We start from the raw sequence: 57538 nt of genomic DNA on the forward strand, positions 1-57538 counted from the left end.
GGTTACATTCCGAACCCGGAAGCTAAGCCTCACAGCGCCGATGGTACTGCAGGGGGGACCCTGTGGGAGAGTAGGACGCCGCCGAACAATTCTTCGAGAGAAGCCCCCGCCGGGTGAACCGGACGGGGGCTTCTCTGTTGTAAGGTCAGCATGCATTGTCGTCACACGGAACAGGAGGCCCCCGGGTGGAGGTCCAGGAGACGCGGGTCCAGACCGATCGGGTCTTCACCATCCCCAACCTGCTCAGCATGGGCCGGCTGGTCGGCGTTCCGATCTTTCTCTGGCTCATCCTGTGGCCGGTCTTCGGCGGGCCGAAGAATGACGGTTGGGCGCTGCTGATCCTGGCGCTGAGCGGTGTCAGTGACTACCTGGACGGAAAGCTCGCCCGGCGGTGGGGGCAGATCAGTCGAGTGGGGCAGCTGCTGGATCCGCTGGCGGACCGGCTCTATGTGCTGTCCACGCTGATCGGATTGACGTGGCGTAACTTTCTGCCGTGGTGGGTGACGGCGATTCTGCTGGCCCGGGAAGTCTTTATCGCGGCGCTGCTGCCCATTCTGAACAGGCACGGATACGGGCCGCTGCAGACGAGTTTCCTCGGGAAGGCCGCGACCTTCAATCTGATGTACGCGTTTCCGCTTCTGCTGCTCGGCGGTATCGACAGCTGGATCGCGCGGCCGGCTGAGGTCGTGAGCTGGGCCTTCATCTGGTGGGGGACCACGTTGTACTGGTGGTCGGCCATTCTTTACGCGGTGCAGGCGCGACAGATCATCAAGGCGAGCTCCGCGGCCTCGGCGTCCACAGCCTGAGACGTGATCTGAGAGAAGTCCCACGCCGTACCGGTGCGTCGGACGATACCTTCCGGGTAGAGAACCCTCTGGAACGGTTTGATGGACCTGCAGGTCCACCACCGCGAAGGAGGACGCACCCGTAATGAAAGCCGTTGTAATGGCAGGGGGCGAGGGTACCCGACTCCGCCCGATGACCTCCAGCATGCCGAAGCCGCTGCTTCCGGTCGCCAATAGGCCGATCATGGAGCACGTGCTTCGGCTGCTGAAGCGGCACGGCCTCTCCGACACCGTGGTCACCGTCCAGTTCCTGGCGTCACTGGTCAAGAACTACTTCGGTGACGGTGAGGAACTGGGCATGCATCTCACGTATGCCCATGAGGAGACGCCACTAGGCACTGCGGGGAGTGTCAAGAACGCCGAGGACGCGCTCAAGGACGACTCCTTTCTAGTGATCTCCGGTGACGCGCTGACCGACTTCAATCTCTCTGAATTGATCGACTTTCACCGGAGCAAGAACGCTCTGGTCACCGTCTGTCTCACCAGGGTGCCGAATCCTCTGGAGTTCGGTATCACGATCACGGACGACGACGGGCGGGTCGAACGCTTCCTGGAGAAGCCGACCTGGGGGCAGGTCTTCTCCGACACGGTGAACACCGGTATCTACGTGATGGAACCCGAGGTCTTCGACTACGTCGCGGCGGGTGAGTCCGTCGACTGGTCGAGCGATGTGTTCCCTCAGTTGTTGAAGGAGGGCAAGCGGGTCTACGGCTACGTCGCCGAGGGCTACTGGGAGGACGTGGGCACCCACGAGAGTTACGGCAAGGCCCAGGCGGACGTCCTGGAGGGCAAGGTCGACGTCGAGATCGACGGCTTCGAGATCTCGCCGGGCGTCTGGGTGGCCGAGGGGGCGGAGGTCGACCCCGAGGCGGTGCTGCGCGGGCCGCTGTACATCGGGGACTACGCCAAGGTCGAGGCCGGGGTGGAGATCCGCGAGCACACCGTGCTCGGCAGCAATGTGGTCGTCAAGCGCGGGGCCTTCCTGCACAAGGCGGTGGTGCACGACAACGTGTACGTCGGGCCGCAGAGCAATCTGCGCGGCTGTGTGGTGGGCAAGAACACCGACGTGATGCGGGCCGCGCGGATCGAGGACGGCGCGGTGATCGGGGACGAGTGCCTGATCGGCGAGGAGTCGATCATCGCGGCGAACGTCCGGGTCTACCCGTTCAAGACCATCGAAGCCGGCGCCGTCGTCAACACCTCGGTGATCTGGGAGTCCCGCGGCCAGGAGCACCTCTTCGGCGTCCGCGGCGTCTCGGGCATCCTGAACGTCGAGATCACCCCCGAGTTGGCCGTCCGGCTGGCCGGCGCGTACGCCACGACGTTGAAGAAGGGTGCCACCGTCACCATTGCGCGTGACCACTCGCGTGGTGCGCGTGCGCTCAAACGGGCGATGATCTCGGCGCTGCAGACCTCCGCGATCGACGTACGCGACCTGGAGAACGTGCCGATGCCGGTGGCCCGGCAGCACACGGCACGGGGGAGTGCGGGCGGGATCTTCCTGCGGACCACGCCGGGGGTGCCGGACTCCCTGGACATCCTCTTCTTCGACGAGCGCGGCGCGGACCTCTCCCAGGCGGGGCAGCGCAAGCTCGACCGCGTCTACGCGCGCCAGGAGTTCCGGCGGGCCTTCCCCGGCGAGATCGGGGACCTCACCTTCCCGTCGAGCGTCTTCGACTCCTACGCGGGCAACCTGCTGCGGACGGTGGACACCACCGCGGTCCGGGAGGCCGGGCTGAAGGTGGTCGTGGACACCGCCCACGGCAGCGCGGGGCTGGTTCTGCCCAGCATCCTCGGCCGGCTCGGGGTGGAGGCGCTCACCGTCTCCAGCGGGCTGGACGAGGCGCGGCCGACCGAGGACGCGGAGACCCGGCGGGCCGGGCTGGCCAGGCTCGGTGAGCTGGTGGCCTCCTCACGGGCTGCCTTCGGCGTCCGGTTCGACCCGGTCGGTGAGCGCGTTGCGTTCGTCGACGAGCTGGGCCGGGTGATCGACGACGACCGGGCGCTGCTGGTGCTGCTGGACCTGGTCGCGGCCGAGCGGCGCAGCGGGCAGGTGGCACTGCCGGTGACCACGACCCGGATCGCCGAGCAGGTCGCCGCGTACCACGGCACCCAGGTCATCTGGACCACGACGACGCCGGACGACCTCGCGAAGGCGGCCTCCGCCGAGGGCACGGTGTTCGGCGGCGACGGGCGTGGCGGTTTCGTGGTGCCTGAGTTCAGCGGGGTGCTGGACGGTGCCGCGGCCTTCGTCCGGCTGGTCGGCCTGGTGGCCCGGACCCAGCTCACGCTGAGTCAGATCGACGCGCGGATCCCGCAGGCGCACATCCGGCGCCGGGACATCGCGACGCCGTGGGCGGCCAAGGGCATGGTCATGCGCTCGGTGGTGGAGGCGGCCGGCAGTCGGCGGTTGGACACCACAGACGGCGTCCGGGTGGTCGAGGCGGACGGGCGCTGGACGCTGGTGCTGCCAGACCCGGCCGAGGCGATCACCCACCTGTGGGCCGAGGGCCCGGACGACGAGGCCACCGAGGCGCTGCTGGACGAGTGGGCGGCGGTGGTCGACGGCGCGGGGCGGTGACGGCCTGAGCGTACGAGTGCCCTGATCGGCGGGGCGTGCGGCCTGGTCCGCACGCCCCGCTGTCCGTTTTCACAGCTTTCGGAACGGTCCGTCGCTTTCCGGGGTGTGTGCAACGTGTGCGCAGCTCAGGGGCCGTGCACGGGACCGCTCGCCGTCATGGGACGATGGTCCGCATGCCAGCGACGCCGAGTGCCCCGAACGGACGGTACAACCGTCCGGACGCCTCGATGTCCCTGCTGACGAACGTGATGGACCACAGCCTGGACGAGGGCTACGCCGAGGCGGCCGCGGCGCGGGGCGGTGAGCACGACAGCCGGATACCCCGGACCCTGCGGGGTCTGCTCACGCTGGGCGCCGGATTGGCGCTGGTCGGGGGTGTGGTGACGGTCGGCGCGGTGAACGCGCACAAGGCGGAGCCCAGCCTCGCCAAGGAACGGGACGCGTTGATCCACCGGATCAACGACAGCAACGGCTCGGCCGACCATCTGCAGAAGCAGGTGCAGGAGCTGCGGCGCAAGGTCGAGGACACGCAGCAGCAGGCGCTCCCCTCGGGGGACGGCGATGCGGGTGGCCTGACCGGCACGGTGGGCCTGGGGGAGGTCACCGGGCCCGGGGTGAAGCTGGTCCTGGAGGATGCCCCGGGGACGGGAAGCGGGGGCAACGTCGACCCGCGGGCCGGCCAGGGCTTCTCCAACAGTGGCCGGCTGCGCGACCGCGATCTGCAGCTGGTGGTGAACGGTCTGTGGGGGTCCGGTGCGGAGGCCGTCTCGATCAACGGGCAGCGGCTGACCGCGTTGTCCGCGATCCGGGCCGCGGGCGAGGCGGTGCTGGTGGACAACCGGCCGCTGGTCCCGCCGTACGACATCCAGGCGATCGGGGACGGGCCGAAGCTCCTGAGCGCCTTCGAGAACGACATGGCCGGGCAGTACCTGCGGCTGCTCCAGGAGAAGTACGGCATCAAGTCGACGCTCTCCGTGCAGAAGAGCCTGACGCTGCCGGCGGCGGTGGGTGTGACGCTGCGGACCGCCCAGCCGGTCACGCCCGAGCCCACGCCCACGGCGACCCCGTCGGTCACGGCATCGGCCACCTCGTCGGCCGGCCCGAGCGGAACTCCCTCGGGCAATCCCGGAACCTCGGAGAGCCCCAGCGCGTCCGTTTCACCGTCCGCGCGCAGCGGTGGTCCGACCCCGAAGCGGCATTCGTCCAGCGGATCCGCCAAGACCACGACAGGGACAGGAGCAGCTAGACCGTGATTGCCGTACTGGGTCTCGTGATCGGGGTGGTCGTCGGGCTCTTCGTCCAGCCCGAGGTGCCGGACGCCGTCGTGCCGTACCTGCCGATCGCGGTGGTGGCGGCGCTCGACGCGGTGTTCGGCGGCGTCCGGGCGATGCTGGACGGGATCTTCAACGACAAGGTGTTCATCGTCTCGTTCCTGTCGAACGTGGTGGTCGCGGCACTGATCGTCTTCCTCGGTGACCAGCTGGGCGTCGGCTCGCAGCTGTCCACGGGTGTGGTCGTCGTCCTCGGCATCCGCATCTTCTCCAACGCGGCCGCGATCCGGCGCCATGTCTTCCGTGCCTGAGCCGGGCCGCGAGGCGGCGGCGGAGAAGGCGGCGGCGAAGTCGGCTGAGCAGCCGGGGGAGGAGACGGACGAGAAGGCGGCTGGGAAGGCTGTCGAGGCGTCCGAGGGGAAGAAGGCGGAGGAGGCCGCCCCGGTCGAGCCCGCGGAGGCGGGGGAGGAGCCCGGGGCGGTCGAGGCGGAGGCCGAGTCGGCGGAGCCGGAGAGGCCTGACGCCAAAGCTGGGCTTGAGGCCGCGGCGGCGGAGCCGGAGTCGGTGGTACGGCTGACGAAGGCCGTGGAGCCCGCGCCCGCCGCTGAGGCGGAGCCGGTTTCCGAGGAGTCGAAGCCCGAGGCCGAGCCGAAGGGCGGGTCGAAGGTTGAGTCGAAGGTTGAGTCGAAGGCAGCGGCCGGGGCTGAGCCCGCCGAATCCGCCGAACCGGAGCCCGCAGAGCCCGAGGGCGTTGAGCCGGAGGTCGACGTGGACCGGAGCGCCGGTCGACGGCGGCTGAAGGCGGCGCTGTGGCCGCCGCGCATGTCGCGTGGGCAGCTGGTGGTGGCGCTGCTGCTGTTCTCGCTCGGCCTGGGGCTGGCGATCCAGGTGCGTTCGACCAATGACCACCACAACCAGCTGCGCGGGGCCCGACAGGAGGACCTGGTTCGGATCCTCGACGAACTGGACAGCCGTCAGCAGCGTCTCCAACAGGAGAAGGCGGAGCTCGAGCAGTCCCTGGCGAAGTTGGAGAACAGCTCCAACCAGGCCAAGGAGGCCCAGGAACAGACCAGGAAGAAGATGACCGAACTGGGTGTGCTGGCCGGTACGGTCAAGGCCACTGGTCCGGGCATCGTACTCACGGTCGATGACCCCCAAGGGCAGGTGAAGGCAGATATGCTGCTGGACACCCTGCAGGAACTTCGAGCGGCGGGGGCGGAGGCGATTCAGATCAACGATGTGCGTGTGGTGGTCAACACCTACTTCACCGACCTGTCGGGCGGTGGGGTGCAGATCGACGGGAAGAAGGTCTCGCAGCCCTATCGGTTCACCGTCGTGGGGAACCCGCAGGATCTGACTCCCGCGCTGAACATCCCGGGCGGTGTCGTCCGCACGTTGGAGAGCCACCAGGCGCGGGCGACGATCACCCAGCAGCAGAAGGTGGTCGTGGACGCCCTCGTGGATCCGAAGACGCCGCAGTACGCCAAGCCGGCTTCGAAGTGACGGGGCGCCCGACGAACGGCCCGTCACGGGCGGTCGGCACCCGGTGCGGGGCGCCGCCGTCGCGTGGGGGAGACTGGTTCGCACCAGTACGCTCCGTAGCACCAACCGCAGTACCAACCGTCGGAGTACCACTCCAGCAGGCCCGAGCCGCAACCGGGCCCGCAGCCTGTCCGAGGTTCTCACCCTGCCCCGCGGGCGGGTCTGTCACACGCAAGGGGATTCGCCCGTGAGTTTCTTCTCGAAGTTGTTCGGTCGCAACAAGGACCGTGACGCGGCCGCCGTCGAGGCGCCCACCGCCCGACACCGTCGGCCGGAGGACGAGCCCGCAGTGCCGGGCATGCGTCCCGCCCCCGAGGCCGCACCGTACGCCGGACAGCCGCTGTACCGGGACGGCGGCGCCGCCCAGTACGCGGGGAATTCGGCGGGCTACGGCGTGTCGGTTGACCCTTCCGGCGACCCGCGCATAGGTTTCCCGTCAGCACCCTCAACCTCTGGTGGAGGGTTTGCCCCGGACCCGTACGCCGGGCACAACCCGTCGGGTGTGCCGCGCCAGGAGGCTGTGAACATGGCTGGCCCCACTCCGTGCCCCCGGTGCGGTAATCAGAACCCGGCCGCGGCCCGCTTCTGTTCCAACTGCGGGACCGCGCTGCGTGGCGGTCTGCTGCCCGAGGGGGCGGCGGAGACCACCTCGACCATCTCGATCTCCGGCCTGGAGTCCTACGACCCCAACACCACGACCGGCACCGGCACCACGCCGGCCCTGTCGGCCGAGGTGCTGTCGGCGATCGACGCGCTGCCGCCGGGCTCGGCCCTGCTGATCGTCCAGCGTGGCCCGAACTCGGGCAGCCGCTTCCTGCTGGACTCGGACGTCACCACGGCCGGCCGCCACCCGCAGGGCGACATCTTCCTGGACGACGTCACGGTCTCGCGCCGCCACGTGGAGTTCCGCCGCACCCCGGCCGGCTTCAGCGTCGCGGACGTGGGCAGCCTGAACGGCACTTACGTCAACCGGGAGCGGATCGACGAGGTGCCGCTGAACAACGGCGACGAGGTGCAGATCGGGAAGTACCGGCTGGTGTTCTTCGCCGGCCACAACCGGGGGTACTGAATCCAACGTCGGCAGGAGCCCGAGTGAGCAGCGACACCTCTTCTTCTCTCGGGGCGGCCTACCCCGCGTCGTCCGGTCCGCAGTCGGACCAGGGCGGGCGCGGGGTGGTCGTGGGACCCATGCAGCCGGTTCGACCGGATCGGCCCGTCGGGCGGCGGCGCGGCGGTGACGAACTGCTGAGCATCGGCGCGGTGCTGGCCTTCCTGCGTGACGACTTCCCCGAGGTGACCATCTCCAAGATCCGCTTCCTGGAGGCGGAGGGGCTGGTGGAGCCGGAGCGGACTCCCTCGGGGTACCGCAAGTTCAGCCCGGCCGACGTCGAGCGGCTTGCCTACGTGCTGCGGATGCAGCGCGACCACTACCTGCCGCTGCGGGTGATCCGCGAGCACCTGGACGCGATCGAGCGCGGCGAGGCCCCGCCCGCGTTGCCCCCCGCCGCCGACAACCGACCCGGGCCGCTGGAGGAGGCCGATCGCGAACTGGTGGCCTCGGCCGACGTCCCCTCCCGGGTCCGACTGGGGCGCGCCGAGCTGCTGGCCGCCGCTGAGGCGGGGGAGCGGGAGCTGACCGAGTGGGAGTCGTACGGGCTGGTAGCGCCGGGCCCGGACGGTGGCTACGACGGCGAGGCGCTGCAGGTGGCCCGGCTGGTCGCGGAGCTCGGCCGGTACGGGCTGGAGCCCCGGCACCTGAGAGCCATGAAGGCGGCGGCGGACCGCGAGATCGCGCTGGTGGAGCAGGTGGTGGCGCCGCTGAGGCGGCACCGGAACCCGCAGACCCGGGCGCACGCGGAGGCCACCGCGCGGGAGCTCGCGACCCTGTCCGTACGGCTGCACGCGGCGATGGTCCAGGCCGGTCTGCGGACCCGTGCATAGCGTCCGACGCGGCCTTCGCCCGCCGGGGGTGCACCGCGCTGACCAGCGGCGTCGGTCCTGCGCTTTCATATCCGGGGTCGGAGCCATAGGGTTGCCTGTGTGAATGAGCTCGACGTCGTGGGTGTCCGAGTGGAGATGCCTTCCAACCAGCCGATCGTGCTGCTGCGGGAGGTCGGGGGAGATCGCTACCTGCCGATCTGGATCGGCCCCGGCGAGGCGACCGCGATCGCCTTCGCCCAGCAGGGCATGACTCCGGTGCGCCCGCTGACGCACGACCTGTTCAAGGACGTCCTGGAAGCGCTCGGTCAGCAGCTCACCGAGGTCCGGATCACCGACCTGCGGGAGGGCGTGTTCTACGCCGAGCTGGTGTTCGCCGGCGGGGTCGAGGTGAGTGCCCGGCCGTCCGACGCGATAGCGCTCGCCCTGCGCACCGGCACGCCGATCTACGGGAGCGAGGAGGTGCTCGCCGAGGCGGGCATCGCGATCCCGGACGAGCAGGAGGACGAGGTCGAGAAGTTCCGCGAGTTCCTCGACCAGGTGTCGCCCGAGGACTTCGGGGGCAGCGGTCCGCAGTAGCGCGGACGGGCCTGAGTGGCCGTTTCACGCGCCGTTTTGCCAAAAACCGTCGACCTACCCACACTAGGGGCACGAAAAACCACTCTCCTGAGTGATGTGGTTTGTCTGGCCCGGCGTGGCGATCGTTGACGGGTCATAGGGGACTGCCTACCGTCAGGAGTGGCTGTCCGGGTGGCCGATGCCCGCAGTCGGGTTGCCCGCAGCACAAGTGGACGGAGGTAGGCATGAGCAGCACCGGCGATGACGCGGCCGCGGGAGGCCTGTGCGCCGTGCACGTGCCCCGCACCGCTCGTACCGTGACCGACCTGCCGAGGATGGGCAGGTTCCCGGCCGTGCAGCCGGGTCAGCCCGCCATCGAGCGGCTGGCCCCGACGTCCGAACTGCTCGGCTTCCGCGGCCCGACGGCCTGTGCGGCGGCCGGCATCACCTACCGCCAGCTGGACTACTGGGCCCGCACCGGACTGCTGGAGCCCAGCGTCCGGACGGCGTACCCGGCGACCAGCCAGCGGCTCTACGGCTTCCGCGACATCCTGCTGCTCAAGATCGTGAAGCGGCTGCTGGACGCGGGCGTCTCGCTGCAGAACATCCGGGTGGCCGTCGCCCATCTGCAGTCCACCGACCAGGCCGACCTGACCGGGCTGACGCTGATGTGTGACGGTGCGACGGTGTACGAGTGCACCACGCCGCAGCAGGTGGTCGATCTGCTGAAGGGCGGTCAGGGAGTCTTCGGCATCGCGGTGGGAGCGGTCTGGCAGGAGCTGGAGCTGGCCCTCGGTCGGCTGCACGCGGAGCGGACCGACACCGGCGAGACGCTGGTCGGGCACGACCCGGCGGACGAGCTGGCGCAGCGGCGCAACCGGGCGGTCTGACGCACCGGCCTGACCGGCCGGTGGCGGGCCACCGATCTTGACGAGGCCGTGGGCCCGGACGGGGAACCGTCCGGGCCCACGGCCTCGTCGTGTTGCCTGGTGAAACGGTCGAGGGAGGGCACGTGAGGGTCGGCACCGGGATATCGGGGTTGCTGCGGCGCCGGGCGGTGGGGATGCGGGTACGGCTGCGGGAGCGCCGTACCCAGCGCAGGGTCTTCCAGGTGACGACGCTGCTCTGCTCGCTGGCGCTCGCGCCGAGCGCCTGGCTGTGGATCGCGGCGGGGGACCGGGTGGGCACGGTGGAGAGCGCGCCGTCCGCGCCGGTCGCGGTGGTCTTCGGTGCGGGGCTGGACCAGGGCAAGCCCTCGCCGTACCTGGAGCACCGGCTGACGGCGGCGCTGGACCTGTACCGGGAGGGGAAGGTGCAGGCCATCCTGGTGACCGGGGACAACGGGCGGGTCTCGTACGACGAGCCGGACGCGATGTACCGGTACCTGACCGAGCACGGGGTACCGCAGGAGAAGGTGGTCCGGGACTACGCCGGCTTCGACACCTGGGACTCCTGCACCCGGGCGCACCGGATCTTCGGGGTGGACCGCGCGGTGCTGGTCAGCCAGGACTTCCACGTCCGGCGGGCGCTGGCGCTGTGCGAGGCGGCGGGCATCCGGTCGTACGCGGTCGGGGTGCCCGAGCTGCACGACGCCACCTGGCTGTACGGCGGGCTGCGGGAGATCGCCGGGGCGGGCAAGGCAGCGGTGAACGCCTGGCTGCGGCCGGACCCGGCGCTGCTCGGGCCCAAGGAGGACGGAATCCCGAAGGCGCTGGCGCAGGCCGCGAAGCGGTAGCCGCCGGGCGTCGGCCGCCGGGACCCGGCCGGGTTCGTACGCACTGTCGGACCCGTGCGCGATGATCAGCGGGTGCGATCTCTGCCGAGCATCATCCACCTCGACATGGACGCCTACTTCGCGGCGGTGGAGCAGGCGGCCAAGCCGAGCCTGCGCGGCAAGCCGGTGATCGTCGGCGGGCTCGGCGGGCGCGGGGTGGTCTCCACTGCCTCCTACGAGGCGCGCAGGTTCGGGGTGCACTCGGCGATGCCGATGGCCCAGGCGCGGCGGCTGTGCCCCAACGCGGCCTTCCTGTCCGGGCGCTTCGAGGCGTACCGGCGGAACAGCGAGATCGTGATGGGACTGCTGCGGGAGCTGTCGCCGCTGGTACAGCCGCTGAGCCTGGACGAGGCCTTCGTCGACCTGGAGGCCGGTCCGTACGGCCCGGTGCTGGGGGAGGCGGATCACGACACCGGCGAGCGGCTGGTGCTCGCCCTGGCGGAGGACCTGCGGGCGGACATCCACCGGCTCACCGGGCTGACCGGCTCGGTCGGGGCGGCGGGCTCCAAACTGATGGCGAAGATCGCCTCCGAGCAGGCCAAGCCGGACGGGCTGGTGATGATCGAGCCGGGGCAGGAACGCGCCGTACTCGGGCCCATGCCGGTACGGGCGCTGCCCGGGATCGGGCCGGCCACCGAGCAGGTGCTACGGCGGGCCGGGCTGAACACTGTGGCGGACCTCGCGGAGGCGGGGGAGGCGGAGCTGGTCGCGCTGCTCGGACGGGCGCACGGCGCCGGGATCCACCAGATGTCGATAGGGCTGGACGAGCGGCCCGTGGTCGCCGACCAGGACGCCAAGTCGGTCTCGGTGGAGGACACGTACGAGGTGGACCTGGCCGACCGGGACCGGGTGCTGCGCGAGGTCGAGGCGCTGGCCGCGCGGTGCGTGCGGCGGCTGCGGGCGGCCGGGCGCTCGGGGCGGACGGTGGTGCTCAAGGTCCGGCGGTTCGACTTCTCGACGCTGACCCGCTCGGAAACCCTCGGCGGGCCCACCGACGACGAGGCGGTGATCACCGTGACCGCGCGACGGCTGGCCGAGCAGGTGGACATCACCGGCGGGATCCGGCTGCTCGGCGTGGGCGTGGCCCAGCTGGCCGACTACACCCAGGAGGACCTGTTCGCGCAGGCGCTGCGGGAGGAGGAGGCGGAGCACGCCGAGGTGGTCGAGACGGCGGAGGTCGAGGAGGAGCCGGAGGAGGTCGTGGTGCGGCGCTGGATGCCCGGACAGGACGTCCACCACGGCGAGTTCGGGCCGGGGTGGGTGCAGGGCAGCGGCGTCGGTCGGGTCACCGTACGGTTCGAGACGCCGTGGAGCGAGCCGGGGCGGGTGCGGACCTTCGCGGTGGACGACCCGGCACTGGAACCGGCGCGGCCGTTGCCGCTGCGGCGGGTTGAGGGCACGGATGATGCGGGGGACCCGGCGGGCTGACGGGCTCGGGACGCGGAACGGCCCCACCCGGTGGGGATACCGGGTGGGGCCGCATACCGTGCCGGACTCCGCACGTTCGTGATGCCCTCGCGACGTATGGAGGCCGGGCCCGCGCGCCCTGTCCCTGAGTGCGCGGGCCGGACGCCTGGTCAGGCGTCGGTCTTGACCAGCTTGGCGCTGGAGTCCTGCGGGGCCGAGCCGCCGAGGGCGGTGGTGGTCGGCTTGACGTTACGGATCAGGAACGGGACGGCACCGGCGACGATGCAGACGACGGCCGTGGTCCAGAAGGCGTGCTTGTAGGCGTCCAGCGTGGGCAGCAGCACCGGGATCTTGATCGGGAGCTTCATGGTGTCGCCGGTCAGGATGGCGGTCATCACGGCGGTGCCGATCGCGCCACCGACGGTGCGCAGCACGGAGTTCATGCCGTTGGCGATGCCGCTCTGCTCGACCGGGACGGCGCCGTTGATGAAGGCCGGCATCGCGGCGAAGGCGAGGCCGATGCCGAGACCGAAGACGGCAGCGGCGGTGTAGATGTCGCCCTCGTGGCTGTGACGCAGGGCCAGGTAGGCCATCGCGACGGCGCCGAGGACACCACCGAGCACCAGCGGCAGACGGGGGCCGCGGCGGGCGATCAGCAGGGCGCCGACCGGGGCGGCCACCATCGAGCCGATCGCGGACGGCAGCAGCATCACACCGGCGTGCAGGACGGTCGCGGTGAAGCCGTAGTGGGCGAACTTCTCCGGGGTCTGGGCGAAGTTGCTGATGACCATGAACGAGCCGTACATGCCGAAGCCGATGAGCAGGCCGGCCAGGTTGGTGAAGGCCACGGCCGGACGGGACATCATCTTCAGGTCCACCAGCGGGTGCGAGACCTTGGTCTCGATGATCCCCCAGATCAGGGCGACCACGGCGGCGACGGCGAACAGGCCGAGGGTCTTGGTGGAGGTCCAGCCCCAGTGGTTGCCCTGGCTGACCGCGACCAGCAGGGCGGAGAGCCAGCCGGCCAGGGTGATCGCGCCGAGCGGGTCGGCGCCGCCGTCCTTGTCGGTCACCGGGTCGGACGGGACGCGGAAGGCCACCAGGGCGACTGCGATCAGGCCGAAGACCAGGCCCATCCAGAAGATCGACTTGTAGTTCCAGTGCTCCAGCAGGAGACCGGTCGCCACCAGGCCGAGGCCGGAGCCGACGCCCATCGAGGCGCTGATGGCGGCGACGCCGCCGGTCACCTTCTGCTTGGGCAGCTCGTCGCGGACGATGCTGATCGCCAGCGGCATCACGCCACCGCCGGCGCCCTGCAGGACGCGGGCGACGATCAACCAGGAGAAGGAGTGGGTGCTGACCGCCAGCGCCGACCCGGCGACCAGGCCGACCAGCGAGATGAGCAGCATGGGCTTGCGGCCCCGGAGGTCGCCGAAGCGGCCCAGCAGGGGAGTCAGCACGGCTGCGGAGAGCAGGTTGGCGGTCATCAGCCAGGTGATGTTGGACGCGGAGACGTCCAGTTCCTTGGCGAGCGAGGGCAGGATCGGGACGACCGCGGTCTGCACCACGCTGAACGACAGCATCGCCAGGATGAGGGCCGGCAGGACCCGGGCGTTGCTCTGCTTCTCGGCCGCGGTGGTGGGCTGGGGTGCCTCACTCACGGTTGCTTCCTCCCGTACATAGTGAATGAACTGAAGTAATCATGCGGGAAGATACTTCAGAGTGTCAAATATCGAGCGGTTAAGCTTTGGCAAAGGCGAAGGGTTGGCGCCTGCGGCGGGCTTGTGGGGAGGGAGTGCCGGGGAGGGTTGGCGCCTGCGGCGGTCCGGGGGCGGGGCAATGTGGGGGAAGACGAAGGGTCGGCCGAGGTGAGAGGGCGCCTGCGGTGGGCTTGTGGGGAGGGGGTTGAGGGCATGGCGATGGCCCCGGACGGTGCCCGGGGCCATCGGGGAGAGGTGTCAGGGAAGGGTGCGAAGTGAGGCGGCGTGCGAGTCGGGCGTGGGGGGCTGCGAGGGAGCGTTCGCCGGTGGGGTGGGGGTGGCGGGTGTGTTGTCGTGGACTTCGACGTGTTCGCGACGGAGTTCCTCGCGGACGACCTCCTCGGTGGTGTAGCGCTCGACGACGAGGCGGACCCGCTCGATCGGGGCGCGGTACTTGCGGACCACCAGGCGTTCCTCTCGGAGGGTGACCTGCTCGACCGACTCGGCGATCGCCTTCTCGGTGAGGGCGGAGCGCTCGGCCTCGCTCACCGGCATGCGCTCCACCCGGACACGCTCGCGGACCACCGGGACGCGGCGCTCGACCTGTTCGGTGGTCACGTACTTGCGCAGCTTCGCGGTGCCCAGGATGTGCCACTGGGTGGTGATGTCCAGCCGTTCCTCGCGGCAGGTGATCTCGACCGGGCCGCTCGGGGCCGAGGGGGAGGCGGCGCCGCCGGTGGCGGGCGCACGGGTGGCCCTGGTCTCGGCGGGCCGCGGCTTGGGCTCGACGGTGGGGGCGGCGGCGGGCTCGGGGGGGCGGAAGGCGGGCGGCTTGGTGGCCGCGGTTGTGCTGGTGGTGGTGCTGGTGGTGGGGGTGGCGGCGGGCTCGGGGGAGCGGAAGGCGAGCGGCTTGGTGGCCTCGGCGGCCGGAGTGGTGCCGAAGTCGAGGTTGGGTTGGGCGGTCCGGCCGCCCTCCCCGGCGGCCGGAGTGGTGCCGAAGTCGAGGTCGGGTTCGGCGGTCCGGCCGCCCTCCCCGGCGGCCGGAGTGGTGCCGAAGTCGAGGTCGGGTTCGGCGGTCCGGCCGCCCTCCTCGGTGGTCGGGCGGCCGTCCATCCGGGTGTCCAGGCCGTAGTAGCGGTAGAGCTGGAGTTCCTGGGCGGGCGAGAGGTGCTGGCCCACGCCGAAGTCCGGCGAGTCCTTCACCAGCGACTTGTCGTACGGCACCCGGAGCTCGTTGTCGGAGAACTCGCTGGTGGCGAGCGGGACGAAGGCGTCCCGGCCGAAGACGCCGGTCCGGACGGCAGCCCATTCCGGCTGGCCGGTGGCGTCGTCCAGGTACACCTCGTCGACCGTTCCGATCTTGTCTCCGTTGCGGTCGACCGCTTTGTGGCCGATGAGGTCCCGGGGGTCGATGTCGGTCTGCACTCTTGCCTCCAGTGCGCTGCGCCTGCGGAACTCCCGCAGGTACGGCGGTCGGAGCACCGTCCCGTCCGCCACTTCACACCAAAAGGCATGAATCGGATGGGCGCGACCGGGGTGCGCCGGACGGGCTCCGCGCTGGGCCGACCGGGGGACGCGCGTAGACCTCGAGTGACCTGACACACCCGTGATCGGAAGGCCTCCCGCTGGTACCCTGGGCGGCGACCGCCGAGCCCGCTCGGGAGAGTCCCCGACGGCGAAAACCACTGGTCGGGGCGCCGAAGGAGCAACTCCTCCCCGGAATCTCTCAGGCATCCGTACCGTGCGGGATAGGTCACTCTGGAAAGCAGGGCAGGACCGCCGGCGCGGGAGCCGGCGATCACCACCCTCACCGACGGTGCAAGCCGACGGAGCGCCACCAGCGCGACGTGCGGGCGAAGCTCTCAGGTCCCGATGACAGAGGGGGAGGCCTTCCGGGTTCGTCCGCCCAGGCCGATCCGCTGTCCGCAGCGGTGAACGCCGGTCGGCGTGCGTGCCCCTGCCGGTCCGTGACCAGGAGGCCTCGACCACCATGAACGCCCAGCCGAACGCGGGACGCCCTACCGGCGCCTCGACCCTCACCGAGCTTGAGCTGGCCAGCCCCTTCGAGAACCGCCACATCGGCCCCGACGCCGCCGCGCAGGAGAAGATGCTGGCGTCCGTCGGCTACGGCTCGCTGGACGAGCTCGCCGCCACGGCCGTTCCCGAGGCGATCCGCTCCATCACCGCCCTGGACCTGCCCGCCGGCCGCAGCGAGGCGCAGGTCCTCGCCGAGCTGCGCGAGCTGGCGAGCCACAACAAGGTGCTCCAGCCGATGATCGGCCTGGGCTACTACGGCACCTTCACCCCGCCGGTGATCCTGCGCAACGTCATGGAGAACCCGGCCTGGTACACCGCCTACACCCCGTACCAGCCGGAGATCTCGCAGGGCCGCCTGGAGGCGCTGCTCAACTTCCAGACCCTGGTCTCCGACCTGACCGGTCTGCCCACCTCCGGCTCCTCGCTGCTGGACGAGGGCACCGCGGCCGCCGAGGCGATGGCGCTGGCCCGCCGCGTCACCAAGGTCAAGGGCGGCGTCTTCCTGGTCGACGCCGAGACCCTGCCCCAGACCGTCGCGGTGATCAACACCCGCGCCGTGCCGACCGGCGTCGAGGTCGTCGTCGCCGACCTGTCCGAGGGCATCCCGGCCGAGATCGCCGAGCGCGGCGTCTTCGGTGTGCTGCTGCAGTACCCGGGCGCCACCGGTGTGGTCCGGGACCTCGCCCCGGTGATCGAGCAGGCGCAGGGGCTGGGCGCGATCGTCGCCGTGGCCGCCGACCTGCTGGCGCTGACCCTGCTCAAGTCCCCGGGCTCGCTGGGCGCCGACATCGCCTGCGGCACCTCGCAGCGCTTCGGCGTGCCGATGGGCTTCGGCGGCCCGCACGCCGGCTACCTGTCGGTGCGTGCCGAGTACGCCCGCTCGCTGCCCGGCCGCCTGGTCGGCGTGTCCGTCGACGCCGACGGCAACCGCGCCTACCGCCTGGCGCTGCAGACCCGCGAGCAGCACATCCGCCGCGAGAAGGCCACCAGCAACATCTGCACCGCCCAGGTGCTGCTCGCCGTGATGGCTTCGATGTACACGGTCTACCACGGCCCGGACGGCCTGGCCGACATCGCCCGCCGCACCCACCGCTACGCCGCCGCCCTCGCCGAGGGCCTGCGGGCCGGCGGCGTCGAGCTGCTGCACGGCGAGTTCTTCGACACCGTCACCGCCGTCGTCCCGGGCCGCGCCGCCGAGATCGCCGCCGTCGCCCGCACGCACGGCATCAACGTCCACCAGGACGGTGCGGACCGGATCTCGATCTCCACCGACGAGACCACCACCCGCGAGCACCTGGCCGGTGTCTGGGCCGCGTTCGGCGTGCCCGCCGTCGAGGTGGCCGAGGCCGCCGAGACGCTGCCCGCCGCGCTGCTGCGCGAGGACGAGTACCTGACCCACCCGGTCTTCCACAGCCACCGCTCGGAGACCGCCATGCTGCGCTACCTGCGTCGCCTGTCGGACCGGGACTACGCGCTGGACCGCGGAATGATCCCGCTGGGCTCCTGCACCATGAAGCTCAACGCGACCACCGAGATGGAGGCGGTGACCTGGCCGGAGTTCGGACAGCTGCACCCCTTCGCCCCGATCGACCAGGCCGAGGGCTTCCTGACCCTGATCCGCCAGCTGGAGCAGCAGCTGGTCGAGGTCACCGGCTACGACGCCGTCTCGATCCAGCCGAACGCCGGCTCCCAGGGCGAGCTGGCCGGCCTGCTGGCCGTCCGCGCCTACCACCACGCCAACGGCGACACCCAGCGCGACGTCTGCCTGATCCCGTCCTCGGCGCACGGCACCAACGCCGCCTCCGCGGTGATGGCCGGCATGCGCGTGGTCGTGGTGAAGACCTTGGTCGACGGCGACGTGGACGTCGAGGACCTGAAGGCCAAGATCGAGCAGCACCGCGACAACCTCTCGGTGCTGATGGTCACCTACCCGTCGACCCACGGCGTGTACGAGACCCAGATCACCGACATCTGCGCCCTGGTGCACGAGGCCGGTGGCCAGGTCTACGTGGACGGCGCCAACCTGAACGCCCTGGTCGGCCTGGCCAAGCCGGGCAAGTTCGGCGCGGACGTCTCGCACCTGAACCTGCACAAGACCTTCTGCATCCCGCACGGCGGCGGCGGCCCGGGCGTCGGCCCGGTCGCGGTCCGCGCCCACCTGGCGCCGTACCTGCCGAACCACCCGCTGCAGGAGGAGGCCGGCCCGGCGACCGGCGTCGGCCCGATCTCGGCCGCGCCGTGGGGCTCGGCGGCGATCCTGCCGATCTCCTGGGCGTACGTCCGGCTGATGGGCGGCGAGGGCCTCAAGCACGCGACCCAGGTCGCGGTGCTGAACGCCAACTACATCGCCAAGCGGCTGGCGCCGCACTTCCCGGTGCTCTACACCGGCCCGGGCGGGCTGGTCGCGCACGAGTGCATCATCGACCTGCGCCCGCTGACCAAGGAGACGGGCGTGACGGTGGACGACATCGCCAAGCGCCTGATCGACTACGGCTTCCACGCGCCGACGATGTCCTTCCCGGTGGCCGGCACGCTGATGATCGAGCCGACCGAGTCCGAGGACCTGCACGAGATCGACCGGTTCTGCGACGCGATGATCGCGATCCGCGCCGAGATCGACAAGGTCGGCTCGGGCGAGTGGGCCGCCGAGGACAACCCGCTGCGCAACGCCCCGCACACCGCCGCCATCCTGGCCGGCGACTGGGCGCACGGCTACTCGCGGCAGGAGGCGGTCTTCCCGGCCGGCGTGAACCCGGCGGACAAGTACTGGCCGCCGGTGAGCCGGATCGACGGCGCGTACGGCGACCGCAACCTGGTCTGCTCCTGCCCGCCGCTGGACGAGTACGGCGTCTGATCCTCATCGGACGGGCAATGCGGCAGGGCCCCGGCGGATCGTTTCCGCTGGGGCCCTGCCCTTTGTCCCGCGCTATCAGGTCGGCGGCTGCCCCCCCGCCGGGCGGTCCAGGGTCGTACGGTTCCGGTCCGTACGGAGCGGTCCGCCCACTCTCAGTCAGTGCTGTCTCGGCCCGCGGTCTCTCAGGCCGCGTGGGCGATGGGGCGGCGCGGGTCGATCACCCGGCCGTCGGGCAGCAGCTCTCCGGTGTCCTCGAACAGTACGACGCCGTTGCAGAGCAGGCTCCAGCCCTGCTCCGGGTGGCAGGCCACCGGCACGGCCGCCTCGCGGTCCTCGGACTCGGCCGACGGGCACTCAGGACGGTGCTGGCACATACACGTACCCTCGCTTCGCTCTGCGATCCTCCCCGTGGTGCGGTCCCGGAGGTGGTGCCGTCCGGGGCCGCCGCGGCAGTCGGATCCTGTCCGCGCGCCAGCCAGGTTTGACCAGCGCTCAAGTGGGTAGGACAGGTGGTCCTTCCACGCTGGTTCCCAGTGTCGGCATCTGCGGACGCGCGCGCAGCGATTTCGTGACATGCGCCACAACTACCGGGCAGAGATCACCCGTTCAGGTGGGGCCGGGGGAAAATCGCGCACCGATGGGTCAGTCGGGGCATGGCCCGATGGGGCCATTGCAAGTGGCTCGTCTCGGTGGTGGCCGTTCGGGTGAAACCATCGGCCGTTCGGGTGATGCTGCCGAGCGGGGTGCGTACGGCGAAGGGCCGCCGGGCGGACGGACCGGCGGCCGGTGCGGAGGGGCGGGAGCGCGCCGGTTCAGGAGGAGCCGAGCAGCAGCGGCCCGGCGAGCGGGGCGCGGGCGAGCAGCGGCAGCAGCTCGGCGGCCGGGTAGGCGCGGTGCGCGGTGACGCCGAGCGGGGCCGGGGCGAGCGGGATCAGCAGGTCGGCGGTCGGGCCGGCGTCGGGGCTGTGCAGCCAGAGCGCCGTCGCGTACTGGCCGGGGAAGGTGAGCAGCCGGGGCTGGCAACGGGAGCGGGAGTTCTGGGCGAGCTGCCAGGCCTCGCGCAGCGCCCGGACGGTGGAGGAGAGGTAGGGGCCGGCGGTGAAGTGGGAGAAGGTGTGGCCCTCCGCGCTCTGCACCACCTCGGCGGCGGCGGCCACGTCGGTGCCGTCCTTGATCAGGAAGCGCCAGCCGGTCCGGCGGGCGGCGGGGAGCTCGGGGCGCGGGCCGTCCAGGACGTGCACCGCGAGCGGATGCGCGGGGAGCAGTGGTCCGGTCGGGTGACGCAGTGCTGCGGCGGCGGGCTGGCGCAGCGCGGCGTCCGAGTCGAGCGCGCTCAGGACCGCGCGCAGGGCGCTCGGCGGGGGCTGGGGGGTCTGCAGGGTCATGGCGGGGTCCGCCTCTCCAAGCGAGATCGGCGTGCGAGTGCGGCATACCGGCGTGGCGCGGCGCGGCGCGGCGCGTCTACGGCGACGGGGCCCGGCCGTGTCCGGTTGTGCAGGATCGCGGAGCCGGCGCGGTCGCCGCCGTCGACGAGGGATTCGGGGCGGGAAGAGACCGGCCGGAGCGCAGTGCGGATTCCTCGAATTCATCGAACAAATGCGCAGGGTGATCTGTTTATCACAGGCTGTGGCGTCGGGCAAGTCTGCAGATGGTCTGAATTTCCGTCAGTTGCCTTGCATTGCAAGCCAGTACAGGCATTCGGGTATCGATCTTCGAGGTGGGCATGATGCTTGCACGGTCGGTCGGCCGGGTGTCTCAGGAGGAGGGGACCGTGGGCGAGAAGGTCGTGGCGACTCGGGCGGATCTGGCGGACCGGCAGCAGTACCGGCTCAAGCTCCAGGCCTGCCTCGACGCGCTCGGGCGGATGCTGCGCGAGGACCGCTTCGACCGGCCGCGGGCCGTGATGGGGCTGGAGATCGAGCTCAACCTGGCCGACGAGCAGGGCCTGCCGGTGATGCGCAACGCCCAGGTACTGAGCGCGATCGGCTCCAGTGACTTCCAGACCGAGCTGGGCCAGTTCAACATCGAGGTCAACATCGTGCCGCACCGGCTCTGCGGGCACGTCTTCGAGGAACTGCGCGAGGAGATCGACACCGGGCTGCGCTACGCCGACCGGCGGGCGGCCGAGGCCGGCGCCCGGATCGTCATGGTGGGCATCCTGCCGACCCTGGAGCACGACCACACCGGGCTGGACGCGATGAGCCTCAACCAGCGGTACAGCCTGCTCAGCGACCAGATCCTGGCCGCCCGGGGCGAGGACATCGCGCTGGACATCGAGGGCGTCGAGCACCTCCAGCTGGAGTCGATCACCATGGTGGCCGAGGCCGCCGCGACCTCGCTGCAGCTGCACCTGCAGGTGACCCCGGAGCGGTTCTCCTCGGTGTGGAACGCCGCCCAGGTGATCTGCGGTCCGCAGCTCGCGCTCGGCGCCAACTCCCCGTTCCTGTTCGGCCGGGAGCTGTGGCGGGAGACCCGTCCGGTGCTCTTCCAGCAGGCCTGTGACACCCGTTCGGCGGAGCTCAAGGCCCAGGGCGTGCGCCCGATCACCTGGTTCGGCGAGCGCTGGGTGGACTCGGCGTACGACCTGTTCGAAGAGAACCTGCGCTACTTCCCGGCGCTGCTGCCGATCTGCGACGACGAGGACCCGCTGAAGGTGCTGGCCTCCGGCGCCGCGCCCCGGCTCGCCGAGATGCGGCTGCACAACGGCACCATCTACCGCTGGAACCGGCCGGTCTACGACGTCTCCGGCGGGGTCGCGCACCTGCGGGTGGAGAACCGGGCGCTGCCGGCCGGCCCGACGGTGGCCGACACGCTGGCCAACGCCGCCTTCTACTACGGGCTGGTGCGGGTGCTCGCCGAGCAGCCCCGGCCGGTCTGGACCCGGCTGCCGTTCGAGCGGGCGGACGAGAACTTCCGCCAGGGCGCCCGGTACGGCATCGACGCGGTGTTCCAGTGGCCGCGCCCCGGCCGGGCGGGCCGCGGCGGCGGGCTGCAGACCGTCTCCGCCGTCGACCTGGTGCTGGGCGAGCTGCTGCCGATGGCTTACCAGGGGCTGGACGAGTGGGGTGTGGAGCCCGCCGACCGGGACCGCTACCTGGGGATCATCGAGCAGCGCTGTCTGCGCCGCACCAACGGCGCGGCCTGGCAGAGCGCGACCTTCCACCGGCTGCGCGAGCAGTACGGGATGGACCGCCCGGCCGCGCTCGCCGCGATGACCAGGCGCTACGCCGAGCACATGCGCGGCGGCGAGCCGGTGCACACCTGGCCGGTCGGCTAGCGCCTCGGCTGTGTCAGGATGATCGCTCCGGCGGTCGGCCGACCGCCGGAGCGATCATCCGTCCGCTGGAGCCTTCGTGACAACCCGCCCGACCGTGCCGGAGACCGTCCAGCCCACTCGCCGGCTGCTCGGCGTGGAGCTGCTGATCGTCCTCGGCCTCTCGCTCGGGGCCAGCGGGATCGGCGCGCTGATCAGCTTCGCGGGGTCGCTCACCGAACCGCTCAAGCTCGGCCAGCAGGTCGCCACGCTGAACGGCTCGCGCGCGCCCGGGCGGCCCTGGCTGGACCTGGTGTGGCAGCTCTACTACATCGGGCGCGGGTTGATGCCGGTGGTGCTGGTCGGCTACCTGCTGGTACGCGAGGGCACGTCGCTGCGGGTGCTGGGCTTCGACCTGCGCCAGAAGCTGCGCGACCTCGGCCGGGGCTCGGCCGTCGCGGCGGTGATCGGCGGCTCCGGGCTGGTGCTGTACCTGGCCGCGCAGGCGGCCGGGTACAACCTGACGGTCGCGCCCTCCGGGCTGCCGGACGTCTGGTGGCGGGTACCGGTGCTGGTGCTCTCGGCCTGGCAGAACGCGATCCTGGAGGAGGTCGTCGTCCTCGGCTACCTGCTGCGCCGGCTGGGGCAGTCGGGGTGGTCCTGGCCGGCGACGGTGGTGGCCAGCTCGGTGCTGCGCGGCTCGTACCACCTGTACCAGGGGGTCGGCGGGCTGGTCGGCAACATGGTGATGGGGGCGGTGTTCTGCCTGCTGTACCGGCGCTGGGGGCGGGTGATGCCGCTGGTGGCGGCGCACGCACTGATCGACACGGTGGCCTTCGTCGGGTACGCGCTGCTCGCCGGGCACGTCAGCTGGCTGCCGACTCCCTGACCGCCGATCCCTTGGCCGCCGACGCCCGGCCGCGCGGCGGGCGGGCGAGCAGCCGGTCGACGTGCCGGCGCTCCAGGCCCTGGCCGGGATCGATCGGCAGCAGCAGCCGGTCGCGGCGCCACAGCGACCTGCGGACCAGCCGGGACGGGATGACGTCGTCCACCCAGGCGAACGGACGGCCCTCGGCGTAGCGCAGCAGCGGGGCCCACTTACGGGCGGAGAACAACCCCATCAGCGGGACGCGCGGGTCGCCGGGCTGCGGGACGTACCCGGTGAAGCGGACGAAGGGGAGCGGGTCCAGGCCGATCGCCGGGGCGATGTGGGTGTTGGCCTGCTCCTCCCAGGTGGTGGCCCAGACCAGCTCGTACGTTCCGGAGAGTTCGCGCAGCCACTGGCCGTGCTCGGCGGCGAGCAGGACGGCGTAGCCGAGCAGGGTATGGGAGTCGAACCCGGCGTCCGGATGCGGACAGACCGGGTTCAGCACCCCGTCGACGTCCAGGAACAGCAGTGGCTTCGGCACCGGTGGGCTCTCCGAGTGGATGGTGTGTCCTACTCGCTCGGACGAACCACGGGCAGCACTGGTTGCTCTTCGGTGGGCGCACGCAGGGCGCACGGGGCGCTCACGGCGCGGGCGTGGGCGCGGGGGCGGGCACCGGTGCGTCCGGGGTGCTTCGGTGGGGGCTCCGGCGGGTGAGCCGGCGGACCTGGGGGTCGAGCAGGACGGTGACGCTGAGCAGCAGGTACAGCACGGCGCAGGCCCAGAGCGCGCCGGACGGGCCGAGTGCGGTGGCGGCCGGGTCGGTCCTTGGCCACGGTCGGCCCGGACACCGCCTCGACCGCGCGCTACGGCGGTCAGCCGAGGTGGCCCCGGAGGAAGGTGACGGTGCGGCGCCAGGCGATCCGGGACTGCAGGGCGTCGTAGGTGCCGAGCGGGTTCTCGTCGTTCATGAAGGCGTGCCCGGCCGGGTAGAAGTGGATTTCGGGGCGGACGTCGGTGGCCTCGCCGATCCGGATCGCGGTCTCGTCCACGGCAGCCATCGGGATCGAGCCGTCGCGTTCGCCGTAGTGCCCCAGGACGTGGGCGGTCAGACCGCGGTAGTCGAAGTCCGGGTCGGGCGGCAGGCCGTAGAAGGGGACCACGGCCGCCACCTTGTCCCCGGACCGGGCGGCGAGCAGCAGGGCGAAGCCGCCGCCCATGCAGAAGCCGACCGCGCCGACCGCGTCGCCGACCGTGCCGTCCAGGGAGAGCAGGTAGTCGACGGCGCCGGAGAGGTCCTCGACGGCCCGTTCGACCGGGAGTTCGCGCTTGAGGCGGGCGGCTTCGGCGCGGTCGTGGGTGGTGGCGCCGCCGAACAGGTCGGGGGCGAGGACGGTGAACCCCTCGGCGGCGAAGCGGTCGGCCATGTCCGCGACGTGCGAGGTGAGCCCCCACCACTCCTGCACCACCACCAGGCCGGGCCCGACCCCCTGCGGAGGGCGGGCCAGGTACCCGTGCGCGGTGCGGCCGTTGCTCGGGAAAGTGACGTTCTGCCGGGAGCCGCCCTGGTCAGGCATGGCTTCCTCTCGGTGGGTCGGGCCGCGTGCGGCGTGGGTGCGGAAGGGAGCGGCTTCTCAGCCCATCTCCTCCAGGGCGCGGCCCTTGGTCTCCTTGATGCAGAAGGCCACGAACGGGATGGAGAGCAGCGCGAAGGCCGTGTAGATGACGTACGTCGCGGAGAGGTTCCAGTCGGCGAGGTCCGGGAAGCTGACGGTGATCGCCCAGTTGGCGATCCACTGGGCCGAGGCGGCGACCGACAGCGCCAGCGCCCGGATCCGGTTGGGGAACATCTCGCCGAGCAGCACCCAGACCACCACGCCCCAGGAGAAGGCGAAGCAGAGCACGAAGACGTGCGCGGCGATCAGGGCGACGGTGGCGTGGGTGGTGTCGAGGGTGGCGGTGTCGCCGCTGCCGTGCCGGTAGGAGAACGCCCAGGCGGCCGTGCCCAGCGCGACCGCCATGCCGACGGAGCCGGCCAGGGCGAGCGGCTTGCGGCCGATCCGGTCCACCAGGACCATCGCGATCACCGTACCGATCACGTTGATGATCGAGGTGGAGAGGCTGATCAGCAGCGAGTTGGACTCGTTGATGCCGACCGACTGCCAGAGGAAGGATGAGTAGTAGAAGATCACGTTGATGCCGACGAACTGCTGGAACACCGAGGCGCCGATACCCACCCAGACGATCGGCAGCAGACCGAAGCGGCCGCCGAGCAGGTCCTTCAGCCGGGGCTTGTGGGCGGACTCCAGCACCGCGCGGATCTCCGCCACCCGGGCGTCCAGGTCGACGCCCTCGCCCTCGACCTCGACCAGCACCTCGCGGGCCTGCGCCTCACGGTGGTCGGCGATCAGGAAGCGCGGGGACTCCGGGATGGACAGCGCCATCAGGCCGTACACCAGGGCCGGGACGGCCTCGACGCCGAGCATCCACTGCCAGGCCTGGATGCCGCCGAGGTGGCCGGTGGACTCGCCGCCGGCGGCCTGGTTGAGCGCCCAGTTGGCGAGCTGGGAGACCGTGATGCCGAGCACGATCGCCATCTGCTGGAAGGAGGCGAGCCGGCCGCGGTAGGCGGTGGGGGCGACCTCGGCGATGTAGGTCGGCGCGATCACCGAGGCGATGCCGATCGCGACGCCGCCGACCACACGCCAGGCGGCGAGCAGCTCGATGTTCGGCGGGAACATCGAGCCGATGCCGCTGGCCGCGAAGAGTACGGCGGCCAGCAGCATCGTGCGCACCCGGCCGAGGTGGTCGGCCAACCGGCCGGCGACCACCGCGCCGGCGGCGGAGCCGAGCAGCGCGATGGCCACCACGAAGGCGGTGGTGCCGTGGCCCACCCCGAAGTGCTTCTGGATGCCCGTCACCGCACCGTTGATCACCGCGCTGTCGTAGCCGAACAGGAAGCCGCCCATGGCGGCCGCCGCGGAGATGAACACCACGTGCCCGAGGTGGGCCTCGCCGGAAGCCCGCTGACCGTGGACTGTGGACACGTGCGCTCCCCGAGGTGGACGGGCCCGGACTGACGGCGGGGCAGGACTCGTCTCACATTCGAGCAGCGCGGCGGCCGACCTGCCCGAGTTGATGGCCGATCGGGTGATCCGGGGTCAGTCGGCGGCGCGTGCCCTGGCCGCGCGCCGTTGGTGGCGCCGCAGCAGCTGGGTGCGGGCGGCGGTGTCCTGGTCGCGGCGGCGGGCGGGGCCGCTCGCGCGTTCGGTGAGGCGCTCGGCGATGGCGTGCTGCTCTTCGGCGGGCTTTTTGTCGTCGTACTTGAACTTGGCCCGCACCTCGCGGACCGTCAGACGGAGCCCGCGCAGACCGGGCAGCAGCCGGGCGAACTCACCCTCGCCGGGAACCACCCGGACCTCCGGGGTCTCCGGCTGGAAGTGCGCCAGCTGCCGGTTGAGGATCTCCGCCTTGCCCGCGGCCGACTCGACGATCTCGGCCGTGCAGTGGAAGTGGACCGAGGCGTAGTAGCTGGTGGGCGTGCCGGGTGCGCCGCGCCAGTGGCCGGGGGCGAAGGCGTAGCCGTCGGTGACCGCGAGGGTGACGTTCGGGTCGGCCCGGACGGCGGCGAGCATCGGGTTGGGCGCGGCGAGGTGGAGCAGGATCTCGCCGCGCTCGGCGTCCAGCAGGAAGTGCGTCGGGACCAGCACCGGGCCCTCGTCGGGGCGGCCGTTGGCGGCGAGCAGACCGAAGTCGCGGCCCTCGGCCAGCCAGGCGCGCCACTCGTCCTCGTCGCCTCGGTCCCAGGACCTGATCAGCATCGGTGCGCCTCTCCTCAGCGGGGGTAGCCGCACAGGTGCACGGGCAGCGGAACGGACTCGTCGTGCGGGACGGGGGTGCCGTGCACGGTGGTGACCGGGATCAGGCCGGACCAGTACGGCAGGTCGGCGTCCGAGGGGTCGTCGTCGGCGCCGTCCTGGCGGGTCTTGGCCGAGACCTCGTCCAGCTCCAGCCGGATCACGGCGGTGGCGGCGAGCTCCTTGGCGTTGGCCGGGCGGACCTCGCCGGAGCGGCCGGGGATCGCGTGGTCGACCAGGGCGGCCAGTGCGACGTCCAGCTCCTCGGGGTCGGTGACCTGGTAGGCGGTGCCGTGGGCGACCACCGAGCGGAAGTTCACCGAGTGGTTGAACGCGGACTTGGTCAGCACCAGGGCGTCGACCTGGGTCACGGTGACGCAGACCGGCATGCCCTGCTCGCCGGAGGCACCGCGCAGCGGACGGCTGCCGGTGGAGCCGTGGACGTAGAGCCGGCTGCCGACCCGGGCGAAGATCGTCGGCAGTACGACCGGCGCGCCGTCGGCGACGAATCCGAGGTGGCAGATGTAGGCACTGTCGAGGATGGCGTGGATCGCCTCCTGCTCCCAGGTGGCCCGGTCCTTGTACCGGGTGGGGGTGGTGCGGGGGGTGCGGGAGTAGACGGCGTCGCTGGTCGGCGTCGTGGTGCTCGGTGTCGGCGTGTCCGGCATGACAACCTCTATGTACTAGTGCATAATCTTCTTTGTGCTAGGAGACTATCCGCTGAAAGGGCGACGCGCCAGCGAAATCGCGGCCCACATCGAACAGGGCGTGAGCAGCGGGCGGCTCGCGCCCGGAACCGCGCTGCCCCCGCTGCGCGACCTCGCCGCCGAACTCGGCGTCAACCCCAACACCGTGGCCGCCGCCTACCGGCTGCTGCGCGACCGGGGCGTGATCGAGACGGGCGGCCGCAAGGGCAGCCGGATCCTGCCCCGGCCCGCACTCACCCCCCGCGACCAGATCCGCGTCCCGGTGCCGCCGCACGCCCGCGACCTGTCCGCAGGCAACCCCGACCCGGCCCTGTTGCCCGACCTCGCCCAGGCCCTCGCGGCCGCCGCCGAGGCGGCCAGGGCCGAGCCCGTGCTCTACGGGCATCCGAACATCGACGCCGGACTGCTCGCGCTCGCCCGTACCTCCTTCGAGGCCGACGGGCTGCCCGGCGGCCCGATCGTGGTCGCCTCCGGCTCGCTGGACACCATCGAGCGCACCCTCGGCGCCCACCTGCGCCCCGGCGATGCGGTGGCGGTCGAGGACCCGGGCTGGGGCAGCCTGCTCGACCTGCTGCCCGCGATGGGGCTGCGGCCCGCGCCGGTGCGGCTGGACGACGAGGGGCCGCTGCCGGACTCGCTGGCCGCGGCGCTCGCCGAGGGGGCCCGCGCGGCGGTGGTGACCAGCCGGGCGCAGAACCCGACCGGCGCGGCGCTCACCGCGCGGCGGGCCGAGGAACTGCGGGCCGTCCTGGCCGGGCACCCCGGGGTGTTGCTGATCGAGGACGACCACGGGCACGGCATGGTCGACCAGCCCTACCACCCGCTGGTCGGCGCCGGCTCGCGGCACTGGGTGGTGGTGCGCTCGGCGGCCAAGGCGTACGGGCCGGACCTGCGGGTGTCGGTGGCGGTCGGCGACGAGGAGACGATCGGACGGGTGGCCGGACGGCTGCGGCTGGGCGCCGGGTGGGTCAGCCACCTGCTGCAGCGTGCCGTCGCCGAGCTGTGGCGCACCGACGCCGCGCCGGTCGCCCGGGTGGCCGCCACGTACCGGGCGCGGCGGGACGCGCTGCTGGGCGAACTGACGACGCGTGGGATCGCGGCGCACGGGGAGAGCGGGCTGAACGTCTGGGTGCCGGTGCCGGACGAGACCTCGGCGTTGGCGGCGCTGGTGCAGCGCGGCTGGGTCGCGGCACCCGGGGCGCGGTACCGGATCCAGTCGCCGCCCGGGCTGCGGTTCACCACGGCCCGGCTGGAGGCGGCCGACGCGCAGCGGTTGGCCGAGGACCTGGCGGAGGTGCTGGGGTCGGTCGGGGCCGGTTCGCGGCTGGTGTGAGCGGGGCGGCCAAGGCCGAGGGGAATGGGACGGATTTGCGAGCGGAGTCCGGTGGCGCGGTGAACGGCGGGTGCGGGTTGGTCTGAACCCGTCGGTAACAAATGCGGAAACCCGATGCAGACGCCTAGCGGTGGCGGGCGAGGCCATGTCATCTTCATCGCGCCACCGGCCGGCGGCCCACCCCCACCTACGCGTCTTCCCGTCCCCACACCGCGGGGAGACCGAGCCGCAGGAGTTCCGCCGTGCCCGAAAACCGTTCGAGCATCATCCGCAGCGCCCCTCGACTCGGCCGTCGGCTGCTCGCCGCGGCCTTCGCCCTGCCGCTGACCGTGGCCGGACTGGCCGTCGCCGCGCCCGCCGCGGCCGCCGCCCCGGCCGGCCCCACCGCGAGCGTCACCCTCGGAGACAGCTACATCTCCGGCGAGGCCGGGCGCTGGATGGGCAACGCCGCCGGCACCAGCGGCAGTCACAACGGCACCGACCGGGCCTGGAACGGCAGTTCGGCCGATCCGTCGGTCGTCTACGGTGCCACGGCGGTGAGCGGCTGCGACCGCTCCGACGTCGCGGAGGTGCTCGGTGCCCCCACCGTGGCGCAGAACCGGATCAACCTGGCCTGTTCCGGCGCCGTCACCGCGAACATCTTCCGCGCTTCCAACGGCGGTCAGTCACTCAAGGGCGAGGCCCCGCAGGCCGACCAACTCGCCACCGTGGCACAGCAGAACAACGTCAAGCTGATCACGCTGTCGATCGGCGGCAACGACCTCGGCTTCTCCGGGATCATCTCCGACTGCGTACAGGACTACCTGTTCTGGTACTCGTACTGCCACGACTCGGCGCAGTCCCAGATCGACGCGCAGATGCCGACCGCGATGGCCGGGGTCGGCAAGGCGATCGACGAGATCCGCGCGGTGATGTCCGACGCGGGCTACGCGCAGTCGGACTACCGGCTGGTGCTGCAGTCCTACCCGTCGCCGATCCCGCGCGGTGCCGAGATGCGCTACCCGGAGAGCGGCTGGACCCGGTCGAACACCGGCGGCTGCCCGTTCTGGAACGCGGACGCCGACTGGGCCCGCGACACGATGGTGCCCGAGATCTCCAAGGCTCTGGCCGGAGTCGCGGCGTCCAAGGGCGCGCAGTTCCTGGACCTGTCCGACATGCTGCAGGGCCGCGAGGTCTGCTCGACGGCCACCCGGCAGCCGTCCGCGACCGGCGGCCCGTCCGCGACCAGCGGCGAGTGGGCGCGGTTCCTGGACGGTGGACTCAACACCACCCAGGGCGCACTGCAGGAGTCGATGCATCCCAACTACTACGGGCAGTTGGCGCTCGGGCGCTGCCTGACCCTGCTGTGGGGGCAGACCAGCGGTGACTACGCCTGCCGCAACACGGCCGGGCGGGATGCGAGCGGGATGTACCTGGCCGCGCGCTGACCGCGTGATTCGGCGCCCCGCTGCGGTGTTCTTCGCAGCGGGGCGCCGAGGTGCGCTGCCGTGGTCAGCCCTTGGCGAGCAGGGACTGGGCGTGAGCCCTTACCTGATCCTTCGTCAGGTAGGCGTCGGTGTACTCGAAGTCCTGCAGTCGGGCGGGCTGGCGGGCCAGGAATCCGGTGCGGACGAAGTCGTCCCCGGCGGTTGCGTTGAGCAGCCAGTTCGCACTCACCCGGAACTTGGCGGCGTTGGTGCGCATCGCCATCAGGTGGTAGCCACGGGCCACCAACTGTGCCGGGATGCCGTGCAGTTCGACGCCCACCGGCTTGGAGACCGCGTCCTTGCCGCCGAGGTCGACCACCAGGCCCAGGTCCTTGTGGTAGTACGGCTCCAGCGGCTGGTTGCGGAGCGAGGCGATCACGTTGTCGGCCGCCGCGCGGCCCTGCCGGGCGGAGTGCTGGGCGGTGGGCGGGCAGACCGCGCCGTCGCCCTTGGCGAGGTCCGGGACGGCGGCCGCGTCGCCCAGCGCGAACACGCCCTCGAACTGCGGCACCCGCATCTCCGCCGTCACGGCGAGCCGGCCGCGGACCGTCTCCGCGTCCAGGGTGCCGATCAGTGGACTCGCCGCCACACCGGCGGTCCAGATCAGGGTGCGGCAGGGGAGTACCCGGCCGTCGGTGAACTTGACCGACTCGGCGCCGACTTCGGCCACCGATACGCCCAGCGACACCTCGATGCCGCGGTTGCGCAGCACCTCCAGGGCGGCGGTGCCGAGCACGTCGCCGAGCTCGGGCATCAGCTTGGGGGCGATGTCGATCAGGTGCCACTTGATCTGCCGGGCGTCCAGCCGCGGGTAGCGGCGGGCGGCGGCGGTGGTGAGGCGCTGTAGGCAGGCGGCCGTCTCGGTGCCCGCGTAGCCGCCGCCGACCACCACGAACTGCAGTCGGGACTCACGCTCCCGCTGGTCCAAGGTGGCCGAGGCGAGGTCGAGTTGGGCGATCACGTGGTCACGGACGTAGGTCGCCTCGGCGAGCGTCTTCATGCCGCGGGCGTAGTCGGTCAGGCCCGGGATGTCGAAGGTGCGGGTGATGCTGCCGGGGGCGAGCACCAGGATGTCGTACTTCTGCGCGACCACCTCGTCGGTGATCTTGCGGACGACGCAGACCTTGGAGGCCGGGTCCACGCCGATGGCACCGCCGGGGACGATGTGGGTGCGGCGCAGGGACCGGCGCAGGGAGACGGCCACGGACTGCGGGGTGAGGACGCCGGCGGCGACGTGGGGGAGGAGGGGGAGGTACAGCTGGTAGCTGAACGGCGTGACCAGCGTGATCTCGGCCTCCGCGGGCGAGAGCTTGCGTTCGAGGCGGCGGGCGCACTCCAGGCCGGCGAAGCCACCGCCCACGATCAGGATCCGAGGTCGTTCCATCGCTCATCCCTTTGTCGTGCTGGTCGTACCGTGAGGGCCCCCATTGCTGTCCGCCACACTCGCACGGAGCAGCGGGGGCTGCCACCGGGGGCGGGCGGCTGAGTGAGCGGGGAGTGGCTCGGGTCGTGAGGAGGGGCGTGGGCACCGATAAGCTGTCGAGCGTGCTCCCCGAGGTGACGGCGGTCCGGTATGTGACGCCACTACGAGAAGGCGGCTCGATGCCGGGCCTGGTCGAGGCCGACGACCGGCGGCTGTACGCGCTGAAATGGGTCGGCGCGGCGCAGGGCCGCAAGGCCTTGGTGGCGGAGGTGCTGGCCGGGGAGTTGGGCCGGCGGCTCGGGCTGCCGGTGCCGGAGCTGGTGACCGTCGACCTGGACCCGGTGCTCGCGCGTAGCGAGCCGGACCACCAGATCCAGGACCAGATGCGGGCCAGCGGTGGTACCAACCTCGGGATGGCCTTCGTCAGCGGCGCGCTCAACTTCGATCCGCTCTGCTTCGACGTGGATCCCGAACTCGCCGGTCAGGTGCTCTGGTTCGACGCGCTGATCGGCAATGTCGACCGCTCCTGGCGTAACCCCAACCTGCTGGTGGCGACCGGTGGGTTGCGGCTGATCGACCACGGCGCGAGCCTGATCTTCCACCACAACTGGGCGGGCGCCGCCGCCTGGGTGCGCCGCCCGTACGAGGCCTCCGACCATGCGCTGCTGCGTGCCCGGCCGGACCTGGCGGCGGCGGACAAGGTGCTGGCGCCGCTCGCGGAGGCGGCGATCGAGGCGGCCGTGGCGCAGATCCCCGAGGTCTGGCTGCTGGACGAGTTCGGCTTCGACTCGCCCGAGGAGGTCCGCGCCGCCTACCGTGCCCAGCTGACCGAGCGACTGGCCGGTCCGCGTGACTGGCTGCCGGAGGTGCCCGCATGACCGAGCCGCTGTCGGCCGCGCTGCCGGCCGTCGTCGAGCTGTACGACTACGAGTACGCCGTGATCCGCGCGGTGCCGCGGGTCGAGCGGGGCGAGTGCGTCAACGTCGGGGTGCTGCTGTACTGCCGGCAGAACGCGCACCTGGCGGCGCGGACGCACCTGGACCAGGCCCGGCTGCTGGCGCTGGACCCGGTGGCGGACGTGCAGGGGGTGCGGCGGGCGCTGCAGGGGATCGAGGCGGTCTGCCTGGGCGGGCCGCAGGCCGGTCCGGCGGCCTCGGACAGTCCCGGGCAGCGGTTCCGCTGGCTGACCGCGCCGCGCAGTGCGATCGTCCAGCCGGGGCCGGTGCACACCGGGCTGACCGCGGACCCGGAGACGGAGCTGCGGCGGCTGTTCGACCAGCTGGTGCTCTGATCCTGCCGCGGATGGCGGTACTGTGAGGCGGCTCGCCGACGGTTGCCGTGGTCAAAGCTTGAGTTACTGAAGCACTCGGCCGTACGCTGGCCCCATGGGTTCGACCTCGACGACGACCGTACCGACCAACGCCGAGCTGATGGAGGCGTTGGCCGCCGTCGGTGCCGCGTATTTCCAGGACTTCGCGGCGGCCGCGGCCCGGCACGGGCTCTCCTCCTCGCAGGCGAAGGCGCTGGGCGCGGTCCAGGAGCCGGTGCCGATGCGGGCGCTGGCCGGGCGGCTGGGCTGCGACGCGTCGAACGTGACCGGGATAGTGGACCGGCTGGAGTCGCTGGGTCTGGCCAACCGCGAGGCGGCGGCCGGCGACCGGCGGGTGAAGATCGTGGTGATCACGGACGAGGGCCGGGAGATCCTGAACCGCATCCGGGGCGAGATGAGCCGCACCCACCAGGCCTTCGAGGCGATGACCGACGAGCAGCGGGTCGCCCTCCACTCGATCTGCGCGCAGGTCCTGCCGGTGCTGGCCGGCCGGACGGGCGGCGTGCAGCAGTAGCGGGCCGCCTGCCCGGCGGCGCTCAGGGCGTCTCGGGTGGCAGCGCCTCGGCCAGCTCCGGCGGCAGCGGTCGGTGGTGCAGCAGGGTGAGCGTGCGGGTGGCGCGGGTGAGCGCGACGTAGCGGTCCCGCGGGCTGAGGTTCGCGGGCTCGACCACCACGACGTGGTCGAACTCCAGGCCCTTGGCTGCCGTGACGGTCAGCGCGCCCAGCGCCGGTGCCAGCGCATCCGGCGCGATGACGCCCAAGGTGCCGCCCGGCGTGGGCAGTTCGGCCAGCGCGGTGGCGAAGTCGCGGTCCGGGACGAGGACGGCGCGCGGCCGTTCGGTGCCCGGGCGGACGGACTCGGGCGGCTGCTGGTCGGGTGCGGCGGTGCGCAGCACGGCGGTGGCCAGGGCCATGATCGGCTCCGGCGTACGGTAGTTGACGGTGAGCCGCTCCTCGCGCCAGCGGCCGGGCAGATGAGGGTCGAGCATCTCGGCCCAACTGCGGGCGCCGGCGGGGGACCCGGTCTGGGCGAGGTCGCCGACGACGGTGAGCGAGTTGGTCGGGATGCGGCGCAGCACGGTGCGCCAGGCCATCGCGGAGAGCTCCTGTGCCTCGTCCACCACGACGTGGCCGTAGGCCCAGGTGCGGTCGGCGCCGGCGCGTTCGGCGGTGGAGCGGTACGGGCCGTCGTCCTGGAAGCGTCCGGCCAGTGCGGCGGCGTCGAGCAGGGCGTCGTCGGTCTGCCCGGTGATGGTCAACACGCCCTGGGCGAAGTCGAGTTCATCCGGGTCGTGGCCGGAATCGGGCTCGGTGGCCGGACGGGGTTCGCCGAGCAGTTCGGCGGCCTCGTCCAGCAGCGGGACATCCTCGACCGTCCAGGGGGAGTCGGTCGGGCGGAGCAGGGCGTCGGCGTGCTCGGGGGCGACCTCGGCGAGCAACTCCCGCTCGGTGAGGAGCCGTTGGAGCAGCTGCTGCGGGGTGAGGGCCGGCCAGAGCGGGTCGAGCACGGCGCGGACGTCCTCGCGGGCCCACAGCTCGCGCGGGGCGTAGTGCGCCTCCTCCTCGTCGTACGGGCGGCCGAGGGCGAGCGCCTGGGCGATGGCGAGGGCGTCCAGCAGGGTGCGCAGGTACAGCGCCCGGGCCCGGTTGTGCGGTACCCGCAGGCCGCGCGCGGCGTCCCGGGCCTCGGCGCAGGCGCGGGCGGAGACCCGCAGCCCCTCGCCCAGGTCGAGGCCCTCGGCGGGGGCCGACTGGTGGGCGGCGACGGCACGGCGGAGCACCTCGGTCATCCAGGAGCCGCCCTTGGCGAAGGCGGCGGCGGGGGCGTCACCGAGGGCCGTGGTGACGTCGGGGAACAGCTCGCCGACCGTGCGCAGCACCACCTCGGTCTCGCCCAGGGCGGGCAGTACCTCCTCGATGTACCGGAGGAAGCCCGGGTTGGGGCCGATGACCAGCGCGCCCCGGCGCTCCAGTGCGGCCCGGTGGGTGAACAGCAGGTAGGCGACGCGGTGCAGGGCGGCGAGCGTCTTGCCGGTGCCGGGGCCGCCCTGGACGACCAGGGCGCCGGGCAGCGGGGAGCGGATCACCCGGTCCTGCTCGGCCTGGATGGTGGCGACGGCGGTGCCCATCCGGCCGGTGCGGTCGCGGGCGAGGGCGGCGAGCAGGGCGGCCTCGCCGACCAGGGTGCGTCGGCCGGACTCGTCCAGTGCGGCGAGGTCGAGCGCCTCGTCGTCCAGCCCGGTGAGGGTGCGGCCCGCGGTGTGCAGATGGCGGCGGCGCAGCACGGCACCCGGGCTGGCGGGGGTGGCGGTGTAGAACGGGCGGGCGGCGGGGGTGCGCCAGTCGAGCAGCAGCGGCTCGTAGCGCTCGTCGACCAGGCCGACGCGGCCGATGTAGTGGACGGTGCCGTCGCGCTGGTCGAGCCGGCCGAAGCAGAGGCCGCGCTCCACGGCGTCGAGTCGGGCGGCGTGCCGGGCGGCCTCGCGGGCGCGCACCTCGCGTTCCAGTCGGGCCTGGTGGGTGCCGCCGGCGCCCGCGCCGTCGTGGGCGCCGTCCCGGGTGCGGCGGGCCTGCTCCCGGACGGTGTCCAGGCGGGCGTAGAGCCGGTCGAGGTGGACCTGTTCGGTGCGCAGCGCCTCGGCAAGGGCGCCGCTGGAGTTCCCTGCGGTCGCTGGAGGTCCGTTCATTGATGTGGTATCCTTGCCGCGAGAAGTTTATGTAGTGTTACCTGATGGGCGTTCAATCGGCGTAGCCTACCCCATCCGCCGACGTCCGGCGTGACCTCGACTGTTAGGCTTGCGAAGCGTGAGCGCGAAGCCCCAGATCCCCAATGTCCTGGCCTCCCGGTACGCCTCGGCGACCCTGGCCCAGCTGTGGTCCCCCGAGCACAAGGTGGTCCTTGAGCGCCACCTGTGGCTCGCCGTCCTGAAGGCCCAGCAGGACCTCGGTGTCGAGGTGCCGGCCAACGCCGTCGCCGACTACGAGCGGGTGATCGACCAGGTCGACCTCGGCTCGATCGCCGCCCGTGAGCGGATCACCCGCCATGACGTGAAGGCCCGGATCGAGGAATTCAGCGACCTCGCCGGCCACGAGCAGATCCACAAGGGCATGACCTCCCGGGATCTGACCGAGAACGTCGAGCAGCTGCAGATCCGCCAGTCCCTGGAGCACGTGCGCGACCGCACGGTGGCCGTCCTGGTGCGCCTGGCCCGGCTCGCCGCCCAGCACTCCGAGCTGGTCATGGCCGGCCGCTCGCACAACGTGGCCGCGCAGGCCACCACTCTGGGCAAGCGCTTCGCGTCGATCACCGACGAGCTGCTGGTCGCCTTCCGCCGCCTGGAGGAGCTGATCGCCCGCTACCCGCTGCGCGGGATCAAGGGCCCGGTCGGCACCGCCCAGGACATGCTGGACCTGCTCGGTGGCGACACCCAGAAGCTGGCCGAGCTGGAGCGCCGGGTCGCCGGCCACCTCGGCTTCGACAACGTGCTGACCAGCGTCGGCCAGGTCTACCCGCGCTCGCTGGACTTCGAGGTGCTGACCGCCCTCGTCCAGCTGGCCGCCGGGCCGTCCAGCCTGGCCAAGACCATCCGCCTGATGGCCGGCCACGAGCTGGTGACGGAGGGCTTCAAGGAGGGCCAGGTCGGCTCCTCCGCGATGCCGCACAAGATGAACACCCGCTCCTGCGAGCGCGTCAACGGCCTGGCCGTGATCCTGCGCGGCTACGCCTCGATGACCGGTGAGCTGGCCGGCGACCAGTGGAACGAGGGCGACGTCTCCTGCTCGGTGGTGCGCCGGGTCGCGCTGCCGGACGCCTTCTTCGCCTTCGACGGCCTGCTGGAGACCTTCCTGACCGTCCTGGACGAGTTCGGCGCCTTCCCGGCCGTGATCGAGGCCGAGCTGGACCGCTACCTGCCGTTCCTGGCCACCACCAAGGTGCTGATGGGTGCGGTGCGCGCGGGCGTCGGCCGGGAGACCGGGCACGAGGTCATCAAGGAGCACGCCGTCGCCTCCGCGCTGGCGATGCGCGCGGGCGCCCGCGAGAACGAGCTGCTGGACCGGCTTGCCGCCGACGAGCGGATCCCGCTGGACCGGGCCGCGCTGGATGTGCTGCTGGCCGACAGGCTGTCGTTCACCGGTGCGGCCGGGGCGCAGGTCGCCGAGGTGGTCCGCCAGGTGGAGGCCGTCGCGGCGGCCTACCCGGAGGCGGCCAAGTACGCGCCGGCCGACATCCTCTAGGAGAGCGGCATTCCCTGACGATCCGTCAGCTCTGCGAGGGTCCCGCCGCCGTTCCGGTGGCGGGACCCTCGTGCGTCCGGGCGTGTCCGGGGTCGAGCGGCGGGGTCGTGGTGGCGCAGGGCCAGTCGCAGTTCGGCTCGGCCACCGGGTGCTCCTCGGCGGCGAGCACATTGCCCCGGACGGTGGCGAAGGCGATCAGCCCGCCGGCGGCCAGCAGACCCGCGCAGATCAGCATCGCGGTGTGGAAGGCGGAGTCCACCGAGGACGGCACCCGGTAGGCGTCGCCGCTCAGCCCGGCCAGCGCCGGGAGGGCGGCCACCGCGAGCAGGCCGGCCGCGCGGGCGGCGGCGTTGTTGACGCCGCTGGCGATGCCCGCGTGCCGCACCTCGACGGCGGCCAGCACCGTCGCGGTCAGTGGCGCGACCAGCAGGGTCATCCCGCTGCCCATCACGGCGACGGCGGGCAGCACGTCCGCCCCGTAGGAGGAGCCGGGGCCGATGCGCAGCATCAGCAGCACCCCGGTGGCGCACAGCAGCGGGCCGACCGTGAGCGGGATGCGCGGGCCGATCCGCTTGCCGAGGCGCCCGGCGCGCGCCGACAGCGTCAGCATCAGCACCGTGATCGGCACCAGGGCGAAGCCCGAGGCCAGCGGGGAGAAGCCGGAGACGATCTGCAGCTGCACCACCAGCAGGAAGAACACCCCGCTGAAGGCCGCGTAGACGCAGAGGGTGACCAGGTTCACGGCGGTGAACAGCCGGGAGGAGAACAGCCCGAGCGGCAGCATCGGTTCGGGTGTGCGGCGCTCGACGGCGACGAAGGCGGCGCCGAGCAGCAGGCCGATCGCGCCGGTGAGCCAGACGGCGGGGGACAGACCCTCCCCGGCGGCGGTGAGCGCGTAGGTGATCGCGCCGAGGGTGAGCGCGGCGAGCAACGCGCCAGGCACGTCGAAGCGGCCGGAGGCGGACTCGTCGCGGCTCTCCGGGACGTACCGGGAGGTGACGGCGACCACGGCGGCGGCCAGCGGCAGGTTCAGCAGGAAGATCCAGCGCCAGCCGGGGCCGTCCACCAGCCAGCCGCCGAGGAACGGGCCGACGGCCGCGGACACCCCGCCGAGGCCGGACCACAGGCCCACCGCCGCCGAGCGGTCGTCAGGACGGAAGACGGCCTGGAGCATGGCGAGCGAGCCGGGGGTGAGCAGTGCCCCGCCGATGCCCTGGACGGCGCGGGCCACGATCAGCACTTCGATGTTCGGGGCGGCGGCGCAGGCCGCGGAGGCGGCGGCGAACCAGACCACGCCGATCAGGAAGACCCGGCGCCTTCCGTACCGGTCGCCGAGCGCGCCGCCGAGCAGGATCAGGCCCGCCAGGGTGAGCAGATAGGCGTTCAGCGTCCATTGCAGGGACGCCAGGGAGGCGCCGAGGTCGGCGCCGATCCGGGGCAGGGCGACGTTCACCACGGTGCCGTCGAGCATCGCCATGCTGGAGCCGAGCACGGTTGCCAGGAGTACCCAGCGACCCTGCGCGGTGCCCAGGCGCAAGGTGCCGGCTGTTGAGGTGGCCACGGCCCGATCCTGCGCCCGGCGGGGCGTACGTGACAAGGGTCACCGCGTGGCGTGTCCGCGGCGAGCGGTGCGTGAGCGCACGGTCACGCTGGAGTGTGGAGATCGGCGCAGGGTCGTGGATCAGTGGCGCCCGGTGAATGGATTGTGCACGCACCGTGGGATGGGTCATGCGGAGGGTCACCACCCTCCGGGGGAATATCGCCGGTTCAAGAGATCGACATTGCTTCACCCGAACGGATGGGTTTTAGTTCAGCGACCGCCCGGCCAGCCCGGGTGGATCCACCGGGTGGAACGCCGAGTCCTGCCGCTGCCCGATGGTTCGAACTGAGCTCTGTACGGCAGGAGCGGGGGACCCACAGGTAAGTCGCCGGACGGGAGTTCGCGCTTCTCAGCGCGAACGTCCAGGACCGGCTCGGGGTGAAGCCGCGCATGCGGCCGGGCAACTCCAGCCCGAACCCGACAGCTCACCTCGCAGGCGTCGGAGAGGAAATCCATGCCTGCTCAGGCCCGTCGTATCGCCCTGCCCCGCTCCGCCCGCCTCGGCATCGGCATCGCCGTGACCGGTGTCTCCTTCGCCCTGCCGCTCGTGACCGCGATGGCCGCCCAGGCCTACACCGCCCCGGGTGCGCCGGCCGCCTCGGTCGCGCAGCACACCGCCGCCGCGGAGGCCGAGTCGGCCGCCCCGGCCGCCGTGTTCGAGAGCTACCGCGTCGTCGGCGGCGACACCCTGTCCAGGATCGCCGACGCCAAGCAGGTCGAGGGCGGCTGGCACGCGCTGTACGAGCAGAACCGCTCGGTGGTCGGCGCCAACCCGAACCTGATCTTCCCGGGCCAGCAGCTCTCGCTCGCGGCGGACGCCGCCGCCGCCGAGCCGGCAGCTCCGGCCAAGCCGGCCGCCCCGGTCACCCAGAGTGCCTCCGCCGCCGCGGACACCCAGCTGCAGGTCAAGACCGAGGCCGCCAAGCCGGGCGCCCAGCTCCAGACCCAGGTGCAGACCGCCGCCCCGGCCCGGGCCGTGACCGCCGCCCCGGCCCGGGCCGTGACCGCCGCCCCGGTCGCCGCCACCGTCGGCTACGTCGCCCCGCTGGCCAACCCGGTGCTGGGCGAGGCCTACGGCGTGGCCGGCTCGATGTGGGCTTCCGGCCACCACACCGGCCAGGACTTCGTCGCCTCCACCGGCACCCCGGTGCGCGCGGTCGCCAACGGTGTCGTGGTGAAGGCCGGCAACGGCGGCGCCTACGGCAACGAGGTCGAGGTCAAGCTCGCCGACGGCAAGTACGCCCAGTACGCGCACCTGTCGGTGATCGGCGTGAAGATCGGTCAGACCGTCACCGTCGGCCAGCGGCTCGGCCTCTCCGGCGCGACCGGCAACGTGACCGGCCCGCACCTGCACTTCGAGATCCGTACCGGTCCGGAGTACGGCTCGGACATCAACCCGGTCGCCTACCTGCGGGCGCACGGCGTCGCGCTCTGACCCTGCGCTGACCGCGGGTTTCAGGAACCACCGCTGTTGCGGGGCGAATCGACCGCCCGGGATGGTCATGTCGGGTGACCGCTCGACCGGGTGATCGCCGCATCAGTGGACATGGGCGCGGGACACGCCCAAGGCCGGCCCGGCCTCGCGAGGACTCCTCGTGGAGCCGGGCCGGCCGCTGCCGTTTCCGGCTCCGGGCGTGTTCGAGCGGTCGAACTGGGCGTCAACTCCTGCTGCCTTTGGCGAGATTCGTCGTCTTCCGGGTGCGTCCCCGGTCGCGCGATGCTGTCGGGCAGTCAGCGCCCGGCCCTTCTCCGGCCGGGCGGACGGGTGTGGGCGGACGAGGAGGCCGGATGGCGGTCGGGAGCGGGCCGGGTCGGGCGGGGTCGACCGGCTGAAGGCGGGCTCGGTTGGCCTGACGGGCGTGGTGTTCATGGCGATCGCCACCGCCGCACCGATCACCGCGATGACCGGGAACCTGCCGATCGTGGTCGGGCAGGGCAACGGGGTCGGCGCGCCCGCCGCGTACATCGTGGCGACCGTGGTGCTCACGGTGTTCTCGGTCGGGTACGTGGCGATGGCCCGGCACATCACGGCGGCCGGGGCGTTCTACGGGTACATCTCGCACGGGCTGGGCAGGGTCGCCGGGATGGCCTCCGGGCTGCTCGCGGTCATGGCGTACATCGTCTTCGAGGCCTCGATCATCGGTTTCTTCGCCTACTCGCTGCGCGGGTTGGTCCGTTCACGGTTGGGCGTGGACCTCGGCTGGGGCTGGTACGCGCTGTTCGGGGTGGCGGCGATCGGGGTGATGGCCTGGTTCGACCTGCATCTGACGGCGAAGGTGCTCGGGGTGGCGCTGGTGCTGGAGATCGGGGTGCTGGGCGCGGTCTCGCTGGCCGTCCTGGCCTCCGGCGGCGGGCCGGACGGGATCGTGGGCGAGGCCGTGAACCCGCTGAACGCGATGAAAGGGGTCGGGAGTTCGGGTGCGGCGGCGGCGGCCGGGCTGGGACTGTTCTTCGCGTTCTGGTCCTGGGTGGGCTTCGAGTCGACCGCGATGTACGGGGAGGAATCGCGCAACCCCAAGCGGGTGGTGCCGCGGGCGACCCTGGTGTCGGTGGTCGGGATCGGGCTCTTCTACGTGTTCGTGTCCTGGATGATCCTGTCCGGCAACGGAGTCGAGCACGCGATCGCGGTGGCGAGCGGCTCGGTGCCGGGCAAGGACGGGAACAGCCTGTTCTTCGACCCGCTGGGCGCGCACCTGGGGGCCTGGGCGGTGACGGTGTTCCAATGGCTGGTCGTCACCGGCTCGTTCGCCTGCGCGATGGCCTTCCACCAGCGCGCGGCACGGTACTTGTACGCGATCGGGCGGGAGGGCTTCCTGCACCCGGCGCTCGGCCGCACCCACCCGCGGCACGGCTCGCCGTACGTCGCCTCGGTGGTGCAGTCGGTGATCGCGGCCGGGCTGGTGCTGGCGTTCCTGGCGGCGGGGATGGATCCGTACGTTCATCTGTACACGCTGCTGGCGCTGTTGGGGACGATGGCGATCCTCGTCGTGCAGACGCTCTGCTCCTTCGCGGTGGTCGGGTACTTCCATGTGCGGGGCAGACACCCCGAGACCGTGCACTGGTGCCGGACGCTGGTCGCGCCGTTGGTGGGCGGGGTGGCGATGGCCGGGGTGGTGGCGCTGCTGGTGGTCAACAAGGACGCGGCGGCCGGGGCGGCTTCGGACACCCTGCTGTTCCGGCTGATCCCGTACCTGGTGATCGGGGTGTTCCTGGGCGGGATCGGGCTGGCGCTGGCAATGCGGCGCTGGCGGCCGGAGCGGTACGCGCGGGCGGATCGTGCTGGAGGAGGCCGTGGAGCGCTGAGCCCGGGGCCGGTCAGCCCCGGTGGACCGGCAGGCCGAGTTCGGCGGCGGCCAGCAGCTCGTGCATCCGGTGGCCGAAGTCCTCGGTGTCGGCGGCGGGTTCGGGGAAGACCATGCGGACGTCGCGGTGACCGTGCCGGTGGTCCAGGCGCAGCACCAGGCCGTAGCGGTCCAGGGCGAGCGGGCGGATGTCCGGATGCCCGGCGAGCAGGGCCGGGTCGAGCAGACGGGTGAGCAGGTCGATGGCGTCGGCGTGCTCGTCGGCCAGGTGGGTGAGCAGCGCGGCCTCGCACCGGGCCAGCGGGTCGGGGGCGGCGAGGGCGAGATCGTCGGCGGTGAGCGCGCCGGTGCCGTACGGGGTGGCGAGGACGGCGTGGGCGACGTCCACGCGCAGGTGGACGCTGAGGCCGTCGTCGGCGAGGTGGGCCAGGTGCAGCCGGCCGGCCAGGGTGAGGCGGCCGCGGATCCGGTCGCGGACGGCGACCGGGGAGACGTCGGTGACGTCGACGACCACGGCCAGGCCCTCGGTGGCACCGGCGGCGGCCGCGGTGAGCGGGGAGTCCAGCGGGGCGCGCAGGCGCAGCCGGGAGCCGTGCACGGAGACCGGGGTGTCCAGGTCGTGGTGCTCGCCGAGGGCGCGGACGGTGAGCGAGGAGGTCGCGCTGAGCAGGCTGTGGACCCGTTCGGCGGTGGTGGGCTCGGGCACCTCGGCGTCGCCGGTGCGCTCGCTCATGCGCCCACCTCGCTACGCTCGGCAGGGGGATTCGCCCACGCGCACCTTTGATGGATTCGCTCGCTGCGATCACTCATGAACGGACCTCCCGTTGGTTAGGTGAGCCTAACCTAATGTCCATGTCGGGGTGTGGCAAGTGGGCGGCCCGGGCGGTTCAGGTCGCGACGGCCTGGGCATCGATCTCCACCAGCGTGGGCTCCTGGGGGAGCTCCACGAAGACGGTGGTGCGGCAGGGCTTCACACCGCCGCGCTGTGCGCGGGGGCTGACGTGGTGTCGCCGGAGGCGGTCGTGGCGGGGCCGGGCGGAGATCACCCGGCGGGCCAGGGTTTTCACGGAGGCGTAGGCGTCGTAGCGTGGCGGCCGGGATCGGACGAGAATCGTCGGCACCCGGCTCGGCCCGGGCAAGCCCGACCCCTCGGCCCCGGCCCGTACGGCCCCCGGACCCGGCAGGAGGACCCACACCATGACCTCGACCCGCCCCGGCCCGGACTGGCTGGCCGACGCCGTCCTCTACCAGATCTATCCGCAGACCTTCGCCGACTCCGACGGCGACGGCATCGGAGACTTCGCCGGCATCACCGAGCACCTCGACCACCTCGCCTGGCTCGGCGTGAACACCGTCTGGTTGAACCCCTGCTTCGCCTCGCCGTTCCGCGACGCCGGCTACGACGTCACCGACTACCTCACCCCCGCGCCGCGTTACGGCCGCACCGAGGACCTGGTCGCGCTGGTCGAGGCGGCGCGCCGTCGGGGCATCCGGATCCTGCTGGACCTGGTCGCCGGGCACACCTCCGACCGCCACCCCTGGTTCCTGGCCGCCGCCGAGGACCCGTCCGACCACCGCTACATCTGGTCCGACCGGCAGGTGGACGGCTTCGTCGCCTCGCCCGGCAGCCGCCCCGGCTGGTACCGGCCGAACTTCTTCGACTGTCAGCCGGCTCTCAACTTCGGCTACGCGCACAGCAGTTCAGAGGAGCCTTGGCGCCAGCCGGTGGACGCCGAGGGCCCGCGCGCCAACCGGGCGGCGTTGCGCGGGATCATGGCGCACTGGCTATGCCTCGGCGTGGCCGGGTTCCGGGTGGACATGGCGTACTCGCTGGTCAAGGACGACCCGGGCAAGGTCGAGACCGCCAAGGTCTGGACCGAGCTGCGTGACTGGCTGGACCGCACCCACCCGGGGGCCGCGTTGCTCGCCGAGTGGGGCGAGCCCGCCGCCGCCGTCGCGGCGGGGTTCCACGCGGACTTCTTCCTGCACTTCGGCGGGGGCGACCACGGCCTACCCCTGCGGTCGCTCTGGAACAACAACACCGGAACGGTGGAGGAGTTCTGGCAGCAGGGCCCGTGCTACTTCGAGGCCGAGGGGCGGGGCACCCCGCAGCCCTTCCTGGACGCCTGGCGCTCCGCCGCCGAGCTGACCGAGGGCAACGGGCACATCGTGCTGCCCACCGCCAACCACGACTTCTCGCGGCTGGCCACCGGCCCGCGCGGCGGCGAGCAACTCGCCCCCGCCTTCGCCTTCCTGCTCACCTGGCCGACCCTGCCCGCGGTCTACTACGGCGACGAGATCGGCATGCGCTACCTGCCCGGACTGCCGGACGTCGAGGGCAGCGTGCTCGGGCCGCGCTACAACCGGGCCGGCTCACGGACCCCGATGCAGTGGACGCCCGGCCCTGCCGCCGGTTTCTCCAGCGGGCCGCCCGAGCGGTTCTACCTGCCGCTGGACCCGGACCCGCAGCGCCCGGACGTGCTCTCCCAGCGCGCCGACCCCACCTCGCTGCTGCACACCGTCCGGCGACTGATCGCGCTGCGCCGGGCGCACCCGGGGTTGGGCGCGTCGGGCGGGGTGGAGGTGTGCAACGCCGGGTACCCGCTGGTGTACACCCGGTCCGGGCGGTACCTGGTGGCGGTCAACCCGCGGCGGGAGCCGGGGGTGATGCGGCTGGCGGACGGCGAGCGCGCGGTGCGGCCGTTGGAGGCGCAGGGCGTGCGGGTGGCGGACGGCGAGCTGCGGGCGGACGGCTTCTCGTACGGGGTGTTCGAGCTGGGTTGATCCGGGCCCGGCGGTGTCGTCCCGAGCGTTGCGGGTCGGCCCGGCTTTCGATCGACGTCGGATGGTTGTAAGCTACATCCATAGATAGTTGTATTTGCCACTTGCATTAGTTGCACTTACCATCTTGATGTAGAAGTCACCGGAGGACGGTACGAACGCCATGAGCACACCCCGGACACCCGCCGCAGCGCCCGCCCTGGGGCACTCGCTCAAGCACCTCGCGATCCACCTGGTCACCCCGCTGCTGATGTGCCTCGGCATGGCGCTCGCCTACCAGGGAGCCTTCCACCAGCCGGAGCCGAACCACCTCAAGGTCGCCGTGGTCGGGACCGGCCCGCAGGCGGAGGGCCTGGCGCAGGCGATCCAGACCAAGGCCGGGGACGCGCTGGACGTCCGGACCGTCGGCGACCGGGCCGCCGCCGAGCAGCTGCTGCGCGACCGCGACCTGGTCGGCGCCTTCGTCCCGGACATCAAGAGCCCCGAGCTGATCGTGGCCAAGGGCAACTCGGACACTTCGGTGGTGGCCGCCACGGCGGTGTTCACCAACGTCACCGACAGGCAGGGCGTCCCGCTGCACGTCACCGACCTCACCACCCCCGCCAAGGGCGACCCGACCGGGCAGGGCCTGTTCTTCCTGCTGGTCGCGCTGAGCATCGGCTCCTACGCCAGCGTCGCGGTGATCGGCGCCGCCGGTGCCGGGCTGAGCATGCGGATCCGGGCGCTGGTGGGCGTGGCGGTCTCGCTGGTGGTCGGCGTGATCGGGATCGTCACCGCCGGACCGGTGTTCCACGTGGTCGACCGCGACTACGCCGCGATCTGGGCGCTCGGCTGGCTCTACTCGGCGGGCATCGTGCTGGTCGGCATCGGTCTGCACAGCTTCCTGAAGAAGTGGACCACGCTGGCTCTGATGGTGCTGTTCGTGATGCTGAACTTCACCTCCTCCGGCGGCATCTACCGGCCCGAGCTGCAGAACGGCTTCTTCGGGACCCTGCACGGCTTCTGGACCGGCGCCGGCTTCCTGGAGGGCGCCCGCAGCATCCTGTACTTCGACGGTGGTGCCGGCCTCGGCGGGCACGTGGCGACTCTGGTGGTCTGGCTGCTGCTGGGCGGGGCGGCGCTGGTGGCCGCGGTGATGTACGAGGGCCGCGGGCGCCGTCCGGTGGAGACGCCGGAGGAGGCCGAGGAGGAGATGGAGGAGACGGTCGCGGTCTGACGACCGACCGTTCGCCCCGAGAGGCTTCACCCGGCGCCAGGGGCATCGGCACCGGGTGGGGACCGGCGGCCCGTGCCCGGCCTTGGACAAGTCGGGCGCGGGCTGTGAAGCGGCTCGGGCCGTCCGGATGTCAGTCGTGTGAGGCCTTGGCGGTCTCGCTCAGCGGTCTCGCTTCCCGGGGGCCGGTGGTCGGGTGAAGCAGCAGTCCCCGCAGAGTCCGGCGCCTGGCCCGATCCGGTAGTAGAGGCAGCAGCTGGTGCGTCGGAAAGCCGTGCCGTGCGGGCCGGTGAGCAGCGTGCCGGATCCGGCGAGCGGCGGTTGGTCCAGCAGCTCCGCGACCAACTCCCGAGCGGCGGCCGGTGCATGGGCGTCCAGCACCCGTAGGGTTCCGGCGAGGGCGGAGGCCGCGTTGCCGAGCAGCAGGCGGGCGGAGAGCGGGACGGCGGCTCGGACCGCCGCTGCCAGCGGCTCCAACTGGCCCAGCAGGACGGCCTGATGGAGCCGATCGGCGAGACTCGCGGTGGTGACGGCGACCGGCTCCGGCTCCGACCCCGGCGGAGTCCAGAGGTCGATCGGGCCCTGGTCGGGGATCCGTACCCAGGCGTGCTCCAGGGTCGGGACCGCCCCCAGCAGGACGGCCGAGCCGAGGCCCACCGACCAGAAGCGGGCGGCCAGCCCGAGGTGCAGGATCGAGGCCGCGACCCGGGGTTCGGCGGTGCCCAGCCGCCGTGCCACCACCCGGATCCGGGCGGCGAGCGGCGCGTCCGTCCCGGTGCCGTACAGCTCCGGCAGCGGTCGGAAGCCGGGCGGCGGGGTTTCCCCCGGGGAGGTGTCGAGTGTGAAGTACGGGCCGACGGCGGCGAGTCGGCCGTAGTCGGCGCGCCGGTCGTCGGCGCGCCGGTCGTCGGGCCGGCGGTCGTCGGGCCGGCGGTCGTCGTCGGGCGCGGGGTTCAACGGCCCTCCCCGGTACGGTCGTTGAACCCCGTGCCACGCTCGGTCGGCCCGGCTGCGGTCGGGCGGTGGTGCAGGGGCATCGAGGCAGGCCTCCAGGGGCGCAGTCGGACACCGATCATGGGCATGAACGGTACCGCCGCGCCCCGGCCGCCCGGCACCGCCGCGTCGGGCGTGCACCGATTCTGCGCCCGGGAGCGCCGACCGGACCTCCCTCCCCGGAGGGGAGTTGCCTCCCTCGCTGGGAGGAGCCCGCCTCCCCCGGGAGAGCTGCGCGTAGGCTCGCCTGTGTACGCACCGACCCCCAGCCCCGCCCCGCCCGGTCCCGGCGAGCGCTCGCCGCCGTCGGCCGGGAAGGTCGGCCGGCCGTGGAGGAGGCGGCGGCGCGCACGGCCGGTGCGACCGGACATGGGCGTCCAGCGGCCCGACGGAGGCCTCAGCGCTCGCGACCGCCGCCCCGGGCGCCGCGCGGGCGGGTCAGGGTGAAGCGGTCGACCGGGACGAGGTCGCCGTACGGGCCGCTGACGGAGTAGTACGTCACGTCGATCGTCGTGTCGCCGCCACGCTCGCCCGGGTTGACGTCGAAGGAGGCGAAGCCGTACGGGTTGTCGGCGTCACGGAAGGCGGACCAGGGAGCGTCCTCGATCACGTAGACCGGGGGCCGCTTGCCGGTGGCCTTGTCGACCGGGCCGACACCGGTGATGACGCGGGCCTCGGCCGGGCTGAAGAAGAGGTGGTTGGAGGGGGCGGAGGTGCCGCCGCCGCCGATGACCATGTGGACGGTGCCCCGGGTGGTGTCGACGGTCTCGGTGTCGGTGGCGACCGGGACCGGGGTGCGGGTGTCGGTCGGCTGCCGGCCGCGGATCGGGTGCGAGCGCTCGTAGTGGTGCTCGTGGCCGCAGACCACCAGGTCGACGCCGTACTCGTCGAACAGCGGCACCCAGGTCTCGCGGATGCCGAGGTCGGCGCCGTTGAACTTGTCGGCGGTGGAGATCACCACCTGGTGCATGCAGACCACGATCCAGTCGATCCCCGGGTCCGCGTTGGCGGCGATCAACTCGCGCTCCAGCCAGCGCTGCTGGGCTCCGCCGGAGTAGCCGCGGACGTAGGAGTTGCCGCCGTCCTGGTAGGCGACGTCGTCGTTGTTGAGGCTGATGACCCGGACCGAGCCGGCCGTGAACGCGTACCAGAGGCCGTGCACTTCGTCGTCGGAGCCGGCGTCCGGCAGGTCGAAGTAGGCCTGGTAGGCGCCGTAGCCGATCGGGCCGTTGCCGCGCTCGTTCTCGTGGTTGCCGGCCGCGGGCATCCAGGGGCGGTGACGGGCCGAGCGGGTGTTGTTCTCGAACCAGTCGGACCAGGTGCGGACCCGGTCGGTGGCGAGATTGGCGTAGCAGAGGTCGCCGTTGACCAGGTGGAACAGCGGGGCGATCCGCTCGACCCCGGCGGTGGTGTCGCCCGCGGCCGGGCTGCCGAGGTTGTCGTTGGCGTAGCCGTTGGCGGTCTGCTTGCCGAGGGTGGGGGTGCCCTGGTCGCCGAAGCTGGTGAAGGTGAAGGCGGCCCGGCCGCGCGGGGCGGTGCGGACGGTGCCGAGCTCGGGGGTGGCGCCGTCGTGGACGGCGGCGTAGACGTAGTCGGTGTCGGGGTGCAGGTCGGTGAGCCTGGCGTGGTGCACCTGGACCTCGGTGCCGGAGGCGGCGTCCCGGTAGGTGCGGGTCTCGGCCTGCTCGCTGCGGCCGAAGCCGCCGTGCGAAGTCCCGTACATCACCCGGGGGTTGGAGACGGACTTGGTGGTGTGCCAGGAGACCGTGACCTCGCGCGAGGCGTCCGAGCCGAACTGCAGGTGCAGTCCGGCCACCCGCGGGGCGCCGGAGTGCTCCGGCCGCTCCCACAGCAGCGGGGAGGCGGCGGCGGGGGTGGGGGCGATGCCGGAGAGGGAGACGGCGCCGCCGAGGCCGAGGCCGGTCGCCCCGGCCAGGAGCCCGCGCCTGCTGACGGGGGGACGTCCACTGGAAGCCTTCATGGCGGCCAGCTTCACCGGACGGAGGTGAACCGCGCCGGACCCTCGGCGTGAACTTTCCCGCGCGTCGGCCGGACGCGCTGGAGTCGGCGGCCGAACTGCGGCCGGACGTCGCGCTGGTGGGCATCCGGATGCCGGGGGCTGGACGGGCCGGAGAAGGCCCGGCGGATGTCCGGCTCGTACGCCGGGGAGAGGGGTTACCCGGTGCCGCAGTGGCCCGGTTCATGCGCAGAGCGCGTCCACGGAGCCGAGGGGATGCCCCGTGGACGCGCGGAACCTGCGAGGTGGGGGTGGCTTCCGGACGTAGTGTCCTCCAGCCGGTAGTTCGATCGTCGACCGAGGTAGTGCCCAGCGGCAGACCCTGATCCGTCTCGATCTGTCGCCACTGCCTCCTGCGGTCGAACTTCCTTCAGCTACCTCGCAGGTCCACCTCCCATCATGCGCCTCCTGCGCCGCGTGCACCAGGGGTGAAAGGCTCGAATTCGGGCAAATTTCGCAAGCTGTGGGGCCCTGGCCGGGTGCTACCAGCCGTCCACGAAGCTCAGCGTCCGGTGGTACGGCCCCTCCGGCCCGGTGCTGCGGTAGTCCTCGATGCTGCTGCCGGTCCGTACGGTGCGGTCGCCGTCGTGGCGCTGGGCGGTGGGCCGCAGGGTGTGGTCCACGGTGGAGCGCTCGGTGACGTGGTTGCCGGTGGCCGTGGTGGCCTCGCGGTGGTAGCCGAGGTCCATCGCGGTGCGCTGATCGGTGTTCCCGGCCGCGTCGCGGGTCACCTTGTACGTGACGTCCAGCGGCTCGCCCTCGTGCACGGTGGTGGTGTGGTGCGGTCCGCCGCCCCAGGCGGCGGTGGTGCGGGTGAGGTCGGTACCGTTGCGCAGGGTTACGTCGTTGCCGCTGTCGCGCAGTTGCTGGGCGGAGCTGAAGGCGAGGTCGTCGCGGACCTCCGTGGTGATCCGGCCGTGCGAGGTCTGTACCCAGCCCCGGGCGAGGTCGTGCCGGGCGGCGGTGACGGTCCAGTCGCCGCTGCCGCCGCCGTGGTCGGTGAGCTCGGTGCCCACGGTGGCCTCGGGGGCGACCCGGTAGTCGGTGAGCCGCCCGGAGGTGCGGTCGGTGCCGTGGTCGACCTCGGCGAACAGGTTGACCTGGCCGGTCCAGACGTCGTTGCTCTGCGCCTCGCTCGCGTTGACCGTGATGCCGACGGTGTGCGGGCGCCCGTCCAGCAGTAGGCCGACGTACGGGGTGAGGTCGAGCCGGTAGGCGGGCAGGTCGAAGCCGAAGATGCCGGGGATCGGCCGCCACAGCAGCGGGTCCCAGCCGCCGGTGTAGATCACCGGGTAGGGCCAGACCGCGCCGGCCACCCGGCCGTCCACGGTGAGCCGCAGCTCGCGGAACGGGCCCTTGCCGCAGGCGCCGATCGACGGGTTGGCGGCGACGAAGGCGTCCGGCGCGGAGGCGTAGGCGAACTCCTCGCAGGCACCGCCGCCCCGGGCGTAGACCTCGGCGGTCAGCCGCTCCAGGTTCTGCGGGAAGGTGAGCTCGCGACCGGCGGTCGGGGCGGCCTGGGTGAGTGCGAACGGGCCGGTGGTGAGCAGCCGGTCGGCGCCGGGGGCGGCGGGCCAGCGGTCGTTCGCGGTGTAGAAGGTCAGGCTCGCCGTGATCTTGTAGACGCCGGTGTAGGTGGCGTCGGTGACATTGGCGAGGTCGAAGGAGAAGGGCTGCGGCCCGGCCGTGAACAGCGGGGCGTAGCGGGTGAGATCGCGCTCGACGTTCCACTGGATGCCGTCCTTGGAGGGCTCCGGGGTGGAGGAGAGCAGGACCTGTACGCCGCCGACGCGGACGCTGAAGATCCGGTCGAACTGCCGCCCGGCGACCTGCCCGTGGAGGTCCATGACCACCGCCGACCAGGGCCCGGCGCAGTCGGCGGGCGGGGTGAGGGTGGTGGTGTAGGGGGTGTCGGGCGGGTTGCCGTACCCGTTGCGGAACTCGCGCTCGTGCATCACCTCGACGGTGCAGGAGCGGGTGTCGGGGCGGGTGAGCGGCTTGGTGGCGGTGACCGGGTCGTGGTAGCCGGTGCCGAAGTCGGCGTGGGCGGGCCCGGCGGCGGTGAGGGTGCCGGTGAGGGTCAGGACGGCGGCGCCGACCAAGCGGGCGGCGCGGCGCAGGACGGTGCGGCGGGCGGTGGTGCCGCCGGCGTCGGCGCGGCGGGCGTCGGTGCGGCGGAGCAGCGGGCGCAGGGCCAAGGCGGATCCCCGGGGTCGGGCGACCCGTCGGCGCGCGACGGGCCGGGTGGGTGTCCGGGCATCCTTCCGGCGGTGGCATGTGAGCGTCAAGAGCTGCCGTGGGGGCTTCTCGTGGGGCTCTCACGGCTCCTCCGGTGCTCGTGCCGGCTTCTCCGGTGCTCCTCCAGCGCCGCCGCCTCCTGCCGGATCAGGTTGCGCAGCACCGACAGCGGCGGGCGCCGGTCGTCCGTCCGCCACTGCATCTCCAGCGGCAGGGCGGCCCGGCCCTCCAGCCGTACGGTGGCCACGTCCTCGGTGAGGTGGCCGGCCATCGAGCCGGGCACCAGTGAGAAGGCGCGGTTGCGGGCGAGCAGGTAGAGCCGGGAGCCGACGATCCGCGGCGGGCTGACCAGCACCGGCGGGTCGATGCCGTGCTCCGCGCACAGGCCGAGCACGTGGTCGTAGTAGCGGGGGTGCTGTTCGCGCGGCCACAACAGCAGTGGCAGGTCACGCAGTTCAGCCAACCGCAGACCGGTCCGGCCGGCCAGCGGGTGGTCCCGGCCGAGGGCGACCCGCACCGGCTCGTCGGCGATCCGCTCCAGCCGGTAGCCGGGCACGTCCTCCAGGAACCGGCCGAGGCCGATGTCGGCGAGTTCCACGGCCAGGGTGGTGGACACCTGCCCGGTGTCGACGGCGAGTTCGGCGGTGGTGAGCGCGGGCAGCTCCTGCTCGGCCCGGCTGACCACGGCGGGCAGCAGCCGGTTCACCACACTCGGGGAGGCGACGATCCGGGCCGTCCTGAGCCGGGACTCCTCGTGCAGCCGGACCCGGGTGAGCAGCGCGTCGGCCTGCTTGAGCAGCCGGGCGCTCTCGGCGGCCATCACCTCGCCCGCCCCGGTCAGGGCGACGGAGCGGCGGCTGCGGTCGAACAGCTCGACGCCGACGGTCCGCTCCAGGCGGGCGACCTCCTGGCTGACCGTCGGCTGTGAGATGTGCAGCCGCTCGGCGGCCCGGCCGAAGTGCAGCGTCTCCGCGACGGTCAGGAAGACCTCCAGCTGACGCAAGGTGAAGCCCATGGCGGTCAGCCTAGTACGAACTGATAGGTGAAGGGCTATCAGAAGCCCCAGGACTCATTCTGGATTCCGATGTGCACCGTCCATACGCTGATCGCACGTTGCCCCGTCGCAGTGGCATCTCACAGGGAGCTCGCATCATGACCGGACTGCCCACCAGCACCCCCGCCATCAAGGTCTCCGAGGAGGTCGCGCAGGCCGTCGCCGGCGGCCGCCCCGTGGTCGCCCTGGAGTCGACGATCTTCACCCACGGCCTGCCGCGGCCGCGCAACCTGGCCGTCGCGCTGGATGCCGAGCGGCAGCTGCGGGAGGCGGGCGTCGTCCCGGCGACCATCGGGGTGCACGCGGGCGTGCCCACGGTCGGTCTGAGCACCGAGCAGATCACCGAACTGGCCGCCACCGACGGCCTGGACAAGGTCAGCCTGCGCGACCTGCCGGTGGTCGCCGCGCTCGGCCGGCACGGCGGCACCACCGTCGCCGCCACCGCCTTCCTGGCCCACCGCGCGGGCGTCCGGGTCTTCTCCACCGGCGGCCTCGGCGGCGTCCACTTCGGCGCCTCCGAGAGCTTCGACGAGTCGGCCGACATGACCACCCTGGCCGCCACCCCGGTCACCGTGATCAGCGCCGGGGTGAAGTCCATCCTCGACATCCGGGCCACCCTGGAGCGCTTCGAGACCTTCAACATCCCGGTCATCGGCTACCGCACCACCAAGTACCCCGGCTTCTACATCACCGACTCCGGCCACGAGATCAACTACGCCGTCCAGTCGCCCGAGGAGGCCGCCAGGGTCATCGACGCCCGCGACCGGCTCGACCTGCCGCAGGCCGTCCTGATCGCCAACCCGGTCGACCCGGCCAAGCAGCTGCCGCCGGAGGAGCTGGACGGCATCCTGGCCCGCGCCCGGGCCGAGGCCGAGCGCCGGGGCGTCACCGGCAACGCCTCCACGCCCTTCCTGCTCGACTACATCCAGCGCGACACCGACGGCCGCAGCCTGGAGGTCAACATCGAGGTCTACCGCGGCAACGTGCGCCTCGGCGGCGAGATCGCGACCGCCCTGGCCGCCGCCGCGTCGACCGGGGCCTGACCCGTGCTCGGGGTGCTCGGCGACCTCGTCGAGGACATCGTGGTCTGGGTCGACGGCCCGCTGCGCCACGGCACCGACTCCGGCGCCCGGATCTTCCGGCGGCGCGGCGGCAGCGCGGCCAACGTCGCCTGCTTCGCCGCCGGGCAGTACCCGGCCCGCTTCCTCGGCTGCGTCGGCCCGGACCCGGTCGGGGACGGCATCGTCGCCGAACTCGGCGGCCACGGCGTGGACGTACGGGTGCGGCGACACGGCCGGACCGGCAGCATCGTGGTCCTCATCGACCAGGACGGCGAGCGGACCATGCTGCCCGACCGCGGCGCCGCCACGCTGCTGGAACGCGTCCCGGACGAGTGGCTGACCGGCCTCACCCACCTGCACGTGCCCGGCTACTCCTTCGACGGCGAGCCGGTCGGCGCCACGGCGGTGGACGCGCTCGCGCGGGTCCGGCAGGCGGGCGGCACCACCTCGGTGGACGCCTCCTCGACCGGCATGCTGGAGCAGTTCGGACGGGAGCGGTTCCTCGCCCTGCTGGACGAGTTGGCGCCGACCCTCCTGTTCGCCAACCGCTCCGAGTCGGCCTTCCTCGGACTGCTGGTGGACGGCCTGCCCGGGCCCGAGCGCGCCCGGCTGGCGGCCACCACGGTGGTCACCAAGTCCGGCGCCGAGGCGACCACCGTCGATGTGCCCGGCGAGGGCCTGTTCACCGTGCCGGTCCCGCCGGTCGCGGAGGTGCGTGACCTCACCGGGGCCGGGGACGCCTTCGCGGCGGGCTTCCTGGCCGGCTTCCTGGACACCGGGGACCTGCACCTGGCGGCCGGGCTCGGGCACCGCAGCGCGGCCCGGGTGCTGGCCTCGCCGGGGGCCTCGCTCGGCGGGTGTTAGCCGCGGGGCGGGCGGCTGGCGGGGTGGACAGGCCGCTGCGCGGGCCGCCTGCTCGTGCGGGGCCGGCTACGTGCGCCGGGAGGGCTACTCGTGCAGGGCGTCCTTGCGGAGGAAGCGCTTCAACTTCTGCCACGTCCAGGCGTTGATCACGTCCTCGGCGGTGAGCCAACCGCGCTGCGCCGTACCGATGCCGAAGCGCGGGTAGGCGAGGTGGCCGGTGGCGTGCGCGTCGCTGTCGATCGAGAAGCGCACGCCGTGCCGTTTGGCCCGCAGGATGTCCTCGTCACGCAGGTCGAGCCGCTGCGGGGAGCTGTTGATCTCGATCGCGGTGCCGGTACGCGCCGCGGCCGCGAACACCGCGTCCAGGTCGACGTCGATCGGCCCGCGCCGGCCGATCCGGCGGGTGGTGAGGTGGCCGATGACGTGCACGTACGGGTTCTCGCAGGCGCGGATCAACCGGCGGGTCTGGGCGGCGCGGTCGAGGGTGAAGTGCGAGTGCACGGAGGCCACGCAGACGTCGAAGCCGGCCAGGAACTCGGGCGGCCAGTCCACCCCGCCGTCCGGTCCGATGTTCAGCTCGGTGCCGTGCAGCAGGCGCAACTTCTTGTGCCGGTCGGCCAGTTGGCGCAGCTGCTCGCGCTGGGCCAGCATCTTCTCGTCGGTCATCCGCTGCATCACCAGGTCCGGCGCGTGGTCGGTGACGGCGTAGTAGGAGTAGCCGCGCGCGGCCGCCGTGTCGATCATCTCGGTGAGGGTGGCCAGCCCGTCGGTCAGGTCGGTGTGGGTGTGCAGATCGCCGCGCAGATCCGACTCCTGGATGAGGTCCGGGAGTTCACCGTTCAGCGCGGCCTCGATCTCGCCCCGGTCCTCGCGCAGTGTCGGGGGGATCCAGGGGAGGCCGAGCGCGGCATAGACCTCGTCCTCGGTCTCCGAGACGACCTTGGCGCCCTCCTCCTTGCCGCCCGCCTTCGCTTCGCCGTCCTTCCCGGCTCCGCCGTCGACTTCGAACAGGCCGTACTCGGAGAGCTTCAGCCCGGCCCGCACCGCCATCGTGCGCAGCTTGATGTTGTGCGCCTTCGACCCGGTGAAGTAGACCAGCGCCGCACCCCAGTCCTCTTCGGGGACGACCCGCAGGTCCACCTGGACGCCCTGGGTGGTGCGGACCGAGGTCTTGGTCGGTCCGCTGGCGATCACCTCGGTCACGTACGGGAGTTCGGTGAGCGCTGCCATCAGCGGGGCGGAGTCGGCGGCGGTCGCCAGGACGTCGATGTCGCCCACCGTCTCGCGCATCCGGCGCAGCGAACCCGCGTACGCGCAACGGGTGCAGCCGGGGACGGCCGAGAGCGCCTCGACCAGTTGCTCGGCCAGTTCGGTGGCGGTGTCGAGCAGGGTCCGGCCGCCGGACCGCCGCATCAGCTCGATGCCGTGCAGGATCTTCTCGCCGCTGCGCTCGCCGAACCCGGCCAGGTCGGACAGCTTGTCGGCGCGGACGGCCTCGGCGAGTTCGTCGACCGAGGCGATGCCGAGGTCGCGGTAGAGGGAGAGGGCGCGCTTGGGGCCGACGCTGGGGACGGCCATCATCTCCCTTACGCCGGACGGGATCTCGGCGCGCAGAGTCTCCAGGGCGGCCATCTTTCCGGTGGCGAGGTACTCGGCGATCTTCTCGGCGGTGGACTTGCCGACGCCGGGGATCTGTTGCAGTCCCTTGACGTCCAGGTCGGCCAGGTCCTCGGGGTGGCCGCCGACCGCGCGGGCGGCCTTCTCGTAGGCGCGGGCCCGGAAGGCGTCCCCGCCGGTGATGTTGATCAGGTCGGCGTACTCCTGGAGCAGCTCCCTGACCTGGTCGTTGAGCCGGGGCATGGGGCAAGTCTAGGTTCGGCGGCCGCTGCTCGCCGTGCGGTCGGGCAGTCGGGCGGTCGGGCAATTGGTCGGTCGGTCAGTCGTACGCGACCGTCAGTAGCAGGACCACGGTCAGGCCGCCGCCGGGAGTGGGCTCGACCGCGAGCCGGCCGCCCGCCGCCAGCACCAGGCTGTGCAACGCCGGGCCCACCGGCCCGGTGGCGCGTACGCCCGCCAGCAGCCATTCGCGGGCCTCGGGCGGCTCGTACGACCCGCGGTCGGAGATCCGGATCTCCACCCGTTCCCGCCGGCGCGCCGTGGTACCCCGCCCGGCCGTCGCCCGGGGGGCCGTCGGGCCTGTGCGCGCGACCTCGGCCCGGACCAGCACCCGGCCGCCCAGCGGGCTGCGCCGGATCGCGTGGTCGACCAGCCCGGCTATCGCGGCCTCCAGCCGCCGGGCGTCCCCGGCCACCACCGGCAGCCCGGGCGCCACCCGGACCGTGACCGCCGTCGCCCGGCCACCGCCGCGCACCACCCGGCGCACCACCTCGGCGACCTGGACGTGCCGCGCCCGGGGCTCGCACCCGGCGTGCCGGCCGGTCCAGCGCAGCCGCTCCATCTCGGTGCGGGAGAGCGACCGGGGTGAGGCCATGGCGACCGGCGGGACCTGGCCGAGGCCCTCCGGCGTGACCTCGACGCCCTTGTGGTCGGTGCCGCCCGCGCCGCCGAGCGCTCCTAGCGCCCGGGCCCCCGAAGCGACGTAGCCCCAGAGCTTCCCGTGTGCCATCGCCCTGCCCCTCGTGCGTGACCGGCGGCCGTCATCGTTTCCGCGGCCGACCGGGACGGGCCGCATCCGGGCCCTGCTGCCAGCCTGCGCCTCCTCCGCCCGGGTGACAATCCGGCTCCAGGACGCAAACCGGGCACCGGCCCCCGCCGAGCGGCAGGCCGGGCACCCGCCGACCGGCGGGGCCGCCCGCTCCACCGCAAAGAACCCTTCGCAAAAAACCCTTTGCAAACTTCTCTTTGTGGTCCTACGCTCCTGGCCATGACCGAAGAAGGCGGCTGGAAGCACAGCGAGGACCCGCACATCGCCATCACCGCCAAGGGCATGCGGGCGATGGCGCACCCCGTGCGCATGCAGCTGGTCGGGCTGCTGCGCAAGCACGGCCCGTCCACGGCGACGAGGCTCGCCGCGCAGCTCGGGCTCAACTCCGGGGCCACCAGCTACCACCTGCGCCAGCTCGCCGCTGCGGGCTTCGTCGAGGAGGACCGGGAGCGGGGCAACGCCCGTGAGCGGTGGTGGCGTTCGGCCCACCGGCTGACCGTTTGGACGGGGGACGACATGGCGGACGAGGAGCCCGACACGGCTGTCGGCATCCTGCGGTCCGTCCTGGCCGCGCACACCCTGACCGGCCAGCGCACGCTGGACGCCTTCGAGACCATGCCGCGCGAGTGGCGCCGGGTGACGGACTTCAGCGACCTGATCCTGCAGCTCACTCCCGCCGAGGCCGAGCAGCTGACCGGCGAGCTGTCCGACGTGATCGGGCGCTACCGCCGGATCGACGTCGGTGAGCCGGTCCCGGAGGGCACCGAGCAGG

General features: G+C 72.4%; 47 protein-coding genes, 1 rRNA gene, 1 pseudogene and 2 riboswitches (1 of these 51 cut by a window edge). Of the genes and pseudogenes, 28 read left to right on the forward strand and 21 right to left on the reverse strand.

What is annotated here, in order from left to right; genetic code table 11:
* From rrf to ABZW30_RS34480, 12 genes are all read left to right on the forward strand, one after another.
* Nucleotides 1-87, forward strand: a 5S ribosomal RNA gene (rrf, locus tag ABZW30_RS34425); the annotation flags it as partial.
* A 98-nt stretch (nt 88-185) separates the two neighbouring features.
* Nucleotides 186-806: a CDP-alcohol phosphatidyltransferase family protein gene (locus tag ABZW30_RS34430; protein WP_355675172.1), complete on the forward strand. Its 621-nt coding sequence runs from the start codon at nt 186-188 to the stop codon at nt 804-806.
* A 124-nt stretch (nt 807-930) separates the two neighbouring features.
* Nucleotides 931-3426: a mannose-1-phosphate guanyltransferase gene (locus tag ABZW30_RS34435; RefSeq protein WP_355675173.1), complete on the forward strand. Its 2496-nt coding sequence runs from the start codon at nt 931-933 to the stop codon at nt 3424-3426.
* A 173-nt stretch (nt 3427-3599) separates the two neighbouring features.
* Entirely contained in the window at nt 3600-4679 is a 1080-nt protein-coding gene (locus ABZW30_RS34440) for a DUF881 domain-containing protein (RefSeq protein ID WP_355675174.1), read from the forward strand.
* Nucleotides 4676-5008, forward strand: coding sequence for a small basic family protein (locus ABZW30_RS34445; protein WP_030062488.1), 333 nt, complete (start codon nt 4676-4678; stop codon nt 5006-5008). The genes ABZW30_RS34440 and ABZW30_RS34445 overlap by 4 nt, the downstream gene beginning before the upstream one ends.
* 262 nt (nt 5009-5270) lie before the next feature.
* Nucleotides 5271-6200 carry a DUF881 domain-containing protein gene (locus ABZW30_RS34450; protein WP_355675217.1) on the forward strand — a complete coding sequence of 310 codons (930 nt, stop codon included), beginning with the start codon at nt 5271-5273 and terminating at the stop codon, nt 6198-6200.
* Between the two features lie 226 nt (nt 6201-6426).
* A complete protein-coding gene (locus tag ABZW30_RS34455; protein ID WP_355675175.1) occupies nt 6427-7308 on the forward strand; it encodes an FHA domain-containing protein in 882 nt (293 codons plus the stop codon).
* A 119-nt stretch (nt 7309-7427) separates the two neighbouring features.
* Nucleotides 7428-8180 (forward strand): MerR family transcriptional regulator, encoded by a 753-nt coding sequence (locus tag ABZW30_RS34460; RefSeq protein ID WP_355675218.1) that lies wholly within the window; start codon nt 7428-7430, stop codon nt 8178-8180.
* A gap of 99 nt (nt 8181-8279) precedes the next feature.
* On the forward strand, nt 8280-8756 hold the full coding sequence (locus tag ABZW30_RS34465; protein WP_030303568.1) for a bifunctional nuclease family protein: 477 nt from the start codon (nt 8280-8282) through the stop codon (nt 8754-8756).
* Nucleotides 8757-8980: 224 nt separating this feature from the next.
* Nucleotides 8981-9625 carry a MerR family transcriptional regulator gene (locus ABZW30_RS34470; protein WP_355675176.1) on the forward strand — a complete coding sequence of 215 codons (645 nt, stop codon included), beginning with the start codon at nt 8981-8983 and terminating at the stop codon, nt 9623-9625.
* Nucleotides 9626-9798: 173 nt separating this feature from the next.
* Nucleotides 9799-10470 (forward strand): ElyC/SanA/YdcF family protein, encoded by a 672-nt coding sequence (locus tag ABZW30_RS34475; protein WP_355675219.1) that lies wholly within the window; start codon nt 9799-9801, stop codon nt 10468-10470.
* A 72-nt stretch (nt 10471-10542) separates the two neighbouring features.
* On the forward strand, nt 10543-11937 hold the full coding sequence (locus ABZW30_RS34480) for a DNA polymerase IV (protein WP_355675177.1): 1395 nt from the start codon (nt 10543-10545) through the stop codon (nt 11935-11937).
* A gap of 149 nt (nt 11938-12086) precedes the next feature.
* On the opposite strand, the gene ABZW30_RS34485 is transcribed toward ABZW30_RS34480, so the two are convergent.
* Both ABZW30_RS34485 and ABZW30_RS34490 read right to left on the reverse strand, forming a co-directional pair.
* Complete coding sequence (locus ABZW30_RS34485; protein ID WP_355675178.1) at nt 12087-13577, reverse strand: MFS transporter; 1491 nt, start codon at nt 13575-13577, stop codon at nt 12087-12089.
* 297 nt (nt 13578-13874) lie between these two features.
* The gene (locus ABZW30_RS34490) at nt 13875-15098 is read right to left on the reverse strand and encodes a DUF2382 domain-containing protein (RefSeq protein ID WP_355675179.1); all 1224 of its coding nucleotides are present in this window, start codon (nt 15096-15098) and stop codon (nt 13875-13877) included.
* Between the two features lie 166 nt (nt 15099-15264).
* Nucleotides 15265-15368: riboswitch (glycine riboswitch) on the forward strand.
* 238 nt (nt 15369-15606) lie between these two features.
* Here ABZW30_RS34490 and gcvP point away from each other — a divergent pair.
* Nucleotides 15607-18507: an aminomethyl-transferring glycine dehydrogenase gene (gene gcvP / locus ABZW30_RS34495; RefSeq protein WP_355675180.1), complete on the forward strand. Its 2901-nt coding sequence runs from the start codon at nt 15607-15609 to the stop codon at nt 18505-18507.
* A gap of 182 nt (nt 18508-18689) precedes the next feature.
* Here gcvP and ABZW30_RS34500 read toward each other — a convergent pair whose 3' ends face one another.
* A complete protein-coding gene (locus tag ABZW30_RS34500; RefSeq protein ID WP_355675181.1) occupies nt 18690-18881 on the reverse strand; it encodes a DUF5999 family protein in 192 nt (63 codons plus the stop codon).
* Between the two features lie 438 nt (nt 18882-19319).
* Nucleotides 19320-19892: a hypothetical protein gene (locus ABZW30_RS34505; protein WP_355675182.1), complete on the reverse strand. Its 573-nt coding sequence runs from the start codon at nt 19890-19892 to the stop codon at nt 19320-19322.
* Nucleotides 19893-20278: 386 nt separating this feature from the next.
* Between ABZW30_RS34505 and ABZW30_RS34510 the strand changes: the two genes are divergently transcribed.
* Complete coding sequence (locus tag ABZW30_RS34510; protein WP_355675183.1) at nt 20279-21784, forward strand: glutamate--cysteine ligase; 1506 nt, start codon at nt 20279-20281, stop codon at nt 21782-21784.
* Between the two features lie 76 nt (nt 21785-21860).
* On the forward strand, nt 21861-22649 hold the full coding sequence (locus tag ABZW30_RS34515) for a CPBP family intramembrane glutamic endopeptidase (protein WP_355675184.1): 789 nt from the start codon (nt 21861-21863) through the stop codon (nt 22647-22649).
* Here the strand turns inward: ABZW30_RS34515 and ABZW30_RS34520 are convergent.
* From ABZW30_RS34520 to ABZW30_RS34545, 6 genes are all read right to left on the reverse strand, one after another.
* On the reverse strand, nt 22627-23169 hold the full coding sequence (locus ABZW30_RS34520) for an HAD domain-containing protein (RefSeq protein WP_355675185.1): 543 nt from the start codon (nt 23167-23169) through the stop codon (nt 22627-22629). The genes ABZW30_RS34515 and ABZW30_RS34520 overlap by 23 nt on opposite strands.
* 100 nt (nt 23170-23269) lie before the next feature.
* The gene (locus ABZW30_RS34525) at nt 23270-23398 is read right to left on the reverse strand and encodes a hypothetical protein (protein WP_355675186.1); all 129 of its coding nucleotides are present in this window, start codon (nt 23396-23398) and stop codon (nt 23270-23272) included.
* Between the two features lie 103 nt (nt 23399-23501).
* Nucleotides 23502-24203 carry an alpha/beta fold hydrolase gene (locus ABZW30_RS34530; RefSeq protein WP_355675187.1) on the reverse strand — a complete coding sequence of 234 codons (702 nt, stop codon included), beginning with the start codon at nt 24201-24203 and terminating at the stop codon, nt 23502-23504.
* A gap of 57 nt (nt 24204-24260) precedes the next feature.
* Nucleotides 24261-25673 carry a sugar porter family MFS transporter gene (locus ABZW30_RS34535; RefSeq protein WP_355675188.1) on the reverse strand — a complete coding sequence of 471 codons (1413 nt, stop codon included), beginning with the start codon at nt 25671-25673 and terminating at the stop codon, nt 24261-24263.
* A 114-nt stretch (nt 25674-25787) separates the two neighbouring features.
* Nucleotides 25788-26447, reverse strand: a complete 660-nt coding sequence (locus ABZW30_RS34540) for an FMN-binding negative transcriptional regulator (protein WP_355675189.1) — start codon at nt 26445-26447, stop codon at nt 25788-25790.
* A gap of 14 nt (nt 26448-26461) precedes the next feature.
* Nucleotides 26462-27151, reverse strand: a complete 690-nt coding sequence (locus ABZW30_RS34545; RefSeq protein ID WP_355675190.1) for a pyridoxamine 5'-phosphate oxidase family protein — start codon at nt 27149-27151, stop codon at nt 26462-26464.
* A gap of 34 nt (nt 27152-27185) precedes the next feature.
* On the opposite strand from ABZW30_RS34545, the gene ABZW30_RS34550 reads away from it, so the two are divergent.
* Both ABZW30_RS34550 and ABZW30_RS34555 read left to right on the forward strand, forming a co-directional pair.
* Nucleotides 27186-28523 (forward strand): aminotransferase class I/II-fold pyridoxal phosphate-dependent enzyme, encoded by a 1338-nt coding sequence (locus tag ABZW30_RS34550; RefSeq protein WP_355675191.1) that lies wholly within the window; start codon nt 27186-27188, stop codon nt 28521-28523.
* A gap of 242 nt (nt 28524-28765) precedes the next feature.
* Complete coding sequence (locus tag ABZW30_RS34555; protein ID WP_355675192.1) at nt 28766-29950, forward strand: GDSL-type esterase/lipase family protein; 1185 nt, start codon at nt 28766-28768, stop codon at nt 29948-29950.
* A 64-nt stretch (nt 29951-30014) separates the two neighbouring features.
* On the opposite strand, the gene ABZW30_RS34560 is transcribed toward ABZW30_RS34555, so the two are convergent.
* The gene (locus tag ABZW30_RS34560) at nt 30015-31373 is read right to left on the reverse strand and encodes an NAD(P)/FAD-dependent oxidoreductase (protein ID WP_355675193.1); all 1359 of its coding nucleotides are present in this window, start codon (nt 31371-31373) and stop codon (nt 30015-30017) included.
* Nucleotides 31374-31534: 161 nt separating this feature from the next.
* On the opposite strand from ABZW30_RS34560, the gene ABZW30_RS34565 reads away from it, so the two are divergent.
* The 3 genes from ABZW30_RS34565 (at nt 31535) to ABZW30_RS34575 (ending at nt 33256) form a co-directional block, all read left to right on the forward strand.
* Nucleotides 31535-32290, forward strand: coding sequence for a HipA family kinase (locus ABZW30_RS34565; protein WP_355675220.1), 756 nt, complete (start codon nt 31535-31537; stop codon nt 32288-32290).
* Nucleotides 32287-32703 carry a DUF3037 domain-containing protein gene (locus ABZW30_RS34570; protein ID WP_355675194.1) on the forward strand — a complete coding sequence of 139 codons (417 nt, stop codon included), beginning with the start codon at nt 32287-32289 and terminating at the stop codon, nt 32701-32703. The genes ABZW30_RS34565 and ABZW30_RS34570 overlap by 4 nt, the downstream gene beginning before the upstream one ends.
* Before the next feature lie 94 nt (nt 32704-32797).
* Nucleotides 32798-33256, forward strand: a complete 459-nt coding sequence (locus ABZW30_RS34575; protein WP_355675195.1) for a MarR family transcriptional regulator — start codon at nt 32798-32800, stop codon at nt 33254-33256.
* A gap of 22 nt (nt 33257-33278) precedes the next feature.
* On the opposite strand, the gene ABZW30_RS34580 is transcribed toward ABZW30_RS34575, so the two are convergent.
* Entirely contained in the window at nt 33279-35429 is a 2151-nt protein-coding gene (locus ABZW30_RS34580) for an ATP-binding domain-containing protein (RefSeq protein ID WP_355675196.1), read from the reverse strand.
* Between the two features lie 109 nt (nt 35430-35538).
* On the opposite strand from ABZW30_RS34580, the gene purB reads away from it, so the two are divergent.
* A complete protein-coding gene (gene purB / locus ABZW30_RS34585; protein ID WP_355675197.1) occupies nt 35539-36978 on the forward strand; it encodes an adenylosuccinate lyase in 1440 nt (479 codons plus the stop codon).
* Nucleotides 36979-37003: 25 nt separating this feature from the next.
* On the opposite strand, the gene ABZW30_RS34590 is transcribed toward purB, so the two are convergent.
* Nucleotides 37004-38539: an MFS transporter gene (locus ABZW30_RS34590; protein ID WP_355675198.1), complete on the reverse strand. Its 1536-nt coding sequence runs from the start codon at nt 38537-38539 to the stop codon at nt 37004-37006.
* Between the two features lie 312 nt (nt 38540-38851).
* Nucleotides 38852-39030: riboswitch (cyclic di-AMP (ydaO/yuaA leader) on the forward strand.
* Nucleotides 39031-39032: 2 nt separating this feature from the next.
* Here ABZW30_RS34590 and ABZW30_RS34595 point away from each other — a divergent pair.
* Together ABZW30_RS34595 and ABZW30_RS34600 are read left to right on the forward strand one after the other, a co-directional pair.
* On the forward strand, nt 39033-40013 hold the full coding sequence (locus ABZW30_RS34595; RefSeq protein WP_355675199.1) for a LysM peptidoglycan-binding domain-containing M23 family metallopeptidase: 981 nt from the start codon (nt 39033-39035) through the stop codon (nt 40011-40013).
* 433 nt (nt 40014-40446) lie between these two features.
* Nucleotides 40447-41881, forward strand: a pseudogene (locus ABZW30_RS34600) (APC family permease).
* Nucleotides 41882-41893: 12 nt separating this feature from the next.
* Here the strand turns inward: ABZW30_RS34600 and ABZW30_RS34605 are convergent.
* Complete coding sequence (locus tag ABZW30_RS34605; RefSeq protein ID WP_355675200.1) at nt 41894-42613, reverse strand: DUF2470 domain-containing protein; 720 nt, start codon at nt 42611-42613, stop codon at nt 41894-41896.
* Nucleotides 42614-42767: 154 nt separating this feature from the next.
* On the reverse strand, nt 42768-43019 hold the full coding sequence (locus tag ABZW30_RS34610) for a hypothetical protein (protein WP_355675201.1): 252 nt from the start codon (nt 43017-43019) through the stop codon (nt 42768-42770).
* A 58-nt stretch (nt 43020-43077) separates the two neighbouring features.
* On the opposite strand from ABZW30_RS34610, the gene ABZW30_RS34615 reads away from it, so the two are divergent.
* Nucleotides 43078-44664, forward strand: coding sequence for an alpha-amylase family glycosyl hydrolase (locus ABZW30_RS34615; protein WP_355675202.1), 1587 nt, complete (start codon nt 43078-43080; stop codon nt 44662-44664).
* A gap of 160 nt (nt 44665-44824) precedes the next feature.
* Nucleotides 44825-45877, forward strand: a complete 1053-nt coding sequence (locus tag ABZW30_RS34620; protein ID WP_355675203.1) for a hypothetical protein — start codon at nt 44825-44827, stop codon at nt 45875-45877.
* A gap of 159 nt (nt 45878-46036) precedes the next feature.
* On the opposite strand, the gene ABZW30_RS34625 is transcribed toward ABZW30_RS34620, so the two are convergent.
* From ABZW30_RS34625 to ABZW30_RS34640, 4 genes are all read right to left on the reverse strand, one after another.
* Nucleotides 46037-46831, reverse strand: coding sequence for a (2Fe-2S)-binding protein (locus ABZW30_RS34625; RefSeq protein ID WP_355675204.1), 795 nt, complete (start codon nt 46829-46831; stop codon nt 46037-46039).
* A gap of 433 nt (nt 46832-47264) precedes the next feature.
* Nucleotides 47265-48848 (reverse strand): metallophosphoesterase family protein, encoded by a 1584-nt coding sequence (locus tag ABZW30_RS34630; protein WP_355675205.1) that lies wholly within the window; start codon nt 48846-48848, stop codon nt 47265-47267.
* A 518-nt stretch (nt 48849-49366) separates the two neighbouring features.
* Nucleotides 49367-51082 (reverse strand): peptide-N4-asparagine amidase, encoded by a 1716-nt coding sequence (locus ABZW30_RS34635; protein WP_355675206.1) that lies wholly within the window; start codon nt 51080-51082, stop codon nt 49367-49369.
* Between the two features lie 86 nt (nt 51083-51168).
* Nucleotides 51169-52137, reverse strand: coding sequence for a LysR family transcriptional regulator (locus tag ABZW30_RS34640; protein ID WP_355675207.1), 969 nt, complete (start codon nt 52135-52137; stop codon nt 51169-51171).
* A 137-nt stretch (nt 52138-52274) separates the two neighbouring features.
* On the opposite strand from ABZW30_RS34640, the gene ABZW30_RS34645 reads away from it, so the two are divergent.
* Entirely contained in the window at nt 52275-53219 is a 945-nt protein-coding gene (locus ABZW30_RS34645; RefSeq protein ID WP_355675208.1) for a pseudouridine-5'-phosphate glycosidase, read from the forward strand.
* A gap of 3 nt (nt 53220-53222) precedes the next feature.
* The gene (locus ABZW30_RS34650) at nt 53223-54101 is read left to right on the forward strand and encodes a PfkB family carbohydrate kinase (RefSeq protein ID WP_355675209.1); all 879 of its coding nucleotides are present in this window, start codon (nt 53223-53225) and stop codon (nt 54099-54101) included.
* Nucleotides 54102-54185: 84 nt separating this feature from the next.
* Here the strand turns inward: ABZW30_RS34650 and polX are convergent, their stop codons facing one another.
* Together polX and ABZW30_RS34660 are read right to left on the reverse strand one after the other, a co-directional pair.
* A complete protein-coding gene (gene polX, locus ABZW30_RS34655) occupies nt 54186-55961 on the reverse strand; it encodes a DNA polymerase/3'-5' exonuclease PolX (protein WP_355675210.1) in 1776 nt (591 codons plus the stop codon).
* A 76-nt stretch (nt 55962-56037) separates the two neighbouring features.
* Nucleotides 56038-56727, reverse strand: coding sequence for a hypothetical protein (locus ABZW30_RS34660; RefSeq protein WP_355675211.1), 690 nt, complete (start codon nt 56725-56727; stop codon nt 56038-56040).
* Between the two features lie 258 nt (nt 56728-56985).
* On the opposite strand from ABZW30_RS34660, the gene ABZW30_RS34665 reads away from it, so the two are divergent.
* A protein-coding gene (locus ABZW30_RS34665) for a helix-turn-helix domain-containing protein (RefSeq protein ID WP_355675212.1) crosses the window boundary here: on the forward strand, nt 56986-57538 show its 5' portion. It continues 65 nt past the right edge of the window; 553 of the gene's 618 nt are visible here — the first part of the coding sequence; its start codon is at nt 56986-56988; its stop codon lies beyond the right edge, outside the window.

This window comes from Kitasatospora sp. NPDC004669 (assembly GCF_040609455.1).
GTDB lineage: Bacteria > Actinomycetota > Actinomycetes > Streptomycetales > Streptomycetaceae > Kitasatospora.

What these genes read in the sequence shown, in the direction of transcription:
- ABZW30_RS34435 (WP_355675173.1), top strand. Translation starts at nt 931, where the DNA reads ATGAAAGCCGTTGTAATGGCAGGGGGCGAGGGTACCCGACTCCGCCCG.
- ABZW30_RS34440 (WP_355675174.1), top strand. Translation starts at nt 3,600, where the DNA reads ATGCCAGCGACGCCGAGTGCCCCGAACGGACGGTACAACCGTCCGGAC.
- ABZW30_RS34460 (WP_355675218.1), top strand. Translation starts at nt 7,428, where the DNA reads ATGCAGCCGGTTCGACCGGATCGGCCCGTCGGGCGGCGGCGCGGCGGT.
- ABZW30_RS34470 (WP_355675176.1), top strand. Translation starts at nt 8,981, where the DNA reads ATGAGCAGCACCGGCGATGACGCGGCCGCGGGAGGCCTGTGCGCCGTG.
- ABZW30_RS34475 (WP_355675219.1), top strand. Translation starts at nt 9,799, where the DNA reads ATGCGGGTACGGCTGCGGGAGCGCCGTACCCAGCGCAGGGTCTTCCAG.
- gcvP (WP_355675180.1), top strand. Translation starts at nt 15,607, where the DNA reads ATGAACGCCCAGCCGAACGCGGGACGCCCTACCGGCGCCTCGACCCTC.
- ABZW30_RS34500 (WP_355675181.1), bottom strand. Translation starts at nt 18,881, where the DNA reads ATGTGCCAGCACCGTCCTGAGTGCCCGTCGGCCGAGTCCGAGGACCGC.
- ABZW30_RS34505 (WP_355675182.1), bottom strand. Translation starts at nt 19,892, where the DNA reads ATGACCCTGCAGACCCCCCAGCCCCCGCCGAGCGCCCTGCGCGCGGTC.
- ABZW30_RS34530 (WP_355675187.1), bottom strand. Translation starts at nt 24,203, where the DNA reads ATGCCTGACCAGGGCGGCTCCCGGCAGAACGTCACTTTCCCGAGCAAC.
- ABZW30_RS34540 (WP_355675189.1), bottom strand. Translation starts at nt 26,447, where the DNA reads ATGCTGATCAGGTCCTGGGACCGAGGCGACGAGGACGAGTGGCGCGCC.
- ABZW30_RS34545 (WP_355675190.1), bottom strand. Translation starts at nt 27,151, where the DNA reads ATGCCGGACACGCCGACACCGAGCACCACGACGCCGACCAGCGACGCC.
- ABZW30_RS34560 (WP_355675193.1), bottom strand. Translation starts at nt 31,373, where the DNA reads ATGGAACGACCTCGGATCCTGATCGTGGGCGGTGGCTTCGCCGGCCTG.
- ABZW30_RS34570 (WP_355675194.1), top strand. Translation starts at nt 32,287, where the DNA reads ATGACCGAGCCGCTGTCGGCCGCGCTGCCGGCCGTCGTCGAGCTGTAC.
- ABZW30_RS34575 (WP_355675195.1), top strand. Translation starts at nt 32,798, where the DNA reads ATGGGTTCGACCTCGACGACGACCGTACCGACCAACGCCGAGCTGATG.
- ABZW30_RS34580 (WP_355675196.1), bottom strand. Translation starts at nt 35,429, where the DNA reads ATGAACGGACCTCCAGCGACCGCAGGGAACTCCAGCGGCGCCCTTGCC.
- ABZW30_RS34595 (WP_355675199.1), top strand. Translation starts at nt 39,033, where the DNA reads ATGCCTGCTCAGGCCCGTCGTATCGCCCTGCCCCGCTCCGCCCGCCTC.
- ABZW30_RS34605 (WP_355675200.1), bottom strand. Translation starts at nt 42,613, where the DNA reads ATGAGCGAGCGCACCGGCGACGCCGAGGTGCCCGAGCCCACCACCGCC.
- ABZW30_RS34615 (WP_355675202.1), top strand. Translation starts at nt 43,078, where the DNA reads ATGACCTCGACCCGCCCCGGCCCGGACTGGCTGGCCGACGCCGTCCTC.
- ABZW30_RS34620 (WP_355675203.1), top strand. Translation starts at nt 44,825, where the DNA reads ATGAGCACACCCCGGACACCCGCCGCAGCGCCCGCCCTGGGGCACTCG.
- ABZW30_RS34630 (WP_355675205.1), bottom strand. Translation starts at nt 48,848, where the DNA reads ATGAAGGCTTCCAGTGGACGTCCCCCCGTCAGCAGGCGCGGGCTCCTG.
- ABZW30_RS34640 (WP_355675207.1), bottom strand. Translation starts at nt 52,137, where the DNA reads ATGGGCTTCACCTTGCGTCAGCTGGAGGTCTTCCTGACCGTCGCGGAG.
- ABZW30_RS34645 (WP_355675208.1), top strand. Translation starts at nt 52,275, where the DNA reads ATGACCGGACTGCCCACCAGCACCCCCGCCATCAAGGTCTCCGAGGAG.
- polX (WP_355675210.1), bottom strand. Translation starts at nt 55,961, where the DNA reads ATGCCCCGGCTCAACGACCAGGTCAGGGAGCTGCTCCAGGAGTACGCC.
- ABZW30_RS34660 (WP_355675211.1), bottom strand. Translation starts at nt 56,727, where the DNA reads ATGGCACACGGGAAGCTCTGGGGCTACGTCGCTTCGGGGGCCCGGGCG.